Below are 54935 nucleotides of genomic sequence, written 5' to 3'. Positions count from 1 at the left end.
TCCTGTTCCGAGTTGATCCCTTCCCGGCCTCGGTTATGGTTGCGGCGGCATCGCTGCCCGTTGCGGGCAACGTTTATATTCTAGCGCAGCACTACGGGGTTGCCCCCGCGCGCGTGTCAGCGTCGATCCTTGTTTCGACGGCGCTTAGCATTTTAACGGTCTCGGCTGTGATCGCCTGGGTCCAAGTCTAATCGGAGGTCATCAATGGAAACGATTTCGCAAAGCAAATGCTACGGCGGTGTTCAAGGTGTGTATCGGCACGCATCTGAGGCGACTGGCACCGATATGACCTTTGGTCTGTTCCTGCCCGAAGAGGCTGAACATGCGCCCGTTCCCGTCCTTTGGTTCCTTGCGGGTCTGACCTGCACCCATGAGAACGCGATGATCAAAGCGGGTGCGCAGGTTTGGGCAGCAGAGCACGGTATTGCGCTGGCGTTTCCTGACACCTCGCCGCGTGGCGAAGGTGTAGCGAATGATGATGCCTATGACATGGGGCAGGGCGCTGGGTTCTATGTGAACGCAACTGAAGCGCCGTGGGCACCGCATTTCCGTATGTTCGACTACGTCACGGAAGAACTGCCGCGTATCATCGCCGCGAACTTCGCGGTCGATGAGGACCGCCAGTCGATCACTGGACACTCAATGGGTGGTCATGGTGCGTTGACAATTGCGATGAACGTGCCGCGCTATCGCTCGGTCTCCGCGTTTTCGCCGATCTGTAACCCCACCGCTGGCGACTGGGGCCGCCCGCAGTTCACGGCCTACTTGGGCACCGATAAAAGCCAATGGGCAAAGCATGACGCGACCCTGCTGATGCGCGACGTTGGCCTCAATATCCCGCTGCTGGTCGATACGGGCGCGAATGACCAATACGCCGACTATCTGATGACCGAGAAGTTCTGGGCCGCAACCGCAGAGCGCCGGATCCCAGCAACCCTCCGTCTGCAGCCGGGATACGACCACAGCTATTTCTTTGTGACCTCGTTCCTCGAAGATCACATCGCATTCCACGCAGAGGCTCTCTACGCGTGATCTACGTTGATGCCGATGCCTGCCCGGTTAAGGCCGAGGTAGAGCGGGTCGGAACCCGTCATCAGACACGCATGTTTATCGTGTCGAATGGCGGGCTTCGTCCGTCGCAAAACCCTCTGGTCGAGACGGTGATCGTTCCCGAGGGACCTGACATCGCAGATATGTGGATCGCTGATCGTGCAACCAAGGGCGATGTGGTTGTTACAGGCGACATCCCACTTGCCGCCAAATGCGTCGCAGCCGGTGCGCGGGTCCTTAAACACAACGGCGAAGCACTGACCGAGGCCAATATTGGCAACGTCCTCGCGACACGGGATTTGATGGCGGATCTACGGTCGGCTGATCCCTTCCGTCAGGGCGGCGGCAAACCATTTTCCAAAGCTGACAGGTCACGGTTTCTCGATGCTCTAGAGCGAGAGCTGCAACGTATAAAAAGAGGCTAATCATGGGTATCGAAGCCGTCGTTTTTGACATTGGCAACGTGCTGATCGAATGGAATCCCGAACGTGTTTATGACCGCGTGATTGGGGTGGAGCGTCGCAAGGCGATGTTCGAAGCCGTCGACCTGCACGGCATGAACGATCAGGTGGATCGCGGCCAGAATTGGTACGATGCTGTGTCGGAATGCGCAGCGCAGAACCCTGAATGGCATGATGAAATCATGATGTGGCACGAGCGTTGGCTCGAAATGGCGTCACCAGCAATCGACCACTCGGTGCGTTTGTTGCGAGCCCTTCGATCCAAAGGTGTTCCAGTGTTCGCTCTTTCGAATTTCGGCATCCAGACTTTTGAAATCGGCGAGCGAGAATATCCGTTCTTAGAGGAATTCGACCGTCGTTACATCTCTGGGCACATGGGCGAAGTGAAGCCAGAGCCCGAGATTTATCGCATGCTAGAAGACGATTGCGGTGTTGCGCCAACAGCGCTTTTGTTCGCCGACGATCGGGCTGATAATATTGCTGCGGCCGCTGCGCGTGGGTGGAACACGCATCTCTTTGCTGATCCGCAGGGATTTGCAGATCGCCTTGTTGCCGAAGGGCTGTTGAGCGATGAGGACGCGAAATGATCGACATCGTTCCTTTCGACGAAGGTCAGGCGTTGCTTGACTGGATTGGACTAACGGACGCAATCGCCGAGGGTCATACTCTGCCCAAGGCAGAGATCGCCGATACGTTTCTCTATCGCGGTGATGATACGCTCCTCACTCGTAGCGCATGGATTGATGGTCTAGGGATCGCCGTTAAAGCGGCCACTATTTTTCCAAAGAACAACGAAAAAGGACTGCGCAACGTAAACGGCGCAATGAACCTTATGTCGGATGTGACTGGCGACCTAGAAGCGGTTATTGATTTTGGGCTTGTGACAAAATGGAAAACGGCAGGGGATAGCTTGCTGGCGGCTCGGCGTTTGGCGCGACCAGGGAGCGAGAACATCGTGATCATTGGCGCAGGAACGGTCGCTGCATCGTTACGCGAGGCATATGGCGCGTTATTTCCGAACGCTCATTTTATTATCGCAGGACGTCGGTTGGAAACCGCATCGGCCCTTGCTGCACAGTATCCCGCGACTGAGGCCACTACGGATGTTGAGGCCGCCGTTCGTGCCGCCGATATCATCACCTGTGCGACACCAGCTAAACAGATCGTGCTCAAAGGCGAATGGCTCCACGCGGGTCAGCACGTCGACTTAATCGGCGCGTTTCGACCTGACCTGCGTGAGGCAGACACCGAGGCGCTTTTGCGGTCACGTGTGTTCATGGATAGCCGTGACACCGTGCTCCACGATATTGGCGAACTGCGCATCCCTATTGAGTCAGGGGAGTATGATCCTGCGAACGTTGTTGCGGACTACTACACCTTGGATGCTTTTACCCGCGCTCCCGATGACATCACCGTGTTCAAGAACGGTGGTGGTGCTCACCTCGATCTTATGACGGCGCGGTATATCTTGGATCGGTGGCGCGCGCGTTAAGCCGCGAGCGCCGTCCGCTTTTCTTTGATTGGAAGGTGGACCAAGGCCGAGAACGCGCCCACGCCGACACCAACCCACCACACGTAAGTGTAGGTGCCATAGATGTCGTAGAGTTTGCCGCCGAGCCATACGCCCAAGAAGCTACCTAGCTGGTGGGAAAAGAACACGATCCCGTAGAGCGTACCCATGTAGCGCAGCCCGTAGAGGTGCGCGACGAGCCCAGAGGTGAGCGGAACAGTAGCGAGCCAGAGGCTGCCCATAACGATCGAGAAGACAATAACGGTGAGGGGTGTCATCGGTGTGAGGATGAACCAAGCGGCGACGATTGTTCGTGCGGCGTAAATGCTCGCCAGCAAATATTTCTTTGAATACCGTTTGCCGAGGTAACCCGCCAACAGTGTCCCCATGATATTTGCCAGACCGATCAGAGAGATAGCAGCGGCGCCGAGGGCAGAGGTCGAGTTGATGCCCATGCCAGCCAAGAAAGTGCCCCCTGCAATCGGTCCGCAGCTTTCCGCAACGAAAGCTGGGAAGTGGGCGGTGACAAAGGCGAGCTGATATCCGCAGGAAAAGAACCCAAGGAAAATCATTGTGTAGGACGGATCGCGGAATGCACGGCCCAAAATGGTGCTCATGCTTTCTTGCAGTTCAGCCTTTGATGCGACCTGCGGTGCGCGCATGAACGGCAAAAGGAAAAGCGTGGCGAGGATTGCAGCGGCAAACCACAAGAATACGTTTTGCCATGACATGGACTGCAAAAGGAACTCTGCGACTGGGGCGCCGAACACTTGGCCCGCAGATCCTGCAGCCGTTGCAATCGCGAGGCTCATGGAGCGGTTCTCATCCGAGCTGGCACGACCAACAACGGCGAGAATGACGCCGAACCCAGTGCCTGCGATGCCAAAGCCCACGAGAACTTCATACAGCTGATGCTGAATAGGGAGCGTCGCACCTGCCGACAGGATCAGACCTGCAGCATAGGCCAGCGCGCCCAGAATAATGGCCTTACGATCGCCGACCTTTTCGGCAACAGCGCCGAAGATCGGTTGCCCAATCCCCCATGCGAGGTTCTGGATTGCGATTGCGAGGCTGAAATCAGACCGCAGCCAATTGAATTCCGTAGCGATGGGAATCTGAAACACCCCAAACGACGCACGAATAGAGAAGCCGATCATTACGATGATGCAGCCGGTGATCAGGACGGGTGTAAAGAGGGGTGCGCTTTTGTTCATGGCGCGACAGTGTCGGGCCGTTTGATCGCCGTCAATCGGCTGCTTTAGATTTTCGATGACATTTTGTGCGGCCCCACATCGCCGTTTGAAATGCGGCGCGGCTTTTCTTTGGCCATGCTGCGGGCTATGTGCGGTTCATGACTGGTATCATTGATGCATATCGTACGGGCGTTGCCGAAGGCCGCCTGAAACCCGACCCCGCTCAAGAAGCGGTTTTGGACGCGCTCGAACGTGTTCAAACTGAACTAGCGCAGCCGCCAGTTAAAAAGGGCTTCTTCCGTAAGGCCGCCCATACACCTGTTCGCGGACTTTATCTCTGGGGCGGTGTCGGGCGCGGAAAATCCATGCTCATGGACCTGCTCTATTCCTTGGTCGATGTACCGAAACGGCGCGAACACTTTCATGCGTTTATGCAATGGGTCCATTCTGAAATGGCAAAGGCGCGTGCGCAGGGCGTGGATGATGCCATCGTTCCTGTTGCCGATGCCTTGGTCAAAGATGTTCGGCTCCTCGCGTTCGACGAAATGCAGATCAGCGATATTACAGACGCGATGATCGTTGGGCGTTTGTTTGAAAAACTCTTCGAGGCGGGTGTTACGGTTGTGACCACCTCGAACCGCGTTCCAGATGACCTCTATAAAAATGGTCTGAATCGCCAACTTTTCCTGCCCTTCATTGATCTGATTAAGGATCAATTGGAGGTGCGCGAGTTAGTCAGCGAGACGGACCACCGTCAGGGTCGGTTGCATGACGAGAAACGGTATTTCACGCCGATTACGCCAGACGCACGAGCATCAATTCGGGCGATTTGGACCGATTTTGCTGGGGATAGTGCGCACCCTCTCGTTCTTAAAGTTAAAGGTCGTGATGTGACGCTGCCCGGTTTCTGCAACGGCGTGGCGCGGGCGTCGTTCTTTGACTTGTGCGGGCGGATGTTGGGGCCAGCAGACTACCTTGCTGTTGCAGATGCCGTTCGGGTGCTGATCCTTGAAGATATTCCTGCGCTCAGCCGCAATAACTTTAACGAAGCGAAACGGTTCGTCACGTTGATCGACGCGCTCTACGAGGCCAAGGTTGAACTGATTTGTTCCGCGGCATCGGAACCAGAAACACTCTACCTCGAAGGGGAGGGGGTCTTCGAATTCGAACGCACCGCCAGTCGCCTGCGTGAAATGCAGGACAAGACTTGGGGTAAGCCAGTCGATGAATGAACGAAGGGCGGGGAAATCCCCGCCCTTATTCTTTTAGCCTAGCTCTGGGATAACCAATCGCTGGCCCGTTTGGATGCGATCAGGGCTGGATAGGATGGTGCGGTTCGCTTCGAAAATGCGGGGGTAGTATTCAACCGACCCGTAGAATTTCACCGAGATCGACCCCAAGCTGTCGCCCGAACCAACGGTGTAGAACCGGAATTGTTCGGTTTCGCCAGCGCGCTGAACTACGCGAACCTCAACGCCATCCGACGGCCCCAACGGTGTGGTTGGAACGGCTGCGCGTTGGCCTGTCGTGGCGGCGGTGGCCTCTTGAACAATCGACGCAAGGAGGGTGGCGGTATCTACACGACCGTCGGACGTCACAAGCATGTTTGGAACGGTGATCTGACCAGCCGATGCGGCCTCGTTCAAAAGCGCATCGATATAGGAATCCGACTGACCTTCTTTCAGCGCCCACGCGACCAGCGTTTGCAGATCGTTTTGTTGAGGTGCGGCGGCGGCGGGTTGTCCCGTTGCGCCGCGGATGCCCGACAGAACACTCGCGGTCATGTTCATCATCTCATCCCCGCCTAACTCTGCGGGAGTTGGCGCAGGTGCCGCGCCTGTTGCCAGACCGAGTGCCGCCAGAACGCCAGCGGTCGTGTCACCGATAGAACTCGTGTCGGTTTGGATCTTTAGCTCTGGTTCTTTTCCCGCGCGGGACGCCGCCAATATGCGGGCCGCTGCCTGACCTGCGACACCAGGGGCTGGGGCGATGGCTTCGGCGACGCCAGGTGCCAAAGTGCCCGTTGACCCAATCGGCGCAGCCACAGGTGCAGTTACATTGCCAGTTTCATTGCGTGTTACGTCAATCGTGGCAGGTTCATCGTCTGACGAGAACGGTGCCAGAATAATCACGATGCAGATCGTCAAAGCCGCGATGAAAAAACCTAATACGGTGCGGATCATAATACTCTTCTCCTAAGCGGCTTAGCCGTCATTCGACGGCGTAACAGTTGTCAGGCCAAGCATGACCCAATCTTGCACACCACCACGGTAATAAAACAATTTCTCGGCGGGGTACCCTGCCTCTATTAGACCTCGGATCGCACGGGGCGATTGATCACACCATGGGCCGTTGCAATAGAGCATGAGGTCGAGGGCGTTTGTGAAATCCAAACCACCGCCAACCTCAACTGCGCCGAGCGCTTTGATGATGTCAGTGCGATAGGGGTTCGAGGCTTCCAGTGTTGTGAACGGCACATTGATCGCACCGGGAATTGCGCCGCGAACGAAAAAGTCAGGGACGCGGCTGTCGATCAGCAAACCACTGCCAGCGGCGACTTTGGTCGACAGGAAGTCGATGACCTCAAGTTCGCCAACAGTCTCCACACCATCCGCAATGGTCATCGGGTGAATGCAAAACGGCGGGCATGGGCGAGATGTCTTCGTGAAATCGCCCGTCAAAAGGTTGTCTGTATCTTGAATACGGCTGATCGTGACTGTCGTGCCGTTCAGGTCAATAACCGCCTCGGGCAAATTGTCGGTGATCTTTACGTCTTGAGCCTGCGCGGCGCCAAAGCACGCGCAGAGTCCGATCGCTATACTGCTAAACAGTCGCAACATCTTCTGTCCCCCAATCTTCGAAACACATCTTGTTGTTATGCGCTGGCAGGCGCTGTGTGTTCCGTCGCTTTGACCGCATTTTGGAGAATCAGGTGACGCAAGTCAAACGTGCGAATCGCCTCAACGGGTTCATCCATAAAGAGATTCACAAAAATGATTCGGTATCAGTGTGTTACAAACAGAAAGACGAGCCAAAATAGCCCGCCTCCCCGCCCTGCCTGGCCGGTATGCTGTCGCGCGTTGGCGTCTAACAGCGAATTCTACCGTGAATCTAGCGGTCTAGGTGATTCGCGGTCAAGGGGAGCGATTCGAATCGAACGTATATTTTGACGCTGGATTTCGCGCCATCCGAGTAGTGGCAGCCGCCCTTACCCGTTGCTACGCAGAATGTGACCCGCCAAATAGAGCGAGCCGCAAATCAGAATACGAGCGGAAGGATCTGCTTTGACGATCTCCACGATTGCGTCGGCTGTCGAATTTGCGGTCTTCACTTTGGCGAAACCTGCCTCACGCGCTGCATTCGCTGTGGTGTCCGCAGGGAGAGTGTTTATCTCATCGGGGATCGAAATTGCCGTGAGACTTTGCGCGACGTCGGCCAGCGGGCGCATGTAGCCCATTACGTCCTTAGTGTTCAGCATGCCGCAAATCAGATGGGTCGGGCGCTGCGGTAGGCGGGACAGTGTTTTGGCAACAGCTTCGCCACCCGCTGGGTTATGCCCGCCGTCCAGCCAGAGCTCACAATTGCCAGCCAAATCGATAAGCGGCCCCATTTTCAGGCGCTGCATCCGTGCGGGCCATTCGGCTTTGGTTACAGCGGCCTCAGTCGCAACGCTCGACATGCCAAGCATTCGCAAAGCTGCAATCGCGGCGCCAGCGTTCTGGATCTGGTGCGGGCCAGGCAGGTTGGGGAGCGGTAGATCGCAGAGGCCCTGTTCGTCCTGATAGACCATGCGGCCATGCTCTTCGCCAATGTGCCACTGCTGCCCGTAGGCAGAGATCGGCGCGCCGAGGCGGGCAGCCGTTGCTTCGATCACGTCCATGGATTCATCTTGCTGCGGGCCCACGATGACAGGCACGCCGCGTTTAATGATGCCTGCCTTTTCGCCAGCAATCGCAGTCAGGGTCGAACCAAGGAACTGTTCGTGGTCAATCGAAATTGGTGTCAGGATCGAGAGCGCAGGTTTCGCCACGACGTTCGTTGCGTCCAGACGACCACCCAAGCCGACCTCTAGCAGAGTGTAGTCCGCAGGTGTGCGTGCCATCGCTAGGATCGCGGCGCAGGTAGTGATTTCGAAATAGGTAATCGGCTCACCGCCGTTGGCGGCGTAGCATTCGTCCAGAACTTCGGTGAGGTAACTTTCCGAGATCAGCTCACCCGCCAACCGAATGCGCTCGTGGAACCGTGCGAGGTGCGGCGAGGTGTAGGCGTGAACCTTTTTGCCTTCCGCCTCTAGGCCGGCGCGGATCATGGCCTGCGTCGACCCTTTGCCGTTCGTTCCAGCAAGGTGGATAACGGGCGGCAGATCGTTCTGCGGATTGCCAAGGGCATCCAGCAAACGCCAAACGCGGTCCAAAACAAGGTCGATGACCTTGGGGTGCAAGGCCATCATCCGTTCGAGGATCACATCCGAAGTCGGAGCAGTCATTTGATTTGGTTATTCCGCTTTTGCAGGTTGTTCAGCAGGCGCAGGAAGGTCAGCCGCGACAACAGCATCCATGCCCATTAGCATTCGGATGATTTGCGCCAGTTCTTCCTTTTGCTTGCCACGCGGTGTCACGCGGTCGAGCATGCCGTGGTCCAGCAGGTATTCAGCGCGTTGGAACCCTTCGGGCAGTTTCTCGCGAATAGTCTGTTCGATAACGCGCGGGCCTGCGAAACAGATCAGTGCGTTGGGTTCTGCGATGTGGACATCGCCGAGCATCGCGTAAGATGCGGTGACGCCGCCTGTGGTCGGGTGTGTCAGAACCACGATGTAGGGCAGGCCTGCTTCTTTGAGCATATCAACCGCGATTGTCGTGCGGGGCATTTGCATCAGCGAGAGGATACCCTCTTGCATGCGCGCTCCACCTGCAGCGGAGAATAGAACAAGCGGACGGCCAAGTTCGACGGCGCGTTCAGCAGCAGCGATGATCGCGTTGCCGACATACATCGACATCGAACCACCCATGAAGCTGAAGTCCTGAGCAGCAGCGACAATCGGCGTGCGGAAAATCTCGCCTTCGGCAACCAGCATGGCTTCTTTTTCGCCAGTGGATTTTTGCGAGGCCTTCATCCGATCCACGTATTTCTTTTGGTCGCGGAATTTGAGCGGGTCGTCGATTGGGGTCGGAACCTTCACCTCTGTAAAGACGCCGCCATCAAAGAGAGCGGTAAAACGGTCGCGCGGTGTAATCGCCATGTGGTGATTACAATTTGTGCAGACGTTCTGATTGTCAGCCAATTCACGGTGAAACAGCATGGTTCCACATTCGCCGCACTTCGTCCAAAGGTTCTCTGGAACCTCACGACGAGAAAAGAGCGAGTTGATCGTCGGGCGGACGTAATTCGAAATCCAGTTCATCGCGCTTGCCTTTGTTCGCTGTTGGTGACCGAAATAAGCCGCGCCGCCCTGAATTGCAATCAACGCTTCTATTGGTTGATGCCAAAGGTATCGTCGCCTAAACCGCAATGGGCGACGACCCGGAGGCGATTATGAATTTGAAGATGCGCGTAATGGCTGCGTTTTGGGGCGCTTCGCTACTGGTGCCTGCATGCACTTTGGACGACGGTTTGGCTTATGGGCCCAAGTCTATTGATGTTTTGGGCGGCGAAATCGCGGTTATCGCACCCGAAGGCTACTGTTTCGATCGAAGGGCAAGTCGTCTGGCAGAAGGCTTTACAGTGGCAACTCCCTGTGGCGCGTCTCGCTTTGCTTTGATCACGACACAAATCGGTGAAGCGGATAGCGCCGCCGTCTTTGGGGCAGAAAACGCGCTGTCGCAGTTGATTCAGCATCCTGATGGTCGAGCTTTGCTGAGTGGGGCAGGCGATCCTTCGACGATATTTGTGCATCACGTCCAAGTTCACGATCACCGCGTTGAGGTGTTCTTTAGCGATACCGCGTCGTCCTTGTCGGATGGGTTTCAGCCGACGCAGTGGCGCGCCTTCTTTGATTATCAGGGCAGGATGTCCACGGTCTCTGTGCGGTGGTGGGATCAATCGCCTCTTGATCAATCGCAGGGGCTGGCAGTTTTGCGGGCGGCAGCGACTGCTCTGATAGGCGATTGATGTTTCAACAAAAGTGCCGACTGTGGCTTGACGGCATGACCCAACTCGGGGGATTGTCGGCATGGTTGTGCCAAGACAAAAGGGACATTCGGGCAGGATGAACCTGATCGACAAATTCATGATGCGCCGCCTGATGCGCTATTTGGCGCAGATGGTCAAAGACGCGAAGACCAGCAAACTGGACTTGGTGCGGCGGCGGCTGTTCTCTGCTCTCGAGGTCCGCGCACAGATGGATGAGTTCATCTATGTTGCCAACGAACGTCTTGCTTTGCCGATGATCGGTGCAAACCGCTTTCCGACCCCTCGTGGCACGGATTGGGCGTGGCGCCCGCAATTGTGGCGTGGTCCTTTGGGCGTCAAAGGCATGGCCTCGGCACCGTCTAAGACGATGATTGGCGAAGAGGTCACGCTCTATCACGATTGCCAAATTAGCGAACTGACACTCCGCCAATTGCGCAATACTCGCGAAGCGGACCTTGCACCTTACGGTTTGCGTATGGATGTTTTCAAATTTGACGGCACCTATTTGAGCCTCGCCATCGATTTTCCAGATGAGGCCTGCCACGGCCTCACGATGAAGCATCTTGTCCGCTGTGACCCGATTATCGAGACGGAAAAGCCGCTCGAGATTTTTGCGCGATTGAACATCAAGCACGGCCCCAACGTTGAACAGATTGTCCGCGAACTGCCGTTGGGGACGAGCAGCCAAATGGTCGAGTTTGATCTTGGGTATTCAAAGCTCAATGAGAAGCGGATCGAGAAAGTTTGGATGGACCTCATTTTCGAAGGCCCGTCTATGAATCAGGTAACGGTACGTGACCTCACGCTCTGCCGTTATCCTCGTGCTGAATTCTAATCAAAGGGACCGCGATGAGAACTCCAGCCCTGACAAAAACCCGCTTGTTCGAAGGCGTCTGGGAAGGCGTCTTAGCTGTCTCGACACAAACAGCGCCGTCCATTGTTGTCACGCATTTGGCGCGTGAGATTTCTGGCGTTGACGTGACTGGTGCCGAAGGCGGCTGGGTTGTCCGCGTACCCGTGCCTGCGGATGTGCTGAGCGATGGCGTGCAGACCTTTATTATCGCAGACAGAGATAGCGGTGAAACCCTCGCTACCTTTTCCATTATCTGCGGCGAACCCGTTGCTGAAGATATTCGTGCAGAGTTGGACCTCTTGCGGGCCGAGCTCGACCTTTTGAAAAAAGCGTTCCGTCGTCATTGTGTAGAAACGATGTAATTCGGTGACGCCGCGTTGTAGGTGACGCGCTGGGAAAGTCGCTGCATTGTGCCCCCGAATAGGGAGGCCACTATGACGAAATATCCGCACCTGCTTGCTCCACTTGATCTGGGATTTGTGACCCTAAAGAACCGCGTTCTGATGGGGTCCATGCACACGGGTCTGGAGGAGACCAAGGATTGGAACCGTGTTGCCGAGTTTTACGCAACACGAGCGCGGGGCGGTGTGGCTCTGATGGTCACAGGTGGCATGGCCCCAAACAAAGAGGGCGGTGTTTTCCCCGGTGCGGCCGGCCTATTCACTGACCAAGACATCGCCAACCATCGTATCGTGACGGACCGTGTGCACGAGGCGGATGGCAAGATCGCAATGCAGATCCTCCATGCGGGTCGGTATGCCTATGGACCAGACTGTGTGTCTGCGTCTGCGATCAAATCTCCTATTTCGCCTTTTCCTCCTAAAGAGATTGATGAGGAAGGGATCGAAAAACAGATCGCCGATTTCGTAACCGCCGCGACCCGCGCCAAAGAAGCGGGCTATGATGGGGTCGAGGTGATGGGGTCAGAGGGGTACTTCATCAACCAGTTCCTCGTCTTGCATACCAATAAGCGCACGGATCGCTGGGGCGGGGACTATGAGAACCGTATGCGGCTACCCGTTGAGATCGTGCGCCGCATCCGCGAGGCCGTTGGGCCTGAGTTTATCATCATCTATCGACTGTCGATGATCGACTTGATCCCGAACGGATCATCCTTTGATGAGGTGATCCAACTCGCCAAGGCGATTGAGGCAGCAGGGGCAACCATCATCAACACTGGGATCGGTTGGCACGAGGCTCGTATTCCGACGATCGCAACGAGCGTACCGCGCCGTGCTTTCTCTTGGGTCACGAAAAAGCTGATGGTTCATGTGAGCATCCCCGTCATCACCTCGAACAGGATTAATACGCCCGACGTTGCAGAAGAAGTCTTGGCTGATGGGTGCGCGGATATGGTAAGTATGGCTCGTCCGTTCCTCGCCGATCCGAATTTCGTTGCCAAAGCGGCGGCGGATCGGGCCGATACAATTGCGCCCTGTATTGCCTGCAATCAGGCCTGTTTGGATCATACCTTTGGCGGCAAGCTGAGCAGTTGCTTGGTGAACCCGCGTGCTTGTTTCGAGACAGAGTTGGTGGTTGTGCCTGCAAGTGAGGCGAAAACGATCGCTGTGGTCGGCGCTGGTCCTGCAGGATTATCAACTGCTTTGACGGCCGCCGAACGTGGGCACAAGGTCACTATTTTTGATCGCAGTGACCGTTTGGGCGGGCAGCTCAATCTTGCAAAACAGGTTCCCGGTAAAGAAGAGTTTCATGGCCTCGTCGATTGGTTTGGTACTGCGGTTGCCGAAGTGGGCATTGAACTACGTTTGAATGAAACGGCTACCGTCGATACGCTGCGGTCATTTGATGAGGTCGTCATTGCAACGGGCGTTGTGCCGCGTGATCCAGAAATTGAAGGTCAGGATTTGCCGCATGTTTTGTCTTACATCGACGTCCTTCGGGGGGCCGAAGTAGGTAAAAAGGTTGTTGTCATCGGTGCAGGTGGCATCGGTTTTGATGTCTCGGAATTTCTCGTCACTGGTGAAAGTCCCACTGTAGACCTGCCTGAATGGCTCCGCGAATGGGGCGTGACGGATCCGTCGGAACAGCGTGGCGGTCTGGCGCCCGAAGGGCCGCAGCCCGATGCCCCAATCCGCGACGTGACCCTTTTGCAGCGTAAGGCAGAAAAACCCGGACGCCGTTTGGGTAAAACGACGGGTTGGATCCATCGTGCCACGCTCCAGATGAAAGGCGTCACGATGAGGGGCGGTGTAAACTACGAACGCATCACGCACGAGGGTATCTGGGTGTCGACGGGTGAAGCTCGTGAAAACCCAACACTGATCCCATGTGACAACGTTGTCTTGTGCGCTGGGCAGGTGTCCGAAAGGTCTCTGGCGGATGCGTTGGAAGCCGAAGGGATTCCCTGCCATGTAATTGGTGGCGCGGATGTTGCGGTAGAATTGGACGCAAAACGGGCAATTGACCAAGGCACGAGATTGGCTGCAACCCTCTGATTTCACAAAGGATGATCTACCCGATTGGCCTCGCGGACTATTCCTATGCATTAGGAATTGTCCGCGAAAATCCCCGATATTGTCCGCTCATGGCCCAGATTGTGCCCGATTTGGCGACGATACCATGAACCTAGGAATTAGTATCAAAGGGTCGAGTAATGGATCGCCTTACCGAAATGGAAGCCTTCGCCACTGTTGTGGATCAAGGCGGTTTTACGGATGCCGCCAAGAAGATGGGGATTTCTAAATCCGCTGTCTCGAAGCACGTATCTGCACTCGAAGCTCGCCTTGGCGCGCGCCTTCTGAACCGAACGACGCGTCGTGTTAGTCCGACTGAGATTGGTCTGGCCTACTACGACCGCGCCCGCCGCGTTCTCAACGATGCTGGCGAAGCGGATTCACTCGTCACTTCGATGCAATCTGCGCCGTCAGGCCTGTTGCGAATTTCAGTGGCAACCGATTTTGGAGTGAACCACCTGTCGCCGATCTTAGGTGAGTTCCTGCAGGAATTCCCTGACATCACCGTCAATATGGTGCTGAACAACCGTTATGTAGAGCTGATCTCCGAAGGCTTTGACATGGCGATCCGTATTGGTGAGCTAGAAGACAGCACACTTCGGGCACGCAAGCTGACGGAAACCAACCGTCGGATGATCGCATCGCCGCATTATTTCCAGAAATACGGTCGACCGCAAAAAATCGACGATCTGAACGATCACAAACTGCTTCACTATTCAAACCAAGCAAACAGCGCGGTTTGGAAGATCACAGCGCCAAGCGGTGAGAAGCGTCAGGTTCGGACTGCTGGTTGGCTCACTGTGAATGATGGCCAATCGCTTTTGAACGCTTGCGTCTCTGGCCTTGGCATCGCGTACCTGCCGTCGTTCCTCTATGCAGATGCAATGAAGCAGGGTCTCGTCGAAGAAGCCATTCCTGACCTGCCCGTCGAAACCCAAGGCATTTACGCCGTCTACCCGCCAGGCCGCTTTACCCAACCGAAGGTGCGCGCGTTCATCGATTTCCTCGTGCACGCCTATGCGGAAAAGGGACCAGATAGCTGGTAATCTGGTAAACAAGTCGATCCATTCAGCGGCGTCAGGGGCAAACCTCTGGCGCCGTTTCCAATTCAAGCGTCACCATTTCGATCCCATAAACGTCGTGAAGCGTCTTGCGGATGTTCTGCCTGATCCAAGCGACATTCCCCCAAGCGCTTTGTGCGACGACGATATGGGCGGTGAGTGCGGTTTCGTGTTCTTGGGCAGACCAGAGTTTCATATGATGCAAATCGTCGACGCCCTCGACGGCCATGATCGTTGCCTTAACGTCTTGGGGTGACAGATGCTCTGGCGTGCCGAGCATTAGGATGCGGATCACGTCTCCCATTTCGCCCCATGCCATCCACAGAATATAGGTGGCGATGAGCAGCGTGATCGCAGGGTCAATCCATACCCAGTCAAAAACGAGAATGGCTATTCCCGCAACGATGACGGCAACAGACCCTAAGGCATCAGCGACGTTGTGCAAGAATGCAGCGCGGATATTCACGCTGTCTTTTGCCATACGAAACGTCAGCCATGCAGTCACGAGGTCTATCACAAGCGCAAGGCTGGCTAAACCTACAACCAACCAGCCGTCAACGGGCTGGGGATCCAGAAATCGCATGACCGCCTCAAAAGCCAGCCATAGCCCGACGAGGATCAGCGAGGTGTAGTTGATCAACGCGGCAACGACTTCAGCGCGTCCGTAGCCAAAGGTCATGATGTCATCGGCGGGCCGACGCGCAATCTTGCGTGCAAAGAACGCGATGAAAAGCGATAGCGCGTCTGATAGGTTATGCAGGGCATCCGCGATAAGAGCGAGGCTGCCCGATAGAATGCCGCCAATGATCTGAGCCACCGTGAGCAATATGTTCACACCGACGGCCAGCGCCATACGGCCATCACCAGATTTGGGATCAATGTGATGGTGATGATGGTGGTGGGAATGGGCCATTTTATACCTTGAAATATTTCTTTTCTTCCATCCTAATTCCTCTAGTCACTAGAGGTTCAAGGGAAAAATGTATTCCATAGGCGAACTATCAAAACGCACGTCCGTAAAGGTCCCAACGATCAGATATTATGAGGAAATCGGGCTGATAGAACCGTTCGATAGGACGTCAGGAAATCAGCGGCGCTACGATGCTGAAGGTGTGCGTCGGTTGACGTTTATCAAACACGCGCGGGATTTGGGGCTGCCTTTGGATGCCGTGCGCGACTTGATCGCGATGGAGGATACGCCGAGGCGGCCCTGCGCAGAGGCTCATGCAATTGCGCGAACACATCTGGATCATATCCGTGAACGCATTGCCCGCCTACAGCGGCTAGAAGCGGAACTGGCGCGGATCGCGATGACCCATGATCATGGGACTATTGAGACTTGTGGGGTGCTAGAAGCTCTCGGCGACCATCACGGTTGCTCGACAGATCACGGTTTACTCGGTTGAGAGTAGTACAGCCTCAACGCGCCGATTGGCTTCGCGTCCCTCAGCGGTCAGGTTGGATGCGATTGGGGCCAGATACCCCGTTCCATCCGCTTCGAGTTGGGTCGCAGGCACGCCATAAGCTTCGATAAGGCGGGTCTGGACCGAGGTTGCACGTTGTCGGGACAGGGCAATGTTCCCCTCAAGTGAACCAGAGCTGTCGGTGTGGCCAACCAAAGCAATCCTTCGATCTGGGTTTTGGAGCAGATAGTCCGACAGGGTCGCGAGGCTTTCAAACGGCCCCGGCCCGAGGGTCGATGACCCGCTTTCAAACCGAAGATCAGCGAGCGCCACATGCCCTGTGTTTTCCAAAATTGCGGGCAAACCCTCTTCGGTTGGGGCCGCTATATCAGGTAAAACCGAATGAAGCGTTTCTGTTGTCGCATCAGCCAATGGTGCTTCACCAGCCCCAACGCGTGTGATCTGTACAAACCCTGCTGCTGCTGTTTTGCTGATAACAAGAGCGACCGTGTCCGAAGGGCCTGTGGCGGCGATATATCGGAAATCACCCAAATCGACACGCATATCGGGCGGCGCCGCGACATCGATTGCAAAGCGGAAATCGAAGCCGCCGCAATCTTCGGTGCGGCATTCATAAATCACGTCATAGCCTTCGGCGTCCAACTGCTGCCTGAAGGGTGACAGGATTTGGAGCGTTGTTAGCCCCGCGGCATCAATCGTCCACACCTCTGTCGTGACTGTGCCATCAATGATCTGCATCGGGACGGTTTGACCATTCCAAGGACCCGTTGCGACGTTAAAGCTCTGAAGAGGGGTCTCCACGAGAGCGGTCCGCGACGCATTCGCAGGCATATCTATCGTCAACGCCAAACCGAACGTCGGACTACACAACAAAACGAAAGATAAGTAACGGATCATCGGGCCTGCGAATGGTATTCGTCGTTTGGACGCATGTCGGTGGCCGAAGCGATCCGGTTGGTCATGTTAAAGAAGCCAGCGACCGACGCGATGTCCCAGATGTCACGGTCTGTAAAGCCAGCATCGCGAAGGGCTTGGCGATCGCGCTGGGTTACCTTGGCGCTGGAAATGGTGATGAGTTCGGCAAATTCCAGCATCGCGGTTTGCCGCGCATCCAAATCTGCCGCACGCCAGTTCATAACGAGCATTTCACCCAAGATCGGATTGCCTGACAGTTCGCGAACGGCAGCACCATGCGCGGTTAGGCAGTAGAAACATTTATTCACCGATGACACGACAACCGCGATCATTTCACGCTCTAACTTGCTGAGGCCAGAGGCGGCGAGCATGATGTCGTTATACATGCCCGTAAACGCATTTAGCTTATCAATATCAAATGCATAGGCTTGCAGGACGTTAGGGATCATCCCTAGTTTATCCTGACAGATATCGAAATATTTCTGAGTTGCCTCGGGCAGCGGATTGACCATTGGAAGGTCGAGCGCGGTCGGTTTTCTTGTCACGGTCTACTCCGGTAGAATTCTGTAGTGGTAGTGTCCCACAACGTCGAACCCGAGGGAAGCATAGAGCGCGTTTGCGCCCACATTTGCCTCGGTCACGACCAAGGCAAAATGGGTTGCGCCGTTGGTCTTTGCCCAGAACGCCATCGCGCGGATCATGTGGGCGGCCAATCCCTGACGGCGGAATCGCTGCGCAACTTCGAGCGCGTGGAACATTGCGATGCCGTTGCTGATCCCGACATAGGCTGTGCCCGCTGGAGTATCGTTTAGACGCCCGAGGATAGTAGTTTTCTGGCAATCGGCTCGTTCCATAACGGCAAGGCGGGCCGGCCCAATTCCACCCTCTGCCCAGATGTCAGTTTGGATCGCTAAGGCAGGCCAAACTTCAAAGGTTGTGACAGGGGGCGGACGATGCGTGGCAATACGATCAATCGGCGCGGCGTAGAGCGTCACTGGATCCTTGATCCGATACCCTTTGCCCGCCAGCATCGCGTCAAAATCAGCCTCCCCGTCGCGTATCATGAACTGACAGGGTTGCCCCAGTGCTCGCATCGCCTCTTCGGCAAGGGGTAGGTCTGCTTCGCCAGCAGGCCCCGTTGCGGCAGAAACGCGGCTTCCCCCACCTTGGCCTTCGCGAATGATAAAAGGGCCGACGGTGGTGCGATTGGCAGAGGGCCAAGTGTGTTCGATGACGTCGTAGAGTTCGGCGGCTGTTGGGTTGCTCATGCTGGAAACAGTCCTGCGAGTTTGACGATTGCCTGATCGACGCGTGCACCGTCCGAGCCACGTATCACGATATTTGACCCGTGAACGCCATCGATGATGAACGGATAAGAGCCGATGGAAAGGTCAGAGAATTCGGCGGCCAATTCCGAGAGCGGCCCCGCAATGGTCCCTTCACCCTGATTGATCCGATACGTCTGTGACAACAGCGGTGCACCGCCAGTCAGTGATGGCAGGACGGAGGCCACCATGGCTTGAAAAACCGATGGAACCCCAGCCATGACATGCACATTCCCAAGGCTGAACCCAGGCGCAGTAGAAACAGGGTTTTCGATAAGGCAGGCCGTGTCGGGAATGCGAGCCATGCGTTGGCGGGCTGCGTTAAACTCTTGCCCGCGCGCATCGTAGTGCGCTTTGAGCAGGTCATAGGCATCCTGACGGATGTCGATCCCCACGCCAAACGCTGCTGCAATACAGTCCGCCGTGATGTCATCATGCGTTGGCCCGATGCCGCCAGAGGTAAAGACCGAACCGTATGTCTCGCGCAGAGCATTGACCGCAGAGATGATCGCCTCGCGGTCATCAGAGACGACGCGGACTTCTTTTAGGTCGATGCCGACTTCGGTCAGTCGCCCAGCCAGATAGTGCATATTGCTGTCGCGGGTGCGCCCTGACAGGATTTCATCTCCAATGATGAGAATGGCGGCAGTTGGGTTTGGCATCGGCTTCTCCATATCCTTCAGAATGGGTATAGAACTGGACTATGCAGTTTTCCACACCATTGATCCCCGCTCGCCTCATCCGCCGCTACAAACGGTTCCTCGCGGACTGTCGTTTGGAAGATGGGCGTGAGGTAGTGGCACATTGCGCCAACCCCGGTAGCATGATGGGCCTTGCGAATGAGGGGAGCAAGATATGGATCGAACCCAATGACGACCCCAAAAAGAAACTTAAATATGGTTGGCGTCTCGTGGACCACGAGAACGGACATTTCGCGGGCGTTGATACTTCGGTTCCGAACCGTGCGTTGAAAGAGGCGCTCGAAAAGCGCGAGATTGCGGCGCTTTCGGGTTACTTGGTGGTCAGGCCTGAAGTGAAATACGGTGAAAATAGCCGGATCGATTTTCTATTGTCTGGCGATGGCGTGAGAGACGCTTGGGTTGAGGTCAAATCGGTTACTCTGTCCCGACAGACGGGACTAGCCGAGTTTCCCGATAGCGTGACTGCGCGCGGGGCAAAGCACATGGCGGAACTGGCCAAAATGGCAGAGGCTGGTGACCGCGCAATTGTTCTGTTCCTCGTCCAGCGGACAGACTGCGACCGCATGGTGCCTGCTGCCGATATTGACCCCAAATACACAAACGCGCTGGGCGATGCGGTGGCAGCTGGCGTCGAGGTCATCGCGCTTTCGACCCGCATTTCCCCAAAAGGTGTCGAGATCGCGGGCGATATCCCGTTTTCGTTGTCAGTCTGAGGTCTGGCCCTTTTCGGGGAAGGCTAATAAAGAGGTCAGCAGAAACAAGGAGACTAACCGTGACCGAAGATCTGCGTGGACGACTGACCAAAGACGGAATTCGCATTTATGAAGATGCCGATTTTGCTGGTATGCATGCGGCGGGCAAGGTTGCAGCACAGATCCTTGATGACATCATTCCGTTCATTCAGCCGGGAGTGACGACGGCAGAACTCGACGCAAAGATCACCGAAATGGTGAACGACAGCGGCTCGACCTCGGCCACGATTGGTTACAAAGGCTACCAGCATGCCAGCTGTATCAGCATGAACCACGTTGTTTGCCACGGTATCCCGAGCGAGAAGAAACTCAAAGACGGTGATATACTGAACATCGACGTGACCGTGATCGTTGATGGTTGGTTTGGTGATACGAGCCGCATGTATGTTGCGGGTTCGATGTCGCGTAAGGCCGAACGCCTGATCCAAGTCACCCACGACGCGCTGATGTTGGGCATTGAGGCAGCGAAACCGGGTAATCGCTTTGGCGACATCGGTCACGCGATCCAGAGCTATGTCGAAAGCCACCGTATGTCTGTGGTGCGCGACTTCTGTGGTCATGGCTTGGGACGTGTTTTCCATGCTGCGCCGAACGTGCTGCACTACGGTCGTCCAGGGACTGGGCCGCTTCTCGAGGAAGGCATGTTCTTTACCATCGAGCCGATGGTGAACCTTGGTCGTCCTGAGACCAAAGTGCTCGCTGATGATTGGACTGCTGTGACCCGTGATAAATCGCTGTCTGCGCAGTTCGAACATTCGGTTGGTATCCGTGCAGATGGTGCAGAGATTTTCACGCTCTCGCCCTCGGGGAAATTCCACCCAACTTACCTCTGATCGGTAGGGGAGTTTTCCTGTGCTTTTCAATCGTTTGGTAAAATAAAACTTGCGGACGGTTGCGCTAAACCACTTGCATCACCTTGCAATTTTAAGGTGCAAGGCATAGGTGAAGGATGTCGCTAGCGGCGGCATCCCCCTGACATTCATCATCTTAGGAGGTCTGAAATGACCCTAAAGAGTGCTGCGTTTGCAGCTGTGATGGGCTGTGCGGTGACGCCTGCTGTAGCCCAAGAATACACCCTACATTTTCAACACTTCGTGTCGCCGCTTTCGGCGAACCCGACCTATTTCATGGAGCCGTGGGCTAAGGCGATCGAAGAACAATCGGGCGGTCGCCTCAAGATCGTCTTGCACCCATTCATGGAATTGGGTGGTGCCGCGCCAGAGATGTACGACATGATTGCTGATGGCATCGTAGATGGCGGCTGGGTGATCCCCGGATATGAGGCTGGCCGTTTCCCCGAAGCTGAGGCGCTCGAATTACCTTTCATGACGACCAAATCGGCGGAAGAAGCCTCGGCGGCTGCGTGGGAGTATACCCAAGAGTTCCTGTTGGACGACTTTGCAGATGTTCATCTGATCGCCGCGCACATGCATGGGCCCGGTTTGGTGCACAAGCGTGGCCCGCTGATTGAAACGGTTGAAGACTTCAACGGCTTGACGCTCCGCGGCCCAACCCGCACGGCGACGATGCTGTTGGAAAAACTGGGGGCCACCGCAGTCGGCATGCCCGTGCCTGCCTTCCCTGAGGCGCTTGCGAAGGGCGTCGTTGATGGAGGTGCGATCACGTGGGAGCAATCCCCGTCGCTCAAGCTCGATGAATTGACGGACAGCCATTCGGATGTTGCTGGCGATCACGCGCTCTACAACCTCTATTTCCTGTGGGCGATGAACCAGGACGTCTACGATAGCCTGCCTGCTGACCTTCAGGCGATCATCGACGCCAACTCGGGTCTCTATGCGAGCCGTTGGGCGGGCTACGCGCACGACACAGGTGATGCGCTGGGCCGCGAGATTATGGCTGCCGCAAACGACATTGGCGAAATCAGCGAGGCGGAAACCGCACGTATGATTTCACTGGGTGACGAGGTCGTTTCTGAATGGATCGCTGAGATGGATGCCAAGGGCTTTGATGGCGCGGCATTGGTCGAGGCCGCACGGTCCGATGTTGCTGCAGCGGCAGGAACCAAAGGCGCTTTTGTTCAGAACTGACTGCGTCTGTAATTGACGAAGGGGGCCGCGTTCGGCGGCCCTTTTTATTTGACCAGCCGTGCGTGAAGGTCTGCCATTGAATAGGCAATATCGACCCCGAGAGGTTCGAGCTTCTCTGCACCCCCATGTTCAGAATAGCCGATAAACTGGGTTCCTGCCGCGACGGCTGCGCCTGCCCCAGCGGTGCTGTCGTCGATCATGAAGGTACGCTCTGGCGATGCGTTCGCTTGCTTCATCGCTGCGACCAACATACCCGCTTTGGGCTTTGGCTCTTGAACGTGGCCTGAATACATACGGTCTTTGAGGCGATCGAAAAGCCCGTATGGCGAGAGGGTCACGCGCATTTTGTCGATGGCCCCGTTCGACGCGATGGCGATGCGGGTGCCTTGCGCTTCGAGCGCGTCAAAGAGGTCAATCACATCGTCCGAAAGCGGAACACCTTGGCCCAAGACTTCGAACATCTCGGTATAGAGATCACTGACCCAATTGTCAGGCAGTGCCAGCCCACGTTCACGTCCTGCCCGATGAATGTCATGCAGTGTCTGCCCCACAAACAGTTCATGAACTCCAGCTTTGTCCAATGGAAACCCAAAGCCAGTGAGGTTCTTCGCGATTGCGTCACAGGTCGGACCTTCACTGTCGACGATCACACCGTCGCAATCGAAAATAACCAAGTCAGGGATCATAACTGTCTTTCGAGAATAGAAATATACGTGTCGCCATACCGTCTTTGATCCAAAAGCGCAAAGCCAGCACGTGTGACCTGCGGTGCGTTTTCTTCCCAAACGATGATGGCATCATCGGCGATCCAACCGCCGTTCAAGGCCGCGTCGAGGGCTTTCTGGCCCATCGCCTTTCCATAGGGTGGGTCGAGGAAAACAAGTTCAGTGGGCTCGCCAACATTGGGGCCCAGCTTTGTCGCATCGCGTCCAATGAGCGTGCAATCAGACGAACGTTTTAGCTTGGCGATATTCTCGCGGATGAGCTTTTGTGCGACGCGGCCATCATCGACAAAGGTAACATGGGCTGCGCCACGAGACAGGGCTTCAAGTCCCAATGCACCTGTGCCTGCGAACAGATCTAGGACATGTGTGTCCTCAATTGGATTGCCAAATTTTCCTCCAAGTAGGACATTGAACAAGCTTTCGCGAACGCGATCCGTCGTCGGGCGAAGGTGCGCGCCTGCGTCCCCTTTCCCAACAGCGGCGAGGGCGTGACCTCTATGCGCTCCGCCAATGATCCTCACTTCAACAGTGCCTTCAGGTCGGTCGTTTCATCGACCATGACCTCGGGCGCGGGTGATTTGCCGGCTTCGATGAGGCGTTTGCCGACCATGTAGTCGCGGCCGGCGTTGATGGCGTCGACGGCGATGAGGGTGTCGCCTTGGTAGTACCAGTGGACGCGGGCGTCGGGGGTGTCGGCGTAGGTTTTGACGTGGACGGCATCGTAGCCGATGTTGAGGCCCGCGATTTGCAGTTTCACGTCGTATTGGTCCGACCAGAACCACGGTTTAGGAATGTAGTCGACCGAACCGCCCATCATGTTTTTGGCGACGACCTCGGCTTGATCGATGGCGTTGCCGACGCTTTCTATGCGCAGGCGCTGGCCTTTGAAGGTCAGGTTCGCGCAATCGCCTGCGGCCCATATGTGCGGCACGGTCGTGCGGCCATGGGCGTCGGTGTCGATGCCGTTCGAACAGGTCGCCCCTGCAGCCTGAGCGAGGATGGTTGCGGGCATAATCCCGACGCCAACAATCGCAAAATCAACGTCGAGTTTGGTGCCATCCGAGAGAACCGCACCCGTCACGCGGTCGGTGCCCACCAGATGATCGAGGCCGACGCCTTCGACGATGTTCACGCCATGTTGGGTGTGGAGATCGCGGAAATAGTCGGACGTCTCAGGACAGGCCACGCGCTGCAAAATGCGCGGCGCCATTTCAACGAGGGTAACCTCGCAGCCCTTTTTTGCGGCAACGGCGGCAGCTTCGAGACCAATATACCCGCCGCCGATGACCAAGAGCTTGCGACCCGCCGTGAACTCTGGCGCCATGGTGTCCGCGTCCTTGAGGTCGCGAACGGTATAAACGCCGTCCAAAGTTCCACCGATCGCCGCAGGCAGCGTGCGCGGATGCGAGCCTGTGCAGATCGCCAATTCGTCATATGCCATCTCAACCTCACCCTGCAGGGTGATGGTCTTAGCCTCAGCGTTCACACCCACAACGCGGGTGTCGAGCATCAGGTCGATGTTGTTTTCCGCATACCACTCAGGCGCACGAAGCAAGAGGCGCGAGAGCTCCATTTCACCCAACATATAGGCCTTGGACAGCGGTGGACGCTGATAGGGATGCACCGGCTCTGCCCCGATCAAGGTGATCTTCCCCTCAAACCCATCGGCCCGCAAACGTGCAACAAGCGTTGCACCCGCTTGGCCTGCGCCAATCACGACAAAATGTTGCATCGCTGCCTCCGATTTCTATGGTCTCTTTTTAAGCGGAGCCTATATCTTAGCGCGTGCTGCATGCAATTCAGAACAGGGGAAATAACATGTCGATTTCGGTAGGGGATAAGCTTCCCGAGGCAACTTTGTTGCGTATGGGCGAAAACGGGCCAGAGCAGGTTGCTCTGTCGGGGCTTACTGCTGGCAAAAAAGTTGTAATTTTCGGTTTGCCGGGTGCCTACACAGGCACATGTTCGACCGCCCACGTACCTAGCTTTGTTCGCAACAAGGCGGCGCTGGACGAAAAAGGCGTCGATGCCGTGATTTGTGTGTCCGTGAACGATCCATTCGTGATGAAAGCATGGGGCGAAGCGACGGGTGCAACGGCAGCAGGTTTGCATTTCTTGGGTGACGCGTCGGCTGAGTTTACCAAAGCGATCGGGCTTGACTTCACGGCCCCACCGGCAGGTTTCTATGATCGCTCCAAACGGTACACGCTATTGGCTGAAGATGGTGTTGTGAAGATTCTCAACCTCGAAGAAAGCCCGGGGGTTTGCGAGTTGTCGGCGGCTGAAACGCTTCTCGACCAGCTGTGAAATGAAAACGGCGGGGATTTCCCCGCCGTTTTCATTTACGCCTGATTGTTCAGAACTGTTCGTGTCGGGAATGGAATGTCGATGCCAGCTTTGTCCAGCGCTTCCTTCACCTGACGCTTCATGTCGGCCTGATATTGGAAGTAGTCGCTCGATTTAACCCAAACTCGGCAGAGGAAATCGACTGAAAAATCACCCAAGTTGTTGACCTGAAGGAACGGCGCAGGGTCAGCCAGTGATCGTGGATCGGCTAGAATGGTATCGCGGATCACCTGTTCAGCCAGTTTCAGATCAGCCCCATAGCCGACACCGAAAATCCACTCTGCGCGACGTGTTTGGTTAACCGAGAAGTTGGTGATCGTGTTTCCCCAAACTTGCGCGTTGGGCACGATGACCTGAACGTTTCCAGCGTCGGCAAGCTCTGTGTAGTTCAAGGAAATGTCTTTGACGGTGCCAGACACGCCGCTCACTTGGACAAAATCGCCGATCTTAATCGGGCGGAACAGGATAATCATTACGCCCGCAGCTACGTTCGATAGCGTGCCCTGCAGGGCCAAGCCAATTGCCAAACCTGCCGCACCGATTAGAGCAACAAGCGATGTTGTCTGGATGCCGAATGTGTTCAGGACAAAGAGGGACGCAAATGCGAGGATCAAGTAACGCACGATGTTGCCCAAGAAGTTGAACAACGTGACATCGAGATGTTTGTTACGGCCACCTATCGCAACGATACGCCGGCGTACCCAGCCCGACAGCACAAACCCCAACACGATGATCAGTACGACTGAGAGGATATCCCCAGCGAGGCCCGCGACAAATTCGAGTGTTAGGTAGTCAGCAATGGTTTTGCCGTTGTAGATTTCGGTTTGCAGCAGGTCTTGCATCATCGTCCTTCAAGTTCTTCCATTTTTACGGCCAGCTTGATGTCCTTCTCCGTCAGACCGCCGGCATCATGTGTGGTGAGTTTCACAACCACCGTTTTGTAAGAGTTAGACCATTCGGGGTGATGATTCCACTTTTCCGCCCAAAAAGCGGCGCGGGTCATAAAACCGAAGGCATCGACAAAGTTGCGAAACACGAATGTTTTTTGGATTGCAGTGCCATCATCGGTCTTCGTCCAGCCTTTGGCGGCAAGGGTTGTGATGTCCATTAATCTTGCTCCTCGATTGTCGTGGATTTGAATGGTCCGTAATCCGTCAGGATCTCTATTTCTTCGTCGATAAGCTGACGTTCATGATCTAGAAAATCTGACACGGCGGCGCGAAACGATGGATTTGCGATCCAGTGAAGGGAATGTGTCGGGTTCGGTAAATACCCGCGCGCCAGTTTGTGTTCACCCTGCGCCCCTGCTTCGACTCTCAGGCCGTGGGAAATCGCATAGTCGATGGCTTGATAGTAGCAGAGTTCGAAATGAAGGCAGGGGTGATGTTCGGTGCAACCCCAGTAGCGGCCAAAAAGCGTATCGCGACCGATGAAGTTCAGTGCACCAGCGACAGGGCTGTCATCGGATAGAGCCAGTACCAGCAGTATATCGTCCCTGAGTGTATTATGGGCGATGTCGAAAAACGCGCGAGTCAGATAGGGCGATCCCCATTTGCGACTGCCCGTGTCTTGGTAAAACCGCCAGAAATAGTCCCAGTGTTCGGCCTGTATCTCATCGCCCGTGAAGCTTTTGATCTCACCGCCGAACCTCTGCGCCTGTTCGCGTTCTTTGCGGATCGCTTTGCGTTTGCGGCTGGAGAGGTCGTTCAGGAAATCGTCAAAGCTGTCATATCCGTGATTTTCCCAATGGAACTGCTGTCCAACACGGTGGAGCAATCCCATTGACTGACCCGCGATGGCCTCGTCCTCAGTGCAAAATGTGACGTGCATGGAGGACAGACCATTGTCAAAAGCCAATTGAACCGTGCCTTGTATCAAAGCCGAGAGTGCCTCTGGCTCATAGCCCGCTCTTGTTAGAAATCGCCGACCTGTGGCGGGTGTAAACGGCACCGCGATCTGAAGCTTTGGGTAATACTGTCCACCCGCCCGTTGCAGAGCATCGGCCCAGCTGTGGTCAAAGACATATTCCCCTTGAGAGTGGCTTTTAACGTAGAGCGGTGCGACGCCGATGATCTGGTCTGCTTTGGTCGCGACAAGGTATCGTGGGTCCCATCCTGTCCCGCGTCCAACCGAACCGCTCAGTTCTAAGGCTGACAGAAACCGATGCGCCGTGAATGGATCAACGGGGCGGCCACCAGACGGATTTGCGCAGGCATCCCAGTCCTCTGCTGGGATGTCGGCTATGGCGCTTCTCATTGATATTTCAATCACGTCGGTCATGGCTACAAAACTGTGCGGCCTGTTCGCGTGGTCAAGCGAGATACCCTTCGAAAGTGATGTTATCCGCGATTTGGCGAGCTTTTTTTTCCTCTTCGGTGGAACGGATCGTCCAGCACAGGATTTTTGCCCCCATTTCGGCCAATTCCGCGACGCGCTTGGCGTCCAATTCGTCGTGCTGATGACTAATGAAACAAGCGCCTGCCGTTTCATAATCAGGGATCAACGCAAGCCGCTCTCGTGTGACCTTGGGGATCGTTGGCCAATCTTCGGAAACATAATTGCAAGTGGTTAGGCCGCGAGGAATATCGGGCAAGACAGTCGCCATATGGGCCACGGAATGTGGGTTGAACGACATGACCGCCACGGGGCCTTTGTAGTCCTTTAACAACGCCGCAGTGGCGTCTTCCAACGGGCCTACTTTGGGGCCTAGCGCGCCATCCTGATCCTTAATCTCGATCAACAGGGGCACACGGCCAGACACTTGTTCCAGAACCTCTGCAAAGGTCGGAATAGTGTCGGTGCCACCTGTCAGGGTGATCTGTGATAGCTCGGCAGAGGTTCGTTGGGCGACTGCACCCGTTTCATTTGTCAGGCGGTTCAGCGCGTAGTCGTGAAAAACCATCGGCACGCCATCTTTGGACAGTTGGAGGTCGATCTCGATCCCGTAGCCCTTTTCGATGGCGGCCTGAATGGCGCTCGGGCTGTTTTCGACCCGACCAGCCGCTTTGTCGTGCAAGGCGCGATGAGCAATAGGGCGGGTCAGAAAATCAGCCGGTAGCATTATGCGATCTCGAATACAGCGTCGATTTCGACGGCGACGCCCAAGGGCAGCGCGGCAACGCCCACGGCTGAACGTGCGTGGCGGCCAATGTCGCCCAGAGCTTCAACGAGGAAGTCAGAGGCGCCGTTCACGACCTTAGGCTGGTCGTGGAAATCGGGGGCCGATGCGACGAAGGCGTTCAGTTTTACAACGCGCACCAGACGATCAATGTCACCACCGCAAGCTGCTTTTAGCTGAGCGAGGAGCGCAATCGCGCAGGTCTTCGCAGCCTTCGCGCCATCCTCGACCGACATGGTGTCACCCAGACGACCTTTGATCAGCCCATCAGGGCCGTTCGAGATTTGGCCGGACACATGCACAAGATTGCCCGACTGAACAAACGGGACATAGTTCGCAGCAGGAGCTGGTGCGTCGGGTAGGGTCACACCCAGTTCAGCGAGTTTGGTTTCGATGGTGCTCATGGTTCACTCCGGTCATCTGATTTGGCGTGACGCTAGCTTTGGTCGGGGCGGGGTGCAATCGTTCCGATGCGATAAGGCGCGTAAAACTGCCGTTCTTTGGCTGACATGTTCACGTTACAGGATTGGTATGATAGTAAGGGTTATTGTCTCCTTTGGGTCACGGTTAGAGCGTAGTTTCTAGTGGGCTGTTGGATTGTTTAGATTGGCGCTATTTGGTGCCGCAAAGACGTGAAATCAGAATCGATAAGCCATTGACCAAGTTATTGACGATCACTGCCGTGTCGGCCTCGCTTTTCCTTGTTGCTTGTTCGCAAGCACCCGAAGGTGTTGCGATCCATGACCCCTACGAAGCAACGAACCGTAAGGTGCATGAATTCAACGTTGGACTGGACCGTGCCATTTTGCGCCCCGCGTCCCGTGTGACCGCTGCGATGCCGATGGAGATCACTGGTCCCGTTACGAACTTTGCCGAAAACATCGCTTTGCCTGGGATGATGGTGAACGGTGTTTTGCAAGGCGATATCAAAGGGTTCGGTACGAACTCGTTGCGGTTTATCGTGAACACGATCTTTGGCATCGGTGGTTTGTTTGATCCTGCGGATGCAATTGGCCTTTACGAAGAAAAGACGGACTTTGGCGAAACGCTGTCGGTCTGGGGTGTGCCTGAAGGCGCATATGTCGAACTGCCCGCGCTCGGCCCATCGACTGAACGTGATGCTGTCGGTGAGTTGGTAGATTTCTTCATCAACCCGCTGGGCAATTGGGTCCACGACGATGTGAAACCTTATCTCTCTGCTGCGCGTGCTGCGGATGTCGTGATCACGCGGGGGCAGTTGGGGTCAACGATCGATTCCGTGTTGTACGAAAGCGCGGATAGTTACGCCCAGACACGGATTATTTACCTCGACAACCGTCGGTATGAGCTCGGAACTGTGGTACAGGACGCTTATATCGACCCATACGCCGATCCCTATTTCGATCCATATGAGGACCAGTAATGGCCACGCTTGTTACCCGTCGTTCCCTGTTTGCCTTTGCAGCCGCCGCAGCTGTTTTCCCTCATACCGCATTCGCGTTAAGCACAGCGCAGGCGACCACTTTGGTCGATGCGCTGGTCGGCGATATCAATAAGGTCATCGGCTCTGGTAAATCCGAGGCAGCGATGATCTCGGATTTTGAGACGATTTTTGACACCTACGCTGACGTGCCGATCATTGCACGGACCGCATTGGGTGCGGATTGGCGTCGCGCTACCGATAGCCAGCGCACGCGGTTTGTCACTGCATTCCGCAGCTATGTCGCGTCGAAATATGGCCGCAGGTTCCGTGAGTTTATCGGTGGCAGTATCGAAGTGCGTGAAGCTGCCACCGTTCCGAACGGCGTTGAAGTACGCGCAATGGCAATCCTGCAAGGTCAGGCGCCGTTCGAAGTGAGCTTTGTGATTTCTGACGGTTCTGGCCGTCCGAAGTTCATCAACCTCTTTATCGAGGGGATCAACATGATCACCTCAGAGCGCACCGAGATCGGTTCGATGCTCGACCGCCGTCGCGGTGACATTGATGGTCTGATTTCGGATCTGGAGGCACTCTGATGCGGTGCGGCCTCATCGCCGCACTAATCATGTTGCCGATGGTAGCTGCGGCTAATCCTTTCGATGGCGTTTACCGTCAAGTTGCCAATGCAGACTGTGGATTGGTCGGCGTCGACGGTGGTGCGCTTAAAATCGCGGACAACATCTTTTACGGCGTCGATATGGAATGTCGCATGACACATCCGGTGAATGTGGTCGATATGGATGCGACGTTGTTCACCATGCAATGCTCTGGCGAAGCCGATATGTGGACCGAACGCGCCATGATCATGGATGCCAAGGACACCAATGGTATCATCATGGTCTGGAACGGTTACGCGTTTAAATACGAGCGCTGCCCCGAATAGGGCAACGCTCTCTGTCTTTTAGAGATGTTCGTCGAAGGTCGCTTTTGCGCGGCCCCATACATCGTGGTCGATCTGGTCCAAGGTCGCGAGGTGAGCGAACAATTGTCCCGCGTAATCTTCTGAACTTTCACGAGGTAAAAGCGACGGAAGGTTGTCGATAGCCATAACGTCCAGCGGTGGATTGTTATGCACGCGGATGATTGGTGCGTCCCAAGTGGTCGTGCGATCGTAGACCTTGATCGGTGAAAAATCACTGTCAGGATCACAAGCAATATCGCCAATCGCGCGGAGTTTGCGGGGATCGGTCGGTGTGCTGGCGGGCACAAAAACGGGCGTCCCCGGTCGTGCTAAAATGCAGTTAAAGAACAGATCGTGGTCGAGAATTTCGGGGAACGGGCCGCCGCTTGCTGTTTCAGCCATATCCCATTTTGTAACGCTAATGCCCGCAGCTTCGCAGAGCGCTGCAGCACCAGACCCAACGCGACCCAACGCGCCAATGATCAACGCTGTCGTTGGGCGTCCATTCAGTGCATCGCGCACCGTATTCGCCATGTCTGTCGCACTCGAAAATGTGGTGACGGGCGAACATTCAGCAGGTTGCGCAGCGAGGGCGAGCGCGGTGACTGCTGCTCCTGCATAGCCAGCCCAGTAACCGAAAGCCGCAACACGTCGCCCATCCTCAAAAGTGAGGTATTCTAGGTCATAGAGCGTGCCGCCGCCTGCTTTAAAACGGTCAAGGAGAACACGCCCAGAAGGCTGACCCTTGTAGGCGTGACCGAACATGATGTGGCGATGCCGTAGCGGCGTGCCCGTTTCGGGTAACTCTTTTAGCCCAAAAATGATTGCATCGCTCGGGGCGGTTTCCCACGACCCTTCGGGTGCGATGTCGCACCCAGTGTCGCGGTATTCCGAAATTGGAATGATGCGCTGTGAGCTTTCTTCGACCGTGACTTTGAACCCTTTGGCCAAAAGGTCAGCGACCCCATTCGGGGTAATCCCAACCCGTTCTTCGTTTTGGCGCTGCTCGGCGCGGACCCAAAGATGGACGTTAGAAATGAGTTCGGGCGTGGGCACGAGAAGAGGCCTCCAAATGGGGAATAGAATTAAACCCTGCTAGGATAGGCCCGACCGGCGAGACATGCACGCGGTGAATTGACGTATTGAAGATCGGAAGCGTCATGTAGGCCATTCGCCGCGGATCAAGGTCGAGAAGGTGCCGCATGATCATCGCAATCACTCCGCCCGACGTGACGCAGAGCACGTTACGACCTGGCTGAAGCGCTTCACCCAGAATGCCGCTGACCCGATTTTCGAACGATTTAAAGGTTTCGTTGCCCATGATTTCCGCGCGATGCCACGCCTCCATCACTTGCGGGACATGTTCGGCAAACCCATCGCCGTCAGGCATCGGGACGCCGTGAACGTCTTCCATGGCACGACCGAGGTTGAAATAATCCATCTCGTTCAGTCGGGGATCAATCAGCGGATCGGCAAACCCCATACCCGCAGCGGTTTCTTTGTGACGGCGAAGGCTCCCCGCGATGACCTGATCAAAGGCTTCACCTTGAGCGCTGAACCAATCACCTAGCCATTCTGCTTGCTGATGGCCCAGTTCTGACAGTCGGTCATAGTCTTCTTCTGTTTTCGCGTGCGAATTGGCCTGTCCGTGGCGAATAAAGGTGATCGTGCCCATAAAAATCTCCGTACTGTGAAACGGAGGGGTAGGGGGCAGGCCTGCGAATGGCAAGTAAAGCTTCGGTAACAGTGGAATGTGGTAAACCGATTTACCGCAACGTAAATAATTCAAATAACCATGTAAAATAGGGCTATTACGATGAATTGGAAATTAAATGAACGCATGTTCAAAAAAACTAATTGACGGAACCGACCTCTCCGTTTCAGTATCCTAACAAGACTCGGCCAAAGTGTCGGGCACGCTGGAGGGAGACCAGCGAAGGGAGGATAATCTGTGACGAAATCATCTGCGCCTAGCGGGGCGCCGATCAATGTCCCGCAACTACTTGCACGGAACGTGGCTCGGTTCCCGAACAAAGCCGCCTACCGTGAAAAAGAATTCGGGATCTGGCAAAGCTGGACTTGGGCACAAGCTGCCGAAGAAATTGAAGCAATTGCGATGGGCCTATTGGCTCTTGGCCTGAACAAGGGCGACTATGTTGCTCTTATCGGTCGAAATCGCCCCGCGTTCTATTGGTCTATGGTCGCAATCCAGAAGTGTGGGGCGGTTCCCGTTCCGCTCTATCAGGATGCTGTGGCCGAAGAGATGGCCTATGTTCTCGAGCACTGCGGTGCACGTTTTGTGATCGTTGGCGATCAGGAACAGGTCGACAAGGTTCTTGAGGTTCAAGAAACCGTCCACGGGATCGATGAGGTTATCTACCTCGATAAACGTGGGATGCGTAAGTATGACCATACCCACATGAACGCGTTGGATGACGTTGCCGCCGAAGGGCGCGCGGGTCACCACCGTTTCGAAGCCATTTTGAAAGAGCGTGAAGCAGAGCTGGATTATGACAGCACCTGCGTGATGCTCTACACATCGGGCACCACGGGTAAGCCGAAGGGCGTGGTTCTGTCGAACCGCAACATTATCGAAACATCCAAAAACAGCGCTGATTTCGACCATCTAAAAGCAGACGATGAAGTGCTTGCTTACCTGCCGATGGCTTGGGTTGGTGACTTCATCTTCTCGATCGGTCAGGCCATGTGGACAGGGTTCTGCGTGAACTGCCCAGAGAGCGCTGAAACGATGATGACCGACATGCGTGAAATCGGGCCGAGCTACTTCTTCGCTCCGCCGCGCGTGTTTGAAACTCAGCTAACGAACGTTATGATCCGCATGGAAGATGCGGGCGCCCTGAAGCGTAACATGTTCAAGCGCTACATGGACGTTGCGCGTCGCGTGGGTCCTGCGATCTTGGATGGCAAGCCTGTTAGCATTGGCGATCGTCTTGCCTATGCGCTGGGCAATATCTTTGTCTATGGCCCGCTGAAAAACACGCTCGGCTTTAGTCGCGTTCGTGTTGGCTACACCGCAGGTGAAGCGATCGGGCCCGAGATTTTCGATTTCTACCGCTCGCTCGGCATCAACCTGAAACAGCTCTACGGTCAGACCGAAGCGTCGGTGTTCATCACGCAGCAGCCCGACGGCGAGGTTCGTTCCGACACTGTTGGTGTTCCGTCTCCAGGTGTTGAGATCAAAATCGCTGACAACGGTGAAGTGTTCTACCGTTCACCGGGTGTCTTCGTGGAATACTACAAGAACGCAGACAGCACCGCAGACACCAAGGATGCGGAAGGCTGGGTCGCAACTGGCGATGCAGGCTTCTTTGAAGATGGCTCTGGTCACTTGCGTATCATCGACCGCGCGAAAGACGTTGGTAAGATGGCTGACGGGTCTATGTTCGCGCCAAAGTTTGTTGAGAACAAACTGAAGTTCTACCCGAACATCCTTGAGGCTGTTGTCTTTGGTAACAACCGTGATCGCTGCGTTGCCTTTATCAACATCGACCTCACGGCTGTTGGTAACTGGGCTGAACGCAACAACATCGCTTATTCGTCCTATCAGGAATTGTCGCAGCACCCGAAAGTGCTTGAGATGATCCGCGAGCACGTCGAAGAAGCGAACGCGAGTGTTGCGCAAGACCCGATGCTGGGTGGCTGTCAGATCCATCGCTTCCTCGTTCTGCACAAAGAACTGGACGCAGATGATGGTGAACTGACCCGCACACGTAAGGTGCGCCGTCGGATCATCGAAGAGAAGTTCGATGACCTGATCACGGCTCTCTACGACAACAAAGACAGCATCTATACCGAAACCGAAGTCACCTACGAAGACGGCCGCAAAGGCAAGATCAAGGCAACGCTCGATTTGCGCGATGCTAAGGTCCAGCCGGTCGCTCGTGCGATGGCAGCAGAATAAGAGGGAGGAGAGATCATGTTGGATGATACGGAATCCTATGTAACCGCTGACGGCCGCACGATTGGTGGTGTTGTTCTTGACCTCAAGAGCATCACACTGCGTTTTGGTGGTGTTGAAGCGATCAAGAACATCAGCTTTGACATTCGCGAAGGCGAGATCCGCGCGATCATCGGCCCGAACGGCGCTGGTAAGTCGTCCATGCTGAACGTCATCTCGGGCTTCTATGTCCCGCAAGAGGGCGAAGTCTGGTTCCGTGGCGAGCGTCGCCCCCAGATGAAACCTTATCAGGTTGCACAGCAGGGCATCGCACGGACCTTCCAGAACATCGCTTTGTTCGAAGGTATGTCGGTTCTCGACAACGTTATGACTGGTCGTCTGAACAAGATGAAAACGGGTCTTTGGTCTCAAGCTCTCTGGAAGGGCAAGGCCGAGCGTGAAGAAAACGAAAACCGCGAAGCTGTCGAAAAGATCATCGACTTCCTCGAGATTCAGTCGATCCGTAAGACACCGGTTGGTCGTCTGCCCTACGGTCTGAAGAAACGTGTAGAGCTCGCTCGCGCATTGGCCGCTGAGCCAACCATTCTTCTGCTCGACGAACCGATGGCAGGTATGAACGTCGAAGAAAAAGAGGACATGTGCCGCTTTATTCTCGATGTGAATGATGAATTCGGCACCACAATCGCGCTGATCGAACATGATATGGGCGTGGTTATGGACCTCTCTGACCGCGTCGTCGTGATGGATTACGGCCGTAAGATCGGTGACGGAACCCCCGATGAAGTTCGCAACAACCAAGATGTGATCGACGCCTACCTCGGCGTTTCGCATGACTAAGGAGACACGTCATGGGTGCTGATTTTTACTACACGATAGAAGTTATCCTGAACGGCCTGATGGCTGGCGTTCTCTACGCTCTGGTTGCATTGGGCTTTGTTCTGATCTTCAAAGCGTCGGGTATCTTCAACTACGCTCAAGGTGTGATGGCGCTGTTCGCGGCGCTAACCCTCGTGGGCATCATGGAAGGGCAAGTGCCCTTCTCTCACTTGATCAACGCGGTCTTTGGAACGCAAATCCACGACTTCGGTTGGCACATTCCAGCATTGCTGGCGATCATTCTGACGATGGTTGTGATGGTCGGCTTTGCGTGGCTCGTTCAGAAATACATCTTCCGCCACCTTGTTGGTCAGGAACCGATCATTCTGTTCATGGCGACCATCGGTCTTGCTTACTTCCTCGAAGGCGTGGGCGACCTGATGTGGGGTTCCGATATCAAAACTCTTGATGTTGGCCTACCACAGGGTGCGAGCCTCTGGATCGAAGAAAACACCGCGTTCCTTGGGGGTGATGACTTCTACGGCTTCTTCATTGACCAGCTCGACGTCGTTGCAGCAATCGTCGCGGCAATCCTCGTGGCTGTTCTCGTTATCTTTAGCCAATACACCAAACAGGGTCGTGCGATGCGCGCTGTGGCCGACGATCACCAAGCAGCACTGTCTGTTGGTATCTCGCTCAACTTCATCTGGGTTCTGGTCTGGTCGCTCGCTGGTTTCGTAGCTCTTGTGGCTGGGATCATGTGGGGTGCGAAGTCTGGCGTTCAGTTCTCGCTGTCGCTCATCGCACTGAAGGCACTTCCTGTTCTAATGCTCGGCGGCTTTACTTCAATTCCTGGTGCGATCGTCGGTGGTCTAATCATCGGTGTGGGTGAGAAACTGTTCGAATACTCCGTCGGCCCAATGATTGGCGGCGCGACCGAGAACTGGTTCGCTTATGTTCTGGCGCTGCTTTTCCTCGTCTTCCGTCCGCAAGGTCTGTTTGGCGAGAAGATCATCGAAAGGGTCTGATCATGCAGAAACTCGTCGCAATCGTGAACGTAGTTGCATGGTCTGGGTTCTGGGCATTCGGCTACCTCGCACTGTCCGCGGACATTACGAACAGCGGACAAATGGTAACTGCGGCTATCCTTGCCTTTGTTGGGGCAGCAATTGGGGTCGTCGCATACTTCTGGCTGGTGCGTCATTCGGAAATGACCGGCTATTCAAAATGCAGCAATCAAGTGCCGCGTGAGCACCATCGTGAAGGAGGAATTGTCTGATGTTCTATCGTGAAGCAGGCGACTTTAAGACAAGCTACGGTGCGGATAACCAAACCTTCCCGATCAAGTTTGACCGCTATCGCTACTACGCCGTTCTGGCGATTGCCTATCTGGTGATCCCGTTCATCATCAACGACTACTGGGCAAACGCGCTGTTTGTTCCGTTCCTGATCTACGCGATTGCTGCAATCGGCCTCAATATTCTGGTCGGCTACGGTGGTCAGGTATCGCTCGGCACGGGTGGTTTCATGGCTGTTGGCGCTTATGCAGCGTACAAGCTGATGACGGCCTTCCCTGATGTAAGCATTATGATCCACGTGATCCTTGCGGGTGGTATCACCGCAATTGTGGGCGTTCTATTCGGTCTGCCGTCGCTGCGGATCAAAGGGTTCTACCTCGCTGTGGCAACCCTCGCGGCGCAGTTCTTCCTCGTTTGGCTCTTTAACAAGGTGCCGTGGTTCTACAACTACTCGGCTTCTGGTCAGATCAACGCACCAGAGCGCACTGTATTTGGCGTGCTCGTCACTGGTCCGAACACCGAAGCATGGGCAAAATACCTGATCTGCCTCGTCTTCGTAACGGCTGCTGGCATCATCGCACGCAACCTGACTCGTGGTTCGGTTGGTCGTAAGTGGATGGCGATCCGTGACATGGACATCGCGGCAGAGATCATCGGTGTGAACCCGTTGACTGCGAAACTCTCGGCCTTTGCTGTGTCGTCCTTCTTTATCGGCGTATCGGGCGCACTGTTCTTTGCAGTTTACCTCGGTGCGGTCGAAGTGGGCGAAGCCTTTGGCATCAACAAATCGTTCCTTGTCCTGTTCATGGTCATCATCGGTGGTCTGGGCAGCATCTTTGGGTCGTTCGCTGGCGCAGCCTTCCTTGTTCTGCTCCCTGTTGCGCTCAAAGTCGTTGGCGTGGACGTGCTGGGTTGGCCGACAGACATCGTGTCCCACTTGCAGCTCGTTATCGTGGGTGCCTTGATCGTGATCTTCTTGATCGCGGAACCGCACGGTCTCGCGCAGCTCTGGCGCGTTGCAAAAGAAAAACTGAGATTGTGGCCGTTCCCGTACTAGGATGACCACATGCGGTGACGGGGGAAGGAGGAGCCCCCACGCCCACTAAACGACCCGATAAATCGGGCACACTTAATCGGTAACCAACTTGGGAGGAAATAACCGATGAAAATGAAGAAAATTGCAGCACTGGCATTGACCAGCGCACTGGTTGCCGGCCCCGCGATGGCGGACCTCGTGTTCCCGTCGCTGTCGTACCGGACCGGCCCTTACGCTGCGAACGGTATTCCGTTTGCGGATGGCTACATGGACTACTTCACCATGCTCAATGAGCGTGACGGTGGTATCGGCGGTGTTCGTATTGACGTTCCAGAGTGCGAAACTGGCTACAATACCGAAAAAGGCGTTGAGTGCTATGAATCGACCAAAGACATCGGCGCTGGCGCTCTGATCTATCAACCGCTGTCAACTGGTATTACCTACCAGCTGATCCCCAAAGTGTCGGCAGACGGTATTCCGCTCCACACCATGGGCTATGGCCGTACGTCGGCAATGGACGGCGCGACCTTCCCTTGGGTATTCAACTACCCTGCTAACTACTGGGATGGCGCATCCATCGCGATCAACCACATCACTGACCTCGAAGGCGGCAGCCTCGAAGGTAAGTCGATCGCTCTGGTCTACCACAACTCTGCATATGGTAAGGAACCGATCCGCACCCTGCAGGACCTGTCGGCTCAGATGGGCTTTAAACTGACCGAGATCCCTGTTGACCACCCAGGTCAGGAACAGAAATCCCAGTGGCTGCAAATCCGCCGCGAACGTCCGGACTACGTTCTGATGTGGGGCTGGGGTGTTATGAACCAGGTCGCAATTCAGGAAGCATCGAACATCAACTTCCCGATGGATCACTTCATCGGCGTATGGTGGTCGGGTTCTGAAAACGACGTAGTGCCAGCTGGCGCAGGTGCAGACGGCTACAAAGCTCTGAACATGCACGCAATCGGCACCGATTTCCCGGTCTATGCTGACATCCAAGCCCACGTTGTAGACAAGGGTCTGGCTGCTGGCGCTGGCGACCAAATCGGCTCCGTTCTCTACTCGCGCGGTATGTATGCCGCGATGCTCGCTGCTGAAGCTGCACGCACAGCACAAGAGATCGCAGGTCATGGCGATATCACCGCTGCTGAAATGCGCGCAGGTATGGAAGCACTGTCCATCACCGACGCTCGCATGGAAGAGCTGGGCATGGCAGGCTTCGGTCCGGCATTCGACGTATCGTGCCAGAACCACGGTGGTCCGGGTCTCGCTTACATCCAGCAGTGGGATGCAGACACCCAGACTTGGAGCCTCGTAACCGACCTGATCGCATCTGATCGTGAACTGATCGGTAAATTGGTGGAAGAAGACGCAGCCGCATACGCTGCTGAAAACAACATCACACCGGCCTGTAACTAAGCCAATACGGCGCGGGCGGGCCAATCCGCCCGCGCCATTCTGACCGAACGGAGTGCACATAAATGTTGGATGCAGGCAAAACCGAAACACTGCTTGAGGTGAACAACATCGAGGTGATCTACAATCACGTGATCCTCGTTCTCAAAGGTGTGTCGCTCACGGTTCCAAAAGGGGGTATCACAGCCCTTCTCGGCGGAAACGGTGCTGGCAAAACCACAACGCTCAAGGCGATTTCGAACCTTTTGCATTCCGAACGTGGCGAAGTCACTAAGGGAAGCGTCCAGTATCGCGGCGAAGCTGTGCATCAACTGTCGCCCGAAGATTTGGTGAAAAAGGGCGTAATTCAGGTGATGGAAGGCCGTCACTGTTTTGAACACCTGACCATCGAAGAGAACCTTTTGACGGGTGCTTATACCCGTCGTGACGGCGGCTCTAAGGTCGCTGACGACCTTGAGATGGTTTATAACTATTTCCCGCGCCTCAAAACGCGTCGCAAATCACAAGCTGGCTACACCTCGGGTGGTGAGCAGCAGATGTGTGCCATTGGACGCGCGCTCATGAGCCGCCCCGAAACGATCCTTTTGGACGAACCGTCGATGGGTCTTGCGCCGCAGCTCGTTGAAGAAATCTTTGAGATCGTGAAAGACCTTAACGAACGCGAAGGCGTATCCTTCTTGCTGGCGGAACAGAACACCAACGTGGCGCTTCGTTATGCGCACCACGGCTATATTCTGGAATCTGGCCGCGTCGTGATGGAAGGCCCTGCCGCAGAATTGCGCGAGAACCCAGACGTGAAGGAATTCTATTTGGGCGTCTCTGAAGAAGGCCGTAAATCCTTCCGCGACGTGCGGTCCTATCGCCGCCGCAAACGCTGGCTCTAAGCGTTTTGCGCGGCCTCGGCCTGCATTTCGGCCAAACGCACAAGGGCTTCGTCCCGCGTGTTGCGAATGTTGGGCCGTGTGCCGCGGCTTTCGTGCCGCAGTCGGATGTCGGTTTCGGTTTCGCTGCCCACAGCAAACCGAACCGCACCCAAGGCACAGGTTTCGCGAAACTGCCGCGCGCGCGCGTCGTATTGCACCCAAGCCGCCGACTGAATTCGCGTATCGTTGTAGTTCCACAGAACCCACCACGGCTGACGGGTTTGGCGGATCAACTCTTCGATCCAATTGAAGATGTCGTTCACATCGCGCGAGTGTTCAAAGCTGATCCCATGCAGATCGATCTCGCAAATCTGCTGAGCGCGGTCGAAATGAACACGTTTGACGATCTCGGGCTTTTGGTAGTTGGGCGACCGAAAGATGCGCTCGCGACGTTTGGACGGCAAGGACTTCAAGTAGGTAACTGCGTCGTCACGCGTGGTAAAATTGGTCGGATCGTGCTGGTCGGTGCCCTTGGTTTTCGCGACATGCTTGATGTTAAAATCAGACATGTCGTAATGGGCGAGCCCCATCGCGTGATACTCTTTCATATCAGTGCCGCGCTTCGTGAACGCAAACCATGCGTCGCCATCAATTCGGTAGTCGGTCGAGTTTACCAAGAAGAACCAGAGCGGTTCGCCCGTTTCCGCAAGCCGTTCTTCGACCCGATCAAAAAAGGCGTTCGCGTCACCCGACGTATGAAAATACAGTCCTTCGTAGACCAATTCGCAGATCATCAGCGCTTCGTGCAAGATGATGCGGGTATCCAGTTTGTCCCCCATGAAATCGGGGCCGATGGGCGGGAAGGTCTGCTTCATAACTCGTCCTGTCGTTTTGGCGATCATAACCGCATCACGAACGGCAGGAAATGGCCCAGTTTGAGGCGCCGTAATCGGCGCCATTGATAATCAACCCGCAGTTGGCCCAGCATGAGGACAGCTGCACCGATCAGGAGATGCAGAGATGAGCAGGTATTTTAGTGATTTGGAAACGCGGTCTGATGCAGATCGTGCCGCAGCGATTGCCAAAGAGCTTCCTGAACAAATCCGCCGTGCACAGGCGTTGCCAGCCTATGCGACGACTTTGGCTGATGTGTCAGCTGACGCGATTAAATCGGTCGATGACCTCGCTGCTCTTCCTGTGACACGCAAATCAGCCCTTGTTGAGGCGCAAAAACAGAATGCTCCGCTCGGTGGTTTCACGGGGCCGATCACTGGTTTCGCGCATGTGTTCCAATCGCCAGGCCCGATCTATGAACCGGGGAATACCAGCCACGATTGGTGGCGGATTGGCCGCTTCTTGTCTGCCGTTGGTATTGGTGAGGGTGATATCGTTCAGAACTGTTTCGGCTATCACTTGACACCTGCGGGTATGATTTTTGAGAACGGTGCGCGTGCGGTCGGTGCGACCGTATTGCCTGCGGGCGTTGGCCAAACGGAACTACAAGTGCGTGCGGCTGCTGATATTGGCACGACGGCTTATGCGGGCACGCCTGATTTTCTCAAGGTGATCCTCGAGAAAGCCGACGAAATGGGCGAGACGCTGAAGATCACAAAAGCCGCAGTTTCTGGCGGCGCGTTGTTCCCGTCCTTGCGCCAGTACTACCATGATCGCGGTATTAAATGTCTGCAGTGCTACGCGACGGCGGACCTTGGAAACGTGGCTTATGAGGCGATCGAGAACGATGGCCTAATTATCGATGAAGGCGTCATTGTTGAGATCGTCACCCCAGGGACGGGCGATCCTGTCGCTGTCGGCGAAGTGGGCGAGGTGGTGGTGACTTCGTTGAACCCTGACTACCCATTGATCCGTTTTGCGACAGGCGACCTAAGCGCGATGATGCCGGGGCAGAGCGCGTGTGGCCGCACCAACACTCGTATCAAAGGCTGGATGGGTCGTGCCGACCAGACGACCAAAGTCAAAGGCATGTTTGTGCGTCCGGAACAGGTCGCAGCGCTTGTGGCAAAGCATCCTGATGTGGCCCGCGCACGTGTCGTTGTGGACCGCGAAGGCGAGACGGACGTCCTCCATGTATTGGTGGAAACGCTGGCTGGTAACGTGAACGAGATTTCACAATCGGTTCATGAAACGCTCAAACTAAAAGGGCGGGTTGAGATCTGCGCGATGGGGAGCCTTCCCCGTGATGGCATCGTGATCGAGGACCGCCGTAAATACGACTGATGAGGATTATATGCGCCGTTATCTACTGACCTCCGCCGCTCTTGCCGTCATGGCAGGTGCTACATGGGCCGATGATGCGGCGCTCCTCTTGGGGAACGATAGCTACGAGCGACTGGGATCGGTTCCGCGAGCGGCTGACATTCTGGATGCCGCGAACGGCCTAGAAGCCTTGGGCTTTAGCGTGACTTCGCTCCGTAATGGTCGGGTTGATACAACAGCAACATCGTTAGAAGAGTTCGCCACCGCGACCGCAGAGGCGGATCGCATCGTTGTTGCGTTGTCTGGTCGTTTTGTGACCGACGGCCAGCGGACGTGGCTTCTGACCGCCGACGCGGCAGAGCCGTCGTTCCTCACGCTGGGATCGACGGCGGTCTCTGTCGATAGCCTGTTGACGGTCATGGCTGGTGCGGCGGGCGAGGCTATATTGTTGCTCGGTGTTGATGCAGAAGCTGCGCAATACGATCCATGGACTTCCGCAGGTGTCGGGGCCTTGTCCATTCCGCAGGGCGTTACCGTGGTGTCGGGCTCAGTTCGCGACGTCGCATCCTTCGCAGAAACGGTGCTGACCCAACCTCAAGAAGACATTGTTCCCTACTTCGAAGATTACGGCCTCACGGTCGAAGGATACACACCACGCAGTCACGTGATCATGCCGATGCGTCCGTCTGTAGTGCCCGTGCCGCAAACTCTGCAGGTGTCTGATACTGGAGCTGATGATGCACTGTGGGAAGGGGCGCAGGCGCTGGATTCTGCGGATGCCTATCGCAATTACATTCGCCGTTTTCCGAACGGCAAACACATCGCTGATGCCGAACGGCTGATCAACGAGATTATGACCGAACCAAACCGTCAGGATCGTTTGATCGAAGAGGCTTTGGGGTTAAGCCGCGATGCGCGGCGCGAAATTCAGCGCGACCTGTCCCTGCTCGACTACAACACGCGCGGGATCGACGGGATTTTCGGGGCAGGGACACGGCAAGCCATCACGAATTGGCAGCAAGAGAACGGCTATTCACAGTCGTCCTATCTGACCCAAGATCAAATTGCGCGTCTCGATGCGCAAGCCGCCCGACGGTCTGCCGAGCTAGAGGCCGAAGCGGAACGCCGCCGTCGCGAGGCTGAGCTATTGGATCGGACGTATTGGGATGAAACGGGGGCGGTTGGTGACGAACCTGGGCTGAGAGCCTATCTGGATCGCTACCCTGATGGTGTCTTTGCTGAACTGGCCGCCGATCGGCTTGCTGCAATCCAAGACGGCAAACGTCGTGCGGCTGAGGCAGCAGAAACGGCCGCGTGGGATCGGGCATCGGGCGTCGATGCTGTGGGAGCGTATCAGGAATACCTCTCGGTCTACCCTGAAGGCGAATTTGTCGGCGAAGCTCAGGCACGGATCGCCGCCTTGACCGAGGAACAAGAGATCGCGCCAGAGTTGGAGGCCGCACAGGCAGCAGAAGCTGCGTTAGAGTTGAACGCGCTGACACGTCGTTTGGTCGAACTACGCCTCGGGCAAATGGGGCTATCGCCAGGTGTGATTGACGGCACATTTGATGACGATACGCGCCGTGCCATTCGCAGGTATCAAACCAACTCTGAAGTCGACGGGATTGGCTATCTGAATGAGGCAACGCTGGTGCGGCTGCTTGCCGATGCGGTTGGAAACCTCGGGCGATAAAAAAGCCCCCTGAAAAGAGGGCTTTTTAGAATTACCGTGCTGGGACGTAGCGTTCGATCACCATTCGTACTGGTGATCCGGCGCCATCGCCATATTCCCCAACAGCTAACAAATAAGTGCCTGTGGTGATCCGTGCCGTTACGAGCGGGTCCAAACCGTTGGTGTCATCGTTGTAAGCAATCTGCCGCCCTAGGTCATCGAACAGCACTAGATATGGATCGCCCTCTCCATTGACCGAGATCGCTTCGGCCAGCACGAGACCACCGTCATAAACGTCGAAACTATACCACGTTGCTGTCGCGCTGTTTTGCAGGTCCACACGCTGGCGGGTTTTCAGTTCCCCGAGCGCGGTCACTGGATAGCTTCCGTCGAGTGGCGGAGCAGCTTCGGCGCGGTCGTATGAGCCACGCATTGCGGCTTCAACATCCAGTTCTTCTACGGTTAACGTGATCGGCAATGTGCTGTCCGACAGAGCCGTGAGCGCGATACAGTAGTTGCCAGCTTCGAGCGGGTTCATCAGTTCCAGACGGGAGTTCAGGCCATCCCAGTCATCGTTCTCGTCAATATAGCCACCATCGTTGCTGTAGAGGGTGATGTAGGGGTCAGCGTCGCTGTTCTCGGCGGTGATGACGACAGGCATCGCGGTATCAAGTGTGAAACGCCAGTATGGGGCGTCGTTGGCTGAGCCCGTCATTGGGGTGCCAAATGGCAGTTGGTTCGCGAGGGTAGAAGAGTCGCAGTAAGTAGACCCGCTATCACCATAGCCGCCATCCGACATGCCAGTGGTGAGAGCTTCGTGTTCATAACGGCCGACGCGGACAAAGCCCGTCATCGGGGCGGCGTCGAAACTCCGCATTGCAACGCAATAGGTGCCTGCATCCAGTGACAGTTCTGCGCGTGATGCGCCGTCGCCACCGGAATCGTCATCCGATACCACCATTGCGCCAGTAGCATCATAAACGTCGATCACAGGGTCGCCGCCCCCGCGACCTTGGGCTTCGATGCGGACATCGGTCGGTGCGCTGAGAGTAAACAAGGACACATAGTTATTACCGCCGAGCACCAGCGCCATCTGTTCTTGGAACTCAGTTGTTGTCGAAATGTCTGAGGCGGACTCATCGCCGCCAATCCATTGGCCGTTCGACCCGATGCCGCCGCAGAAATCTTGGGCAAAGGCCGCGCCAGTCGAACCGACAGCCAAGCCTGCTCCCACTACGAGAGGTCTAAAGAAAGGTGTCATCGAATTACCCCGCACTGAAATGGATTTGACCAAATGGTAACGGGCGAGGTGGCGTCTGGCTACCACTTAACTCTGCTTCAGGTGGTTTTCCCGACCTCGCGCGGGGCAAAGAAAAAGGCCGCGTTCCTTTCGGAACACGGCCTCTAATCCGGTGTTGCTTCGATTAGCCCTGACGAGCTTTGAAGCGACGTTGCGTCTTGTTAATAACGTAGACGCGGCCCTTACGGCGCACGATGCGGCAATCGCGGTGGCGCTGCTTGAGCGAGCGGAGGGAGTTGCGAACTTTCATGGTTCATCTCCTAGTCGCGGCGCGGCGATTGCGCCTGTGTTTCGTTTAAGCCCGAAGGCCAGTGATTCCATGGTGGGCGGTACTGGGATCGAACCAGTGGCCACTACGATGTCAACGTAGTGCTCTACCGCTGAGCTAACCGCCCATGACCCTTGCATTTCTCATACGTCTTGAAAAAACAAGACGCGGAAATCCGCGTCGGGTGAGCGGCTCTATAAAAGGAGTCGGAGGGGGGATCAAGGGCTTTCGGTAAAACAGATTCATGCTCTATTCTATTTTTATAAGCCGGAGTGATGATGACCCTTACGCCCTTTGTCCTGAATGAGCCAGTAACGCGCACAACAAGCGTTGTTTTTGCGTCTCCGCACAGCGGAAAGGCGGATTTGGCGTTGTTCGGTGGGCAGGCGGTTTTGGACCATCAAACGATTCGGTCATCTGAGGATGCCCACGTCGATCGCCTGTTTTCTAAGGTGATTGACTATGGTGCCCCGTTTTTGGTGGCGCAGGTGCCACGGGCATTTGTGGATTTGAATAGGGCTGCGGATGAACTTGATCCTGCATTGATCGAAGGTGTGCGCCGAAACGTTCACAATCCGCGCGTCGGATCGGGGCTGGGTGTGATTCCTCGTGTCGTCGCAGGGGGGAGGTCAATTTATCGTGGGAAACTGACGTTAGAAGAGGCGCATTCGCGGCTTCAAACCTATTGGTATCCCTATCACGATAAACTGACGGCCCTCTTGGATCAGAGTTTTAGGCTGTTCGGAGAATCAATCTTGATCGATTGCCATTCGATGCCGCGGGAAGCGCTGGATGCCGGGCGGAAGTCAGGCGAACGGCCTCATGTCGTGATCGGGGATCGGTTTGGGGCGGCGGCTTCGGCGCGGTTGGTGGATCAAATTGCTAGCGCGTTTGAGGGGCAGGGGCTTCGGGTTGCTCGAAACGCCCCGTTCGCGGGCGCCTACAGCACGGTTGCCTATGGTCGCCCCGTTCGATCCCAGCACGCGGTGCAGGTAGAGATTGATCGTTCTCTTTATATGAATGAGGCGACGCTTGAGATTTTGCCAGAGTTTGACGAATTGCAGTCAAAACTCTTGGGAGCCGCGTTTGAGATTGCCGCGTTGGGATCGCGAAAAATTCCGTTAGCTGCCGAGTAGTCAGCGCAGGGCACGTCCCTTTTTGATCGCATCATTCCCAAATTTTGCGCGGATTTTATCGGTTGCGCGTTCCGCGTTGGCCCGTCGGCCTGCATCTGGGTCCAAAAGGTCCCCTTCGCGGTCAGCATCTTGGGCTGCGGTTAGGTCGCTTATGCCGACGCCAATCAGTCGAAACGGTCCTGTATTGCCTGCCGCGTCATATAGTGACCGCGCCACGCGATAAATCGTGTCCGCCATTTGTGTGGGCTGATGAAGGCTTTGCCGTTTGGTGATGGTCTTGAACACTTTGGTCTTGAGCTTCAGCGTCACTACGCGGCCTGCTTTGTCTTTTGCCTTGGCGCGTGCACTGACTTGTTCAGAGAGTCGCCAAAGGTGGCCGTCTAGGACATCGGGGTCAGAAGTATCCTCAAAGAAGGTGGTTTCTTTTGAGATACTCTTCACAGGTGCGTTCGGAGAAATCCGTCTGTAATCTTCGCCACGTGCTAGATGAAAGAGACGTTCGCCCGTTTGCCCGAACCGTTCCGTTAGTTGGTCTTTCTCCCAGCGATGCAGGTCGCCGATGGTATGGATGCCTGCCTTGTCGAGTGAGGCTTGAGTGGCTGGGCCGATCCCCCAGATCAGTCGAACAGGTTTGGGTTTTAGGAAGTCTACGGTCTCCGCCTTACCGATCACCGAAAACCCACGGGGTTTGTCGAGATCAGAGGCCACTTTGGCGAGGAATTTGTTGTGGGACAGACCGATTGATCCGCTGAGGCCCAGTTCGTCCTTCATCCGTTTAACAAGACGGGCCAGCATAATCGCTGGCGGCGCGCCATGTAATCGGGCGGTCCCCGTCAGGTCCAAGAACGCTTCGTCCAACGATAATGGTTCAATCTGGGGTGTGAGTTCATCCATCAGAGCGCGGACCGCACGGGAGGCTTCGGCGTAAGCGTCCATCCGTGGGCGGACCACCACTGCGTCAGGACAAAGCTTGAGGGCCTGAAACATTGGCATCGCCGAACGGACGCCTCGTATGCGGGCGATATAGCAAGCGGTCGAGACGACACCGCGTTTGCCACCTCCGATGATAACGGGTTTGTCCCGAAGCTCTGGATTATCCCGCTTTTCAACACTGGCATAAAAGGCATCGCAGTCCATATGTGCGATCGACAAATCCCACAGTTCATCATGCATCACGACGCGCGGACTGCGGCATGATGGGCAGCGCGAGCCGCTGTCGAACTGAGTGAGGCAATCTTTACAAAGGGCTGGCATCTGGATGCTTCATGGCTATCTTCGCAGTATAGCCTTTCACCGATCCGAAGGGCCAGCGGGGCGGTTATGTTTGACGATAGTTTTGATGGCGCAAAGGTTGCGATCCTCAGGGGCAACGATGTGCTGGTTATTCGTCGAGACGATAAACCCAATATTCCGTGGCCAGATTGCTGGGACTTCCCGGGGGGTGGTCGTGAAAACGATGAAACACCGTTTGAAACCGCTCAACGTGAAACGCGCGAAGAGGTCGGTTTGACCCTCTCAGAGCATCGCGTGTTCTACCATAGCCAACAACCTGGACCCACAGGTGATACCGTGCATTTCTTTGCGATGATTTGGGGAGACCTGACTGAGGCCGATGTGACCTTTGGACGAGAGGGGCGGGAATGGCGGTTTATGCCAGTTCAAGATTTTCTTGATTTACCAGATGCTATCCCGTCGTTGCAGGTCAGACTTCGGATGGCGCTGACGACTTTATGCTAGTCCTTTCCGGCTGTGGGGTTGCCAGAAGGGACCAGTGCGCCGCTGGGAAGCGGGGATCACGCTTGCGGCACTGGTCCTGATACGAAAGTCGTCAAAATTTCCGGCGCGGGTTTGTGCCAAAAAGTATCGGACATTCCCAAGGCTTGACGCACCAGCCCCATTTGGACCTGATCACGTTCTAGGTCGCGTGGGCCTTTGAAGAGGCAGGGATAGCGATATGTGCCTTGATCGCGTTGCACGTCGACGCGGGCCTCGTAGGCTCCAATGGCGTCATTATAGTAAATTTCACCTAGAGTGATGGTCTGCATCACACGTCTCCGTAAACACAACTCAAACGATACTCGTCTTTCGCATAACGGTATCAGAATGAACTGATTGGACGAAGCTACCCAGTGGAGCAAACCGCCTGTCGCGGTTGGTGATGCAGCTTATACGTTAGGCTATAGACGCGGCGACCTCAGGGGTGAAATCGCCGCGTTGTCAGTGCACTACGGTCACGCTTTGAGCGCGGCGGCGATCTCTGCGTTGACGGCGTCTGCTGCTGCGCGCGGATTTTCGGCTGTCCAGATCGGGCGGCCAACAACTACATGGTCCGAGCCATTCGCAATGGCTTCGCCCGCGGTCATAACGCGTTTTTGGTCGCCTAATGCGGCGCCAGCGGGACGGACGCCTGGGGTGACGATGAGTTTGCCAGCTGCCTCGGGCAAGGCACGGATCAACGCCGCCTCATGCGGAGAAGCGATCACGCCGTCAGCGCCAGCTTCCATTGCACGCGCTGCGCGTTCTGTCACAATGTCGGCAACTGTGCCGTCTTTGTAGCAAGAGGCATCAAGGTCGGCGCGATCAAGAGACGTTAGGACAGTTACAGCGAGGATTTTGAGGTCTTTGCCAGCGGCACCTTCTTTTGCGGCGCGAACGACATGTGGGTCGCCGTGGACGGTCAGAAAATCCAAATCGAACTGAGCAATGCCGCGAACGGCAGCTTCGACCGTTGCGCCGATGTCGAAGAATTTCATGTCGAGGAAAACGCGTTTGCCGTATTCCTGTTTCAGCTCGTTCGCGAGGGCCAAGCCGCCGCCAGTGAGCATCCCAAGGCCAATTTTGTAGAAAGAAACGGCGTCGCCCAATTCTTTGGCAAGCTCGAGACCTTGAATGACGTTCGGGACATCGAGGGCAACAATCAGGCGGTCGTTCGACATGGGAAAGCTCCTTGAGGATGGGTTGGCCTCTCTTGGGGCTCTGCTTTCTTTATGTCAAGGAATGGGCTTATGGCTTGGCCTGCTTGGGCATGTCTTTTGGCTTTGTTTTCGCGGGGACCTCGGCCAAGTCGGTAAGTGTTTTGTCATAGGCCGCGATAATCAGGCGGCCTTTTGGGCTGATGTGATCAACTTGGCCCGTAGCACGCCCCTACCTTTGCGATACCCTGACAATAACGGCAGACAGAAGGGGTAGTCTTAGCTGTCGTGTCGTATCGAAACCCGCTGATTTTTAAGCACTGGAATCTTGCAAGATGCGCCGTTGCTCCCCATCTTATTAACGAAGGCCCGATACGATCCGTGCCGCTTAGTGGGCGGATCAAATTGGCGGGTGCTTAGATAAGGAGAACTGCGATGAACTTAGAGAAGTTCACGGAGCGGTCGCGCGGCTTGATCCAAGCAGCGCAAACGATCGCAATGAGAGAGAGCCATCAGCGGCTCGCCCCCGAACATGTATTGAAAGCCCTTTTGGACGACGATCAAGGTCTGTCCGCGAACCTCATTACGGCTGCTGGCGGTAATGTGGCGGCTGTCGTTGAGGCGAATGACCTGTCGCTGACCAAGATGCCAAAGGTGTCGGGCGATGCGGGGCAGGTGTATCTGGACAGCGCGACGGGCAAAGTTTTGTCCGAAGCCGAGACTCTTGCGCAGAAGGCAGGTGACAGCTTTGTCCCCGTGGAGCGCATTCTGACCGCGTTGGCGATTGTGAAATCTGCCGCTGCGGATGCGCTGAAAGCTGGGAAAGTGACGGCGCAGGGCCTGAACGCAGCTATTAATAACGTGCGCAAAGGTCGGACTGCCGACAGTGCGTCTGCCGAAGAAGGCTACGACGCACTCAAGAAATATGCACGTGATCTAACCGAAGCTGCAGAGCAGGGGAAAATCGATCCGATCATTGGTCGGGACGAAGAAATTCGCCGCTCGATGCAGGTTCTGTCCCGTCGGACCAAGAACAACCCAGTTCTCATTGGTGAGCCCGGTGTTGGTAAAACCGCGATTGCAGAAGGACTCGCCCTTCGGATCGTGAATGGTGACGTGCCTGAATCCCTGCGTAACAAAAAGCTACTCGCGCTCGACATGGGTGCGCTGATTGCTGGTGCGAAATATCGCGGTGAATTCGAAGAGCGCCTCAAGTCGATTTTGAAAGAGATCGAAGCTGCCGCCGGAGAGATCATTCTCTTCATCGACGAGATGCATACGCTCGTTGGGGCAGGGAAGTCGGACGGCGCGATGGATGCGGCCAACCTGATCAAACCCGCGCTTGCGCGTGGTGAATTGCACTGTGTTGGTGCGACGACCCTCGATGAATATCGCAAGTATGTAGAAAAAGACGCTGCTTTGGCGCGGCGGTTCCAGCCTATTCAGGTTGAGGAGCCGACGGTTGAAGACACGATTTCGATCCTGCGCGGTATTAAAGAGAAGTACGAGCTGCACCACGGCGTTCGTATCTCGGACTCCGCTCTGGTCGCTGCGGCAACGCTGTCGCACCGTTATATCACGGATCGTTTCCTGCCGGATAAGGCCATCGACCTCGTGGACGAGGCCGCAAGTCGTCTGCGTATGGAAGTAGACAGCAAGCCCGAAGAGCTCGACGCGCTGGATCGTCAGATACTGCAAATGCAGATCGAGGCGGTTGCTCTCGAGAAAGAGGATGACGACGCGTCGAAGACACGTTTGGACAAGTTGCGTCAGGAACTGTCGGACTTGCAGGAAAAAGCGGACGCCATGACTGCCAAATGGCAGGCAGAGCGGGACAAGCTGGAAGGTGCGCGTGCGTTGAAAGAAAAGCTCGACAAAGCGCGGGCTGATCTGGAAATTGCGAAACGCGAAGGCAACCTCGCGAAGGCGGGTGAGCTGTCTTACGGCGTTATTCCGCAGTTGGAGCGTGACTTGTCCCAAGCTGAGGCGCTGGAAGGCGAACAAATGGTCGAAGAGGCCGTTCGCCCTGAACAGATCGCCGAAGTCGTTGAGCGTTGGACGGGTATCCCGACCAGCAAGATGCTGGAAGGTGAGCGTGAAAAGCTGCTCCGCATGGAAGACGGCCTGCACAAACGGGTCATCGGACAGAAAGCCGCCGTTCGTGCTGTTGCGAATGCTGTCCGCCGTGCCCGTGCGGGTCTAAACGATGAAAATCGCCCGCTTGGGTCGTTCCTGTTCCTCGGGCCGACGGGCGTGGGTAAAACCGAACTGACCAAAGCAGTGGCTGAGTTCCTCTTTGACGATGACAATGCGATGGTCCGCATCGATATGTCCGAGTTCATGGAGAAGCACGCGGTTTCCCGTTTGATCGGCGCCCCTCCGGGGTATGTCGGATATGACGAGGGCGGTGTTCTGACCGAAGCGGTTCGTCGACGTCCCTATCAGGTTGTCCTCTTTGATGAGGTCGAAAAGGCGCACCCTGATGTGTTCAACGTACTGTTACAGGTTCTCGACGATGGCGTTCTGACGGATGGTCAGGGCCGCACTGTGGACTTTAAACAGACCCTAATCATTCTGACATCGAACCTCGGCGCGCAAGCTTTGAGCCAGTTGCCCGATGGTGCGGATGCAGGGCAGGCGAAACGCGATGTGATGGACGCGGTGCGGGCGCACTTCCGCCCCGAGTTCCTGAACCGTCTGGATGAGACGATCATCTTTGACCGTCTGGGTCGTGCGGATATGGGTGGCATTGTCGATATCCAGCTGGCGCGTCTGCAAAAACGTCTGGCTGGTCGCACGATCTCGCTCAACCTTGATGAGGGCGCACGCAAGTGGCTGGCGGATGAGGGCTATGATCCCGTCTTTGGGGCTCGACCACTGAAACGCGTCATTCAACGCGCCTTGCAAGACCCGCTGGCAGAACTTCTGCTGGCTGGTGATGTAAAGGACGGTGACACGATAGCTGTTTCTGCTGGCGCAGAAGGGTTGATCATAGGCGATCGGGTTGGTGGAAGTAATCGCCCGAAACCCGACGACGCGGTCGTTCATTAAAAAACCAGACGGCGGGGAATTCCCCGCCGTTTTTGTTCTGAGGTCTGGGTACTGGTTTGTTGACACAACACACGGCATCATCAAAGCTACTCCCGTATTTGGGGTGTTTGTGATGTCGATTGAGTTTTTCCTAACTTCGCTCGTGGTTGTTCTGCTGCCAGGAACAGGAGTGATCTACACATTAGCGATTGGTTTGGAACGTGGTTCGATGGCTAGCGTCGCGGCTGCCTTTGGCTGTACCTTAGGAATCGTACCTGCGGCATTTGCTAGTATCGTGGGGCTGTCGGCTCTCTTGCATACCAGCGCCTTAGCCTTTCAGGTGATTAAATTTCTAGGTGTGCTTTATCTTTTCTACATGGCTTGGACCATTGTCAGGGACGAAAGCAAAATCGACCTCGGCGCCTCAAAGCCTGTCCGAAGCTATCGCTCCATTGCGTTGACAGGCACTTCGATCAATGTGCTGAATCCAAAACTTTCACTCTTCTTTTTGGCTTTCCTGCCTCAGTTCACCACCCCGAATGTGACGAATGTTACGGGCGAACTCGTTGGACTTGCGGTGGTATTCATGGTGATGACCTTTGTGGTGTTCATCGCATACGGCGCTTTTGCGTCGCTCGCGCGTGAATATGTCATCGCAAGACCTAGAGTAATGACATGGATTAAGCGTGCTTTCGCTGGCACATTTGGCCTATTGGGTATCAAACTTGCGGTCAGTGACTGACCCGCGAACTTGGCCGTAGCTGTTCGTTACAAATCCCCAACGGCATCGTGACGCGCCGAAACACCGAAATGGACTATATGTATCCAAAGCAAAACATGCGGAGGAACACATGGCCTTTCGTTGGAAAAACGACCTGACTGAAAAAGACATCACGCCCAAACAGCTTTGGCTTAATCGCCGCCAGATCATCGCGGCAGCGGGAGCGTCCTTTGTCGGGATGCCTGCTTTGGCGCAGTCGCTAGAGCCGAATACCCTCTCGGATATTCGCAGCTACAATAACTATTACGAGTTCGGCACGGGCAAAGAAGACCCCGCGCAGAACGCCCATAAACTCGATACGTCGAATTGGACGATCAAGGTCGATGGTCTGGTCGATAATCCAGGTGACTATAGTCTGGACGACCTCTTGGGTGGTTTGACCGTTGAAGAGCGCATCTATCGGTTCCGCTGTGTTGAGGCGTGGTCGATGGTCGTCCCGTGGAATGGCGTAGAGCTGGCGGATGTGCTGGATCGCGTTGGGGTGAAATCCTCGGCCAAGTATGTGGCCTTTGAAACGGTCGTGCAGCCAGACAATATGATTGGTGTGCAGCGTCGTGTCATTCCATTCCCCTATGTCGAAGGTCTGCGCCTTGATGAAGCGCGCCATCCACTGACGCTGCTCGCAACAGGCATCTATGGAGAGCCGATGGCGAACCAGAACGGCGCGCCGATCCGCTTGGTGGTGCCATGGAAGTATGGGTTTAAGTCCATCAAATCGATTGTTCGGATCACGCTGACTGATAAACAGCCACCTGCGACGTGGAACCTGATTAATGCTCGGGAATATGGCTTCTATAGTAATGTGAATCCAAACGTGTCGCATCCGCGCTGGTCACAAGCCTCGGAACGTCGGATCGGCGGAGGTCTCTTTGCAAGCCGTCAGGATACTCTGATGTTCAACGGCTATGAGGAGGTCGCCAGCCTCTACGATGGTATGAACTTGGTTGAAAACTTCTGATGGTCGTCGATCGTATCAATCGGGCCACGCGCAAGATCCCCGCGTGGCCCATATATATAGTGGGGAGCTTATGGGCGGGCTGGCTGTTCTGGCTCGGCCTAACGGGTGGGTTGGGTCCAGAGCCGATCAACGCTTTAGAACGTGAGTATGGCTCGACGGCTCTGCAGCTTCTCGTGGCAGGGCTCTGTATTACGCCCCTTCGTCGATACGCCGGATTGAACCTCATCAAATATCGCCGTGCTTTAGGTGTAACGGCCTTCTTCTTTGTGCTGGCCCATTTGACAGTCTGGATGGTTCTAGATGTCCAATCGCTGTCCCGTGTATGGGAAGACATTCTGAAGCGTCCTTATGTGACGATCGGAATGGCGAGCTTCATGCTGTTGGTCCCCTTGGCGATCACATCTAACAATATCAGTATCCGTCGCATGGGGGCTCAATGGCGGTCCCTCCACAAACTGACATATCCAGCGGTTTTGCTGGGCTCTATTCACTTTATTTGGCTGGTCAAAGGCTGGCCGATCGAACCCTTCGTGTATTTCGGCGCAATTGTTTTGCTGTTCGCGGTACGACTCAATGTGATTCAGCGCATGAGTCGGGGGTAATTCAGGGCGCTAACGCCGCCAATAGTATGGGCCGCTGTGGATAACTCTATATCTGGATGGGGTGAATTACTGCGGCGCAGCAATTATCGGTCGTGCGACCTTGGGTTTCGTGAAATGAAATTTCTCAAACCTATGAAAACACACAAAAAATCGGGTGATGTGTAAGTTTTTTGAACTTTTTGCAAAAAGGCTCTTGCGGCTTCTTGGTGATAACCTTAGAACCCCCTTCACCGGCGGCGCTGAGGCGCGGTTGGGGCGGACGGAAC

The 54935-nt window shown here is 55.6% G+C and carries 60 protein-coding genes and 1 tRNA gene (1 of these 61 running past the window's edge); 34 read left to right on the top strand and 27 right to left on the bottom strand.

The genetic code is table 11. From position 1 onward, the window contains the following. The 5 genes in view from AC1QQ2_RS08150 to AC1QQ2_RS08130 are tightly spaced (at most 13 nt apart) and all read left to right on the top strand, a layout consistent with a single transcriptional unit that may run on beyond the window. On the top strand, positions 1-191 hold the 3' end of the coding sequence (locus tag AC1QQ2_RS08150; protein ID WP_479712771.1) for an AEC family transporter. 736 nt of this gene lie to the left of the window's left edge; only the last 191 of its 927 coding nucleotides appear in the window; its start codon lies beyond the left edge, outside the window; the stop codon is at positions 189-191. A 13-nt stretch (positions 192-204) separates the two neighbouring features. After that, positions 205-1032, top strand: coding sequence for an S-formylglutathione hydrolase (fghA, locus tag AC1QQ2_RS08145; protein ID WP_479712770.1), 828 nt, complete (start codon positions 205-207; stop codon positions 1030-1032). After that, entirely contained in the window at positions 1029-1475 is a 447-nt protein-coding gene (locus AC1QQ2_RS08140; RefSeq protein WP_211096410.1) for a YaiI/YqxD family protein, read from the top strand. The genes fghA and AC1QQ2_RS08140 overlap by 4 nt, the downstream gene beginning before the upstream one ends. A 2-nt stretch (positions 1476-1477) precedes the next feature. Further along, positions 1478-2098 carry an HAD-IA family hydrolase gene (locus tag AC1QQ2_RS08135; protein WP_479712769.1) on the top strand — a complete coding sequence of 207 codons (621 nt, stop codon included), beginning with the start codon at positions 1478-1480 and terminating at the stop codon, positions 2096-2098. Then, positions 2095-3003 (top strand): ornithine cyclodeaminase family protein, encoded by a 909-nt coding sequence (locus AC1QQ2_RS08130; RefSeq protein WP_479712768.1) that lies wholly within the window; start codon positions 2095-2097, stop codon positions 3001-3003. Before AC1QQ2_RS08135 ends, AC1QQ2_RS08130 begins: the two co-directional genes overlap by 4 nt. On the opposite strand, the gene AC1QQ2_RS08125 is transcribed toward AC1QQ2_RS08130, so the two are convergent. Then, entirely contained in the window at positions 3000-4235 is a 1236-nt protein-coding gene (locus AC1QQ2_RS08125; RefSeq protein ID WP_479712767.1) for an MFS transporter, read from the bottom strand. The two genes, AC1QQ2_RS08130 and AC1QQ2_RS08125, sit on opposite strands and share 4 nt — an antisense overlap. A 137-nt stretch (positions 4236-4372) precedes the next feature. Here AC1QQ2_RS08125 and zapE point away from each other — a divergent pair, with 137 nt between their 5' ends. Continuing rightward, entirely contained in the window at positions 4373-5446 is a 1074-nt protein-coding gene (gene zapE / locus AC1QQ2_RS08120; RefSeq protein ID WP_479712766.1) for a cell division protein ZapE, read from the top strand. A gap of 33 nt (positions 5447-5479) precedes the next feature. Here zapE and AC1QQ2_RS08115 read toward each other — a convergent pair whose 3' ends face one another. The 4 genes from AC1QQ2_RS08115 to accD form a co-directional block, all read right to left on the bottom strand. Then, positions 5480-6397: a LysM peptidoglycan-binding domain-containing protein gene (locus tag AC1QQ2_RS08115; RefSeq protein ID WP_479712765.1), complete on the bottom strand. Its 918-nt coding sequence runs from the start codon at positions 6395-6397 to the stop codon at positions 5480-5482. A 21-nt stretch (positions 6398-6418) separates the two neighbouring features. Next, positions 6419-7054 carry a rhodanese-like domain-containing protein gene (locus AC1QQ2_RS08110; RefSeq protein ID WP_479712764.1) on the bottom strand — a complete coding sequence of 212 codons (636 nt, stop codon included), beginning with the start codon at positions 7052-7054 and terminating at the stop codon, positions 6419-6421. A gap of 368 nt (positions 7055-7422) precedes the next feature. Further along, positions 7423-8700 carry a bifunctional folylpolyglutamate synthase/dihydrofolate synthase gene (locus tag AC1QQ2_RS08105; RefSeq protein WP_479712763.1) on the bottom strand — a complete coding sequence of 426 codons (1278 nt, stop codon included), beginning with the start codon at positions 8698-8700 and terminating at the stop codon, positions 7423-7425. A 9-nt stretch (positions 8701-8709) separates the two neighbouring features. Beyond that, on the bottom strand, positions 8710-9615 hold the full coding sequence (gene accD, locus AC1QQ2_RS08100) for an acetyl-CoA carboxylase, carboxyltransferase subunit beta (protein WP_105235986.1): 906 nt from the start codon (positions 9613-9615) through the stop codon (positions 8710-8712). A 131-nt stretch (positions 9616-9746) separates the two neighbouring features. Here accD and AC1QQ2_RS08095 point away from each other — a divergent pair, with 131 nt between their 5' ends. The 5 genes from AC1QQ2_RS08095 (at position 9747) to AC1QQ2_RS08075 (ending at position 14716) form a co-directional block, all read left to right on the top strand. Then, entirely contained in the window at positions 9747-10322 is a 576-nt protein-coding gene (locus AC1QQ2_RS08095) for a dihydroxy-acid dehydratase (protein WP_479712762.1), read from the top strand. A gap of 97 nt (positions 10323-10419) precedes the next feature. Next, positions 10420-11178: a DUF6478 family protein gene (locus tag AC1QQ2_RS08090; RefSeq protein ID WP_249946790.1), complete on the top strand. Its 759-nt coding sequence runs from the start codon at positions 10420-10422 to the stop codon at positions 11176-11178. Positions 11179-11192: 14 nt separating this feature from the next. Next, positions 11193-11558 carry a hypothetical protein gene (locus tag AC1QQ2_RS08085; RefSeq protein WP_479712761.1) on the top strand — a complete coding sequence of 122 codons (366 nt, stop codon included), beginning with the start codon at positions 11193-11195 and terminating at the stop codon, positions 11556-11558. 72 nt (positions 11559-11630) lie between these two features. After that, a complete protein-coding gene (locus AC1QQ2_RS08080; RefSeq protein WP_479712760.1) occupies positions 11631-13652 on the top strand; it encodes an FAD-dependent oxidoreductase in 2022 nt (673 codons plus the stop codon). 158 nt (positions 13653-13810) lie between these two features. Continuing rightward, positions 13811-14716 (top strand): LysR family transcriptional regulator, encoded by a 906-nt coding sequence (locus tag AC1QQ2_RS08075; RefSeq protein WP_067547198.1) that lies wholly within the window; start codon positions 13811-13813, stop codon positions 14714-14716. 31 nt (positions 14717-14747) lie between these two features. Here AC1QQ2_RS08075 and AC1QQ2_RS08070 read toward each other — a convergent pair whose 3' ends face one another. Further along, on the bottom strand, positions 14748-15644 hold the full coding sequence (locus AC1QQ2_RS08070; protein ID WP_479712759.1) for a cation diffusion facilitator family transporter: 897 nt from the start codon (positions 15642-15644) through the stop codon (positions 14748-14750). Between the two features lie 67 nt (positions 15645-15711). On the opposite strand from AC1QQ2_RS08070, the gene AC1QQ2_RS08065 reads away from it, so the two are divergent. Then, positions 15712-16137 (top strand): MerR family transcriptional regulator, encoded by a 426-nt coding sequence (locus AC1QQ2_RS08065; RefSeq protein ID WP_479712758.1) that lies wholly within the window; start codon positions 15712-15714, stop codon positions 16135-16137. Here the strand turns inward: AC1QQ2_RS08065 and AC1QQ2_RS08060 are convergent. Genes AC1QQ2_RS08060 through AC1QQ2_RS08045 form a run of 4 tightly spaced genes read right to left on the bottom strand, consistent with a single transcriptional unit; the run spans position 16126 to position 19057 of the window. Further along, positions 16126-17052, bottom strand: coding sequence for an OmpA family protein (locus tag AC1QQ2_RS08060; protein WP_479712757.1), 927 nt, complete (start codon positions 17050-17052; stop codon positions 16126-16128). The two genes, AC1QQ2_RS08065 and AC1QQ2_RS08060, sit on opposite strands and share 12 nt — an antisense overlap. Continuing rightward, on the bottom strand, positions 17049-17582 hold the full coding sequence (locus AC1QQ2_RS08055) for a peroxidase-related enzyme (protein ID WP_479712786.1): 534 nt from the start codon (positions 17580-17582) through the stop codon (positions 17049-17051). Before AC1QQ2_RS08055 ends, AC1QQ2_RS08060 begins: the two co-directional genes overlap by 4 nt. A gap of 36 nt (positions 17583-17618) precedes the next feature. Then, positions 17619-18338: a GNAT family N-acetyltransferase gene (locus AC1QQ2_RS08050; protein WP_479712756.1), complete on the bottom strand. Its 720-nt coding sequence runs from the start codon at positions 18336-18338 to the stop codon at positions 17619-17621. Continuing rightward, on the bottom strand, positions 18335-19057 hold the full coding sequence (locus AC1QQ2_RS08045) for a competence/damage-inducible protein A (RefSeq protein ID WP_438986360.1): 723 nt from the start codon (positions 19055-19057) through the stop codon (positions 18335-18337). The genes AC1QQ2_RS08050 and AC1QQ2_RS08045 overlap by 4 nt, the downstream gene beginning before the upstream one ends. A 41-nt stretch (positions 19058-19098) precedes the next feature. On the opposite strand from AC1QQ2_RS08045, the gene sfsA reads away from it, so the two are divergent. From sfsA to AC1QQ2_RS08030, 3 genes are all read left to right on the top strand, one after another. Then, entirely contained in the window at positions 19099-19809 is a 711-nt protein-coding gene (gene sfsA / locus AC1QQ2_RS08040; protein ID WP_479712755.1) for a DNA/RNA nuclease SfsA, read from the top strand. Between the two features lie 59 nt (positions 19810-19868). Next, positions 19869-20681 carry a type I methionyl aminopeptidase gene (gene map / locus AC1QQ2_RS08035; protein WP_082959376.1) on the top strand — a complete coding sequence of 271 codons (813 nt, stop codon included), beginning with the start codon at positions 19869-19871 and terminating at the stop codon, positions 20679-20681. Between the two features lie 168 nt (positions 20682-20849). Then, positions 20850-21896, top strand: coding sequence for a TRAP transporter substrate-binding protein (locus AC1QQ2_RS08030; protein WP_479712754.1), 1047 nt, complete (start codon positions 20850-20852; stop codon positions 21894-21896). Positions 21897-21940: 44 nt separating this feature from the next. On the opposite strand, the gene AC1QQ2_RS08025 is transcribed toward AC1QQ2_RS08030, so the two are convergent. The 3 genes from AC1QQ2_RS08025 to AC1QQ2_RS08015 are packed head-to-tail and all read right to left on the bottom strand — an operon-like array spanning position 21941 to position 24353. After that, positions 21941-22582, bottom strand: a complete 642-nt coding sequence (locus tag AC1QQ2_RS08025; RefSeq protein ID WP_479712753.1) for an HAD family hydrolase — start codon at positions 22580-22582, stop codon at positions 21941-21943. Then, positions 22579-23142, bottom strand: a complete 564-nt coding sequence (rsmD, locus tag AC1QQ2_RS08020; protein ID WP_479712752.1) for a 16S rRNA (guanine(966)-N(2))-methyltransferase RsmD — start codon at positions 23140-23142, stop codon at positions 22579-22581. Before rsmD ends, AC1QQ2_RS08025 begins: the two co-directional genes overlap by 4 nt. After that, the gene (locus tag AC1QQ2_RS08015) at positions 23139-24353 is read right to left on the bottom strand and encodes an NAD(P)/FAD-dependent oxidoreductase (RefSeq protein ID WP_479712751.1); all 1215 of its coding nucleotides are present in this window, start codon (positions 24351-24353) and stop codon (positions 23139-23141) included. The genes rsmD and AC1QQ2_RS08015 overlap by 4 nt, the downstream gene beginning before the upstream one ends. Positions 24354-24439: 86 nt before the next feature. Here AC1QQ2_RS08015 and AC1QQ2_RS08010 point away from each other — a divergent pair, with 86 nt between their 5' ends. Next, positions 24440-24928 (top strand): peroxiredoxin, encoded by a 489-nt coding sequence (locus AC1QQ2_RS08010; RefSeq protein ID WP_249946802.1) that lies wholly within the window; start codon positions 24440-24442, stop codon positions 24926-24928. Positions 24929-24963: 35 nt separating this feature from the next. On the opposite strand, the gene AC1QQ2_RS08005 is transcribed toward AC1QQ2_RS08010, so the two are convergent. Genes AC1QQ2_RS08005 through AC1QQ2_RS07985 form a run of 5 tightly spaced genes read right to left on the bottom strand, consistent with a single transcriptional unit; the run spans position 24964 to position 28489 of the window. Further along, positions 24964-25809: a mechanosensitive ion channel family protein gene (locus AC1QQ2_RS08005; RefSeq protein ID WP_479712785.1), complete on the bottom strand. Its 846-nt coding sequence runs from the start codon at positions 25807-25809 to the stop codon at positions 24964-24966. Next, the gene (locus AC1QQ2_RS08000; RefSeq protein WP_479712750.1) at positions 25809-26075 is read right to left on the bottom strand and encodes a 4a-hydroxytetrahydrobiopterin dehydratase; all 267 of its coding nucleotides are present in this window, start codon (positions 26073-26075) and stop codon (positions 25809-25811) included. The genes AC1QQ2_RS08005 and AC1QQ2_RS08000 overlap by 1 nt, the downstream gene beginning before the upstream one ends. Continuing rightward, positions 26075-27247: a GNAT family N-acetyltransferase gene (locus AC1QQ2_RS07995; protein ID WP_479712749.1), complete on the bottom strand. Its 1173-nt coding sequence runs from the start codon at positions 27245-27247 to the stop codon at positions 26075-26077. The genes AC1QQ2_RS08000 and AC1QQ2_RS07995 overlap by 1 nt, the downstream gene beginning before the upstream one ends. A 31-nt stretch (positions 27248-27278) precedes the next feature. Continuing rightward, entirely contained in the window at positions 27279-28028 is a 750-nt protein-coding gene (locus AC1QQ2_RS07990; protein ID WP_479712748.1) for a glycerophosphodiester phosphodiesterase family protein, read from the bottom strand. Then, on the bottom strand, positions 28028-28489 hold the full coding sequence (locus AC1QQ2_RS07985) for a RidA family protein (RefSeq protein ID WP_105235967.1): 462 nt from the start codon (positions 28487-28489) through the stop codon (positions 28028-28030). The genes AC1QQ2_RS07990 and AC1QQ2_RS07985 overlap by 1 nt, the downstream gene beginning before the upstream one ends. A gap of 251 nt (positions 28490-28740) precedes the next feature. Here AC1QQ2_RS07985 and AC1QQ2_RS07980 point away from each other — a divergent pair, with 251 nt between their 5' ends. The 3 genes from AC1QQ2_RS07980 to AC1QQ2_RS07970 are packed head-to-tail and all read left to right on the top strand — an operon-like array spanning position 28741 to position 30427. Then, positions 28741-29487 (top strand): MlaA family lipoprotein, encoded by a 747-nt coding sequence (locus AC1QQ2_RS07980; protein ID WP_479712747.1) that lies wholly within the window; start codon positions 28741-28743, stop codon positions 29485-29487. After that, positions 29487-30080 carry an MlaC/ttg2D family ABC transporter substrate-binding protein gene (locus AC1QQ2_RS07975; protein ID WP_479712746.1) on the top strand — a complete coding sequence of 198 codons (594 nt, stop codon included), beginning with the start codon at positions 29487-29489 and terminating at the stop codon, positions 30078-30080. Before AC1QQ2_RS07980 ends, AC1QQ2_RS07975 begins: the two co-directional genes overlap by 1 nt. After that, the gene (locus tag AC1QQ2_RS07970) at positions 30080-30427 is read left to right on the top strand and encodes a hypothetical protein (protein ID WP_479712745.1); all 348 of its coding nucleotides are present in this window, start codon (positions 30080-30082) and stop codon (positions 30425-30427) included. The genes AC1QQ2_RS07975 and AC1QQ2_RS07970 overlap by 1 nt, the downstream gene beginning before the upstream one ends. Positions 30428-30445: 18 nt before the next feature. On the opposite strand, the gene AC1QQ2_RS07965 is transcribed toward AC1QQ2_RS07970, so the two are convergent. Further along, the gene (locus AC1QQ2_RS07965) at positions 30446-31501 is read right to left on the bottom strand and encodes a saccharopine dehydrogenase (RefSeq protein WP_479712744.1); all 1056 of its coding nucleotides are present in this window, start codon (positions 31499-31501) and stop codon (positions 30446-30448) included. Then, positions 31476-32120, bottom strand: a complete 645-nt coding sequence (locus tag AC1QQ2_RS07960) for a histidine phosphatase family protein (protein ID WP_479712743.1) — start codon at positions 32118-32120, stop codon at positions 31476-31478. The genes AC1QQ2_RS07965 and AC1QQ2_RS07960 overlap by 26 nt, the downstream gene beginning before the upstream one ends. A 276-nt stretch (positions 32121-32396) precedes the next feature. Between AC1QQ2_RS07960 and AC1QQ2_RS07955 the strand changes: the two genes are divergently transcribed. From AC1QQ2_RS07955 to AC1QQ2_RS07925, 7 genes are all read left to right on the top strand, one after another. Beyond that, the gene (locus AC1QQ2_RS07955) at positions 32397-34367 is read left to right on the top strand and encodes an AMP-binding protein (RefSeq protein WP_249946810.1); all 1971 of its coding nucleotides are present in this window, start codon (positions 32397-32399) and stop codon (positions 34365-34367) included. Between the two features lie 15 nt (positions 34368-34382). Beyond that, positions 34383-35201 (top strand): ABC transporter ATP-binding protein, encoded by an 819-nt coding sequence (locus AC1QQ2_RS07950; protein ID WP_105235962.1) that lies wholly within the window; start codon positions 34383-34385, stop codon positions 35199-35201. Positions 35202-35212: 11 nt separating this feature from the next. Beyond that, complete coding sequence (locus tag AC1QQ2_RS07945) at positions 35213-36208, top strand: branched-chain amino acid ABC transporter permease (RefSeq protein WP_105235961.1); 996 nt, start codon at positions 35213-35215, stop codon at positions 36206-36208. 2 nt (positions 36209-36210) lie between these two features. Further along, positions 36211-36459 carry a hypothetical protein gene (locus tag AC1QQ2_RS07940; protein ID WP_105235960.1) on the top strand — a complete coding sequence of 83 codons (249 nt, stop codon included), beginning with the start codon at positions 36211-36213 and terminating at the stop codon, positions 36457-36459. Continuing rightward, entirely contained in the window at positions 36459-37535 is a 1077-nt protein-coding gene (locus tag AC1QQ2_RS07935; protein ID WP_105235959.1) for a branched-chain amino acid ABC transporter permease, read from the top strand. Before AC1QQ2_RS07940 ends, AC1QQ2_RS07935 begins: the two co-directional genes overlap by 1 nt. 105 nt (positions 37536-37640) lie before the next feature. After that, complete coding sequence (locus AC1QQ2_RS07930) at positions 37641-38933, top strand: ABC transporter substrate-binding protein (RefSeq protein ID WP_249946812.1); 1293 nt, start codon at positions 37641-37643, stop codon at positions 38931-38933. 62 nt (positions 38934-38995) lie between these two features. Further along, positions 38996-39814: an ABC transporter ATP-binding protein gene (locus AC1QQ2_RS07925; RefSeq protein ID WP_067547116.1), complete on the top strand. Its 819-nt coding sequence runs from the start codon at positions 38996-38998 to the stop codon at positions 39812-39814. Here the strand turns inward: AC1QQ2_RS07925 and AC1QQ2_RS07920 are convergent. Continuing rightward, positions 39811-40752: a hypothetical protein gene (locus AC1QQ2_RS07920; protein ID WP_479712742.1), complete on the bottom strand. Its 942-nt coding sequence runs from the start codon at positions 40750-40752 to the stop codon at positions 39811-39813. The two genes, AC1QQ2_RS07925 and AC1QQ2_RS07920, sit on opposite strands and share 4 nt — an antisense overlap. A gap of 61 nt (positions 40753-40813) precedes the next feature. On the opposite strand from AC1QQ2_RS07920, the gene AC1QQ2_RS07915 reads away from it, so the two are divergent. Beyond that, a complete protein-coding gene (locus AC1QQ2_RS07915; RefSeq protein WP_479712741.1) occupies positions 40814-42031 on the top strand; it encodes a phenylacetate--CoA ligase family protein in 1218 nt (405 codons plus the stop codon). 10 nt (positions 42032-42041) lie between these two features. After that, complete coding sequence (locus AC1QQ2_RS07910) at positions 42042-43703, top strand: peptidoglycan-binding domain-containing protein (RefSeq protein ID WP_479712740.1); 1662 nt, start codon at positions 42042-42044, stop codon at positions 43701-43703. A 31-nt stretch (positions 43704-43734) separates the two neighbouring features. On the opposite strand, the gene AC1QQ2_RS07905 is transcribed toward AC1QQ2_RS07910, so the two are convergent. From AC1QQ2_RS07905 to AC1QQ2_RS07895, 3 genes are all read right to left on the bottom strand, one after another. Continuing rightward, the gene (locus tag AC1QQ2_RS07905) at positions 43735-44904 is read right to left on the bottom strand and encodes a DVUA0089 family protein (protein WP_479712739.1); all 1170 of its coding nucleotides are present in this window, start codon (positions 44902-44904) and stop codon (positions 43735-43737) included. Positions 44905-45106: 202 nt separating this feature from the next. Then, a complete protein-coding gene (ykgO, locus tag AC1QQ2_RS07900; RefSeq protein WP_008231708.1) occupies positions 45107-45232 on the bottom strand; it encodes a type B 50S ribosomal protein L36 in 126 nt (41 codons plus the stop codon). A 70-nt stretch (positions 45233-45302) separates the two neighbouring features. Next, positions 45303-45377: transfer RNA gene (locus AC1QQ2_RS07895), tRNA-Val, on the bottom strand. Between the two features lie 151 nt (positions 45378-45528). Between AC1QQ2_RS07895 and AC1QQ2_RS07890 the strand changes: the two genes are divergently transcribed. Then, on the top strand, positions 45529-46386 hold the full coding sequence (locus AC1QQ2_RS07890) for an N-formylglutamate amidohydrolase (protein ID WP_479712738.1): 858 nt from the start codon (positions 45529-45531) through the stop codon (positions 46384-46386). On the opposite strand, the gene AC1QQ2_RS07885 is transcribed toward AC1QQ2_RS07890, so the two are convergent. Next, positions 46387-47640, bottom strand: a complete 1254-nt coding sequence (locus AC1QQ2_RS07885) for a DNA polymerase IV (RefSeq protein WP_479712737.1) — start codon at positions 47638-47640, stop codon at positions 46387-46389. A gap of 66 nt (positions 47641-47706) precedes the next feature. Between AC1QQ2_RS07885 and AC1QQ2_RS07880 the strand changes: the two genes are divergently transcribed. Beyond that, the gene (locus AC1QQ2_RS07880; protein WP_479712736.1) at positions 47707-48123 is read left to right on the top strand and encodes an NUDIX domain-containing protein; all 417 of its coding nucleotides are present in this window, start codon (positions 47707-47709) and stop codon (positions 48121-48123) included. A gap of 56 nt (positions 48124-48179) precedes the next feature. On the opposite strand, the gene AC1QQ2_RS07875 is transcribed toward AC1QQ2_RS07880, so the two are convergent. Next, positions 48180-48431 (bottom strand): orotidine 5'-phosphate decarboxylase, encoded by a 252-nt coding sequence (locus tag AC1QQ2_RS07875; RefSeq protein ID WP_249946820.1) that lies wholly within the window; start codon positions 48429-48431, stop codon positions 48180-48182. Positions 48432-48617: 186 nt separating this feature from the next. After that, positions 48618-49322, bottom strand: coding sequence for an orotidine-5'-phosphate decarboxylase (pyrF, locus tag AC1QQ2_RS07870; protein WP_479712735.1), 705 nt, complete (start codon positions 49320-49322; stop codon positions 48618-48620). Positions 49323-49733: 411 nt separating this feature from the next. On the opposite strand from pyrF, the gene clpB reads away from it, so the two are divergent. The 4 genes from clpB to msrQ all read left to right on the top strand — a co-directional run bounded on the left by clpB (position 49734) and on the right by msrQ (position 54669). Continuing rightward, the gene (gene clpB, locus AC1QQ2_RS07865) at positions 49734-52349 is read left to right on the top strand and encodes an ATP-dependent chaperone ClpB (protein ID WP_479712734.1); all 2616 of its coding nucleotides are present in this window, start codon (positions 49734-49736) and stop codon (positions 52347-52349) included. After that, positions 52306-53070 carry a LysE family translocator gene (locus AC1QQ2_RS07860; RefSeq protein ID WP_479712733.1) on the top strand — a complete coding sequence of 255 codons (765 nt, stop codon included), beginning with the start codon at positions 52306-52308 and terminating at the stop codon, positions 53068-53070. Before clpB ends, AC1QQ2_RS07860 begins: the two co-directional genes overlap by 44 nt. Before the next feature lie 109 nt (positions 53071-53179). Next, positions 53180-54067, top strand: coding sequence for a protein-methionine-sulfoxide reductase catalytic subunit MsrP (msrP, locus tag AC1QQ2_RS07855; RefSeq protein WP_479712732.1), 888 nt, complete (start codon positions 53180-53182; stop codon positions 54065-54067). Further along, a complete protein-coding gene (gene msrQ, locus AC1QQ2_RS07850) occupies positions 54067-54669 on the top strand; it encodes a protein-methionine-sulfoxide reductase heme-binding subunit MsrQ (protein WP_479712731.1) in 603 nt (200 codons plus the stop codon). Before msrP ends, msrQ begins: the two co-directional genes overlap by 1 nt. Positions 54670-54935 lie beyond the last annotated feature (266 nt).

This window comes from Aestuarium sp., assembly GCF_023253315.1.
Lineage (GTDB): Bacteria > Pseudomonadota > Alphaproteobacteria > Rhodobacterales > Rhodobacteraceae > Marivivens > Marivivens donghaensis.
The sequence above is the reverse complement of the archived record's forward strand: the minus strand, read 5'-3'. Positions and strand labels throughout refer to the sequence as shown.

Bases quoted from the DNA above. Each gene is read 5' to 3' on its own strand.
- fghA (WP_479712770.1), top strand. From the start codon at position 205: ATGGAAACGATTTCGCAAAGCAAATGCTACGGCGGTGTTCAAGGTGTG.
- AC1QQ2_RS08135 (WP_479712769.1), top strand. From the start codon at position 1,478: ATGGGTATCGAAGCCGTCGTTTTTGACATTGGCAACGTGCTGATCGAA.
- AC1QQ2_RS08130 (WP_479712768.1), top strand. From the start codon at position 2,095: ATGATCGACATCGTTCCTTTCGACGAAGGTCAGGCGTTGCTTGACTGG.
- AC1QQ2_RS08125 (WP_479712767.1), bottom strand. From the start codon at position 4,235: ATGAACAAAAGCGCACCCCTCTTTACACCCGTCCTGATCACCGGCTGC.
- zapE (WP_479712766.1), top strand. From the start codon at position 4,373: ATGACTGGTATCATTGATGCATATCGTACGGGCGTTGCCGAAGGCCGC.
- AC1QQ2_RS08115 (WP_479712765.1), bottom strand. From the start codon at position 6,397: ATGATCCGCACCGTATTAGGTTTTTTCATCGCGGCTTTGACGATCTGC.
- AC1QQ2_RS08110 (WP_479712764.1), bottom strand. From the start codon at position 7,054: ATGTTGCGACTGTTTAGCAGTATAGCGATCGGACTCTGCGCGTGCTTT.
- AC1QQ2_RS08105 (WP_479712763.1), bottom strand. From the start codon at position 8,700: ATGACTGCTCCGACTTCGGATGTGATCCTCGAACGGATGATGGCCTTG.
- accD (WP_105235986.1), bottom strand. From the start codon at position 9,615: ATGAACTGGATTTCGAATTACGTCCGCCCGACGATCAACTCGCTCTTT.
- AC1QQ2_RS08095 (WP_479712762.1), top strand. From the start codon at position 9,747: ATGAATTTGAAGATGCGCGTAATGGCTGCGTTTTGGGGCGCTTCGCTA.
- AC1QQ2_RS08090 (WP_249946790.1), top strand. From the start codon at position 10,420: ATGAACCTGATCGACAAATTCATGATGCGCCGCCTGATGCGCTATTTG.
- AC1QQ2_RS08085 (WP_479712761.1), top strand. From the start codon at position 11,193: ATGAGAACTCCAGCCCTGACAAAAACCCGCTTGTTCGAAGGCGTCTGG.
- AC1QQ2_RS08080 (WP_479712760.1), top strand. From the start codon at position 11,631: ATGACGAAATATCCGCACCTGCTTGCTCCACTTGATCTGGGATTTGTG.
- AC1QQ2_RS08075 (WP_067547198.1), top strand. From the start codon at position 13,811: ATGGATCGCCTTACCGAAATGGAAGCCTTCGCCACTGTTGTGGATCAA.
- AC1QQ2_RS08070 (WP_479712759.1), bottom strand. From the start codon at position 15,644: ATGGCCCATTCCCACCACCATCATCACCATCACATTGATCCCAAATCT.
- AC1QQ2_RS08065 (WP_479712758.1), top strand. From the start codon at position 15,712: ATGTATTCCATAGGCGAACTATCAAAACGCACGTCCGTAAAGGTCCCA.
- AC1QQ2_RS08060 (WP_479712757.1), bottom strand. From the start codon at position 17,052: ATGATCCGTTACTTATCTTTCGTTTTGTTGTGTAGTCCGACGTTCGGT.
- AC1QQ2_RS08055 (WP_479712786.1), bottom strand. From the start codon at position 17,582: ATGGTCAATCCGCTGCCCGAGGCAACTCAGAAATATTTCGATATCTGT.
- AC1QQ2_RS08050 (WP_479712756.1), bottom strand. From the start codon at position 18,338: ATGAGCAACCCAACAGCCGCCGAACTCTACGACGTCATCGAACACACT.
- AC1QQ2_RS08045 (WP_438986360.1), bottom strand. From the start codon at position 19,057: ATGCCAAACCCAACTGCCGCCATTCTCATCATTGGAGATGAAATCCTG.
- sfsA (WP_479712755.1), top strand. From the start codon at position 19,099: ATGCAGTTTTCCACACCATTGATCCCCGCTCGCCTCATCCGCCGCTAC.
- AC1QQ2_RS08030 (WP_479712754.1), top strand. From the start codon at position 20,850: ATGACCCTAAAGAGTGCTGCGTTTGCAGCTGTGATGGGCTGTGCGGTG.
- AC1QQ2_RS08025 (WP_479712753.1), bottom strand. From the start codon at position 22,582: ATGATCCCTGACTTGGTTATTTTCGATTGCGACGGTGTGATCGTCGAC.
- AC1QQ2_RS08015 (WP_479712751.1), bottom strand. From the start codon at position 24,353: ATGCAACATTTTGTCGTGATTGGCGCAGGCCAAGCGGGTGCAACGCTT.
- AC1QQ2_RS08010 (WP_249946802.1), top strand. From the start codon at position 24,440: ATGTCGATTTCGGTAGGGGATAAGCTTCCCGAGGCAACTTTGTTGCGT.
- AC1QQ2_RS08005 (WP_479712785.1), bottom strand. From the start codon at position 25,809: ATGCAAGACCTGCTGCAAACCGAAATCTACAACGGCAAAACCATTGCT.
- AC1QQ2_RS08000 (WP_479712750.1), bottom strand. From the start codon at position 26,075: ATGGACATCACAACCCTTGCCGCCAAAGGCTGGACGAAGACCGATGAT.
- AC1QQ2_RS07995 (WP_479712749.1), bottom strand. From the start codon at position 27,247: ATGACCGACGTGATTGAAATATCAATGAGAAGCGCCATAGCCGACATC.
- AC1QQ2_RS07990 (WP_479712748.1), bottom strand. From the start codon at position 28,028: ATGCTACCGGCTGATTTTCTGACCCGCCCTATTGCTCATCGCGCCTTG.
- AC1QQ2_RS07985 (WP_105235967.1), bottom strand. From the start codon at position 28,489: ATGAGCACCATCGAAACCAAACTCGCTGAACTGGGTGTGACCCTACCC.
- AC1QQ2_RS07975 (WP_479712746.1), top strand. From the start codon at position 29,487: ATGGCCACGCTTGTTACCCGTCGTTCCCTGTTTGCCTTTGCAGCCGCC.
- AC1QQ2_RS07970 (WP_479712745.1), top strand. From the start codon at position 30,080: ATGCGGTGCGGCCTCATCGCCGCACTAATCATGTTGCCGATGGTAGCT.
- AC1QQ2_RS07960 (WP_479712743.1), bottom strand. From the start codon at position 32,120: ATGGGCACGATCACCTTTATTCGCCACGGACAGGCCAATTCGCACGCG.
- AC1QQ2_RS07950 (WP_105235962.1), top strand. From the start codon at position 34,383: ATGTTGGATGATACGGAATCCTATGTAACCGCTGACGGCCGCACGATT.
- AC1QQ2_RS07945 (WP_105235961.1), top strand. From the start codon at position 35,213: ATGGGTGCTGATTTTTACTACACGATAGAAGTTATCCTGAACGGCCTG.
- AC1QQ2_RS07940 (WP_105235960.1), top strand. From the start codon at position 36,211: ATGCAGAAACTCGTCGCAATCGTGAACGTAGTTGCATGGTCTGGGTTC.
- AC1QQ2_RS07935 (WP_105235959.1), top strand. From the start codon at position 36,459: ATGTTCTATCGTGAAGCAGGCGACTTTAAGACAAGCTACGGTGCGGAT.
- AC1QQ2_RS07930 (WP_249946812.1), top strand. From the start codon at position 37,641: ATGAAAATGAAGAAAATTGCAGCACTGGCATTGACCAGCGCACTGGTT.
- AC1QQ2_RS07925 (WP_067547116.1), top strand. From the start codon at position 38,996: ATGTTGGATGCAGGCAAAACCGAAACACTGCTTGAGGTGAACAACATC.
- AC1QQ2_RS07920 (WP_479712742.1), bottom strand. From the start codon at position 40,752: ATGGCGCCGATTACGGCGCCTCAAACTGGGCCATTTCCTGCCGTTCGT.
- AC1QQ2_RS07915 (WP_479712741.1), top strand. From the start codon at position 40,814: ATGAGCAGGTATTTTAGTGATTTGGAAACGCGGTCTGATGCAGATCGT.
- AC1QQ2_RS07910 (WP_479712740.1), top strand. From the start codon at position 42,042: ATGCGCCGTTATCTACTGACCTCCGCCGCTCTTGCCGTCATGGCAGGT.
- ykgO (WP_008231708.1), bottom strand. From the start codon at position 45,232: ATGAAAGTTCGCAACTCCCTCCGCTCGCTCAAGCAGCGCCACCGCGAT.
- AC1QQ2_RS07890 (WP_479712738.1), top strand. From the start codon at position 45,529: ATGACCCTTACGCCCTTTGTCCTGAATGAGCCAGTAACGCGCACAACA.
- AC1QQ2_RS07885 (WP_479712737.1), bottom strand. From the start codon at position 47,640: ATGCCAGCCCTTTGTAAAGATTGCCTCACTCAGTTCGACAGCGGCTCG.
- AC1QQ2_RS07880 (WP_479712736.1), top strand. From the start codon at position 47,707: ATGTTTGACGATAGTTTTGATGGCGCAAAGGTTGCGATCCTCAGGGGC.
- AC1QQ2_RS07875 (WP_249946820.1), bottom strand. From the start codon at position 48,431: ATGCAGACCATCACTCTAGGTGAAATTTACTATAATGACGCCATTGGA.
- pyrF (WP_479712735.1), bottom strand. From the start codon at position 49,322: ATGTCGAACGACCGCCTGATTGTTGCCCTCGATGTCCCGAACGTCATT.
- clpB (WP_479712734.1), top strand. From the start codon at position 49,734: ATGAACTTAGAGAAGTTCACGGAGCGGTCGCGCGGCTTGATCCAAGCA.
- msrP (WP_479712732.1), top strand. From the start codon at position 53,180: ATGGCCTTTCGTTGGAAAAACGACCTGACTGAAAAAGACATCACGCCC.
- msrQ (WP_479712731.1), top strand. From the start codon at position 54,067: ATGGTCGTCGATCGTATCAATCGGGCCACGCGCAAGATCCCCGCGTGG.